Raw genomic sequence first — 57,286 nt, 5'->3', positions numbered from 1 at the left:
TGAGCCACAGCCAGTTGAGATTGACATAAACCGCCAGCAGCACGGAAGCGACAATAAGGGTTCCGACCACAAGAAGAATTGCGCGTTCAACAGTCATTTTCAAATCCTTACATTCATAATTTCGCAAATTTGAATATAATGGATCGGCACCTGGCGCACCAGCCTGAAAATGCGGATCTCGGCTCCGTCACGCAGAAGTGTGCGCGCATTTGGGTGAGGGGATCCGTTGACGTCTGACGGATGACCTCGCCAAGATGCGCGGCGGCCCTGCAATGGGTGCGCGACCCCGGACTTCATTCGGGCTCTGTTTACCAACACAGCCGGTTGAGACATTTTTCTTGTTTTGTCGATTGATTATGCTCAAAATGAGTATTATATAAATGGCAGCCGAGGAGTTCGGCTCAAACAACATCAGTTCGAGGGAGTCTCGAATGTCCAGATACGACTACGGCGTTTTTGTCGGCCGTTTTCAGCCGCTTCATGCAGGTCACGAAACGGTGGTGCGTGCAGCCCTTGAGAAGGTCGACAAACTGATCGTCCTGATCGGGTCCGCCAGACAGGCCAGGGATCCGCGCAATCCTTTCACCCATGCCGAACGCGAAGACATGTTCGCGAAGGTCTTCAAACACGAGATCGCAACGGGACGGCTCATCCTGGCGCCGGTCGCCGATCATCCCTATTCGGATGCGGCCTGGTGCGCCGAGGTGCAGCGAACCGTGAATGAAATCGTCCTGGACGATTACAACAGATCCGGTGTTGTCCTGCATGGCCTGAAGGATATCAGCATTGCACTTGCCGGCTACGGAAAGGACCGCACGAGCTATTATCTGAAGCTGTTTCCCGAATGGGGCAACATACAGCTCGATAGCCAGTACGGCACCTTTTCATCGACGGATGTGCGCAAGCAACTGTTTCAGCGTATCCCGCAGATTTCCCACTCCGTGTTGTCGGACGAGGTGGCCGAATGGCTGGAGGCGTTTTCGCTTTCGCCGGTTTTTCGCGGGCTTCTGGAAGAAGCCGAATACCTGGAAGCCTATCCGAAAGAGTGGGGCCGGGGGCCCTTTGTGACCGTTGATGCGGTTGTCATCCAGTCCGGCAACATTCTCCTTGTCGAGCGCGGCCAGGCACCGGGCGAGGGACTTCTGGCTCTGCCCGGCGGGTTCCTGGATCCGCGCGAAAGCATCCGGGACGCGGCAATCCGCGAACTCAAGGAAGAGACCGCGATCAGCGACCACAAGGGCGCGATACCGCCGGCAATGCTGGCCTCGTTCATCGACGGATCGAAAACCAGGGTCTTCGATCATCCGGACAGGTCCCTGCGGGGACGGATCATCACCCATGCATTCCTGTTCCGTCTGCCCGAGCGCCGGGAGCTTTTCTCGGTGACCGGTGGTGACGATGCCCGCTCCGCCAGCTGGCACCGGTTGGGCGATCTCCGCCCCGAACAGTTCTTTGAAGATCACTGGTCGATCATCGACGTGATGGCCGATCTCTGAACCTCCCGCAGGGGAGTCCTGCAGGAAACACATTCTGTCACGTGAGGAGTTCACAATGACAAACCCACTTTTGGCGACGGACAGCTACAAGCAGTCGCACTTCAAGCAATACCCGCCGGACGCGCGCGTCGTCTCCGCCTATGTGGAAGCGCGCAGCAATCCCTTTTCTGAGAGCGTTCTTTTCTTCGGCCTTCAGGCTTACCTGAAGAACACCTTGCTCAAACCGATCACGGCGTCTGATGTCGAGCAGGCCCGGCGCATTTGTACGAGCCATGGCGTGCCTTTCAACGAGGCCGGCTGGCTGGCCATTCTGAACGACCACGGCGGACTGTTTCCGCTGGAAATCAGGGCCCTGCCGGAAGGAACCCTGGCACCGAGCGGCGTTCCCCTTGTGCAGGTGGAAAACACGGACGAGCGCATGCCCTGGCTTACGACCTGGGTGGAAACCGCCCTGCTCAGATCCGTCTGGTATCCGTCTACGGTGGCAACGCTCTCCTTCAAGGCAAAAGAAGCGATCTACCGCGGCCTCTTGAAAACGTCGGACGATCCCGAAACGCAAATCCCCTTCAAGCTGCATGACTTCGGAGCCCGTGGCGTGTCGTCGGCGGAGAGCGCGGCCCTTGGCGGCATGGCCCATCTGGTCAATTTTGCCGGAACGGACACGCTGGAAAGTCTTCAGGCCGCGATGACCTTCTACGGTGCCGATGTTGCGGGCTTCTCCATTCCCGCAGCCGAACACTCGACGATAACAAGCTGGGGGCCTGACCGCGAACAGGCGGCCTATGCGAACATGCTTGGGCAGTTTGCCGAAAAGGACAGTCTGGTGGCGGTTGTCTCGGACAGTTATGACCTTGACCGGGCCGTCGGCGAGATCTGGTGCGATGCGTTGAAAGACGAAGTGCTGCGCTCAGGTGCGACGGTCGTCATCCGACCGGATTCAGGCGATCCTGTCGCCACACCCATCCGTGTTCTTGAAACGCTTTGGGAAGGTTTCGGCGGTGCGGTCAACGGCAAGGGCGCGAGAGTCCTGAACCCGGCCGTGCGCGTCATCCAGGGCGATGGCATGACGTTGGCGACGATAGAGGCGCTTGTCGGCAGACTGGTCGATGAAAACTGGTCTCTCGACAACATTGCCTTCGGGATGGGCGGTGGTCTTCTCCAGCAGGTCAATCGTGACACGATGCGCTTTGCGATGAAGGCCAATGCCCTGAAGGTCGCAGACGGCACCTGGCAAGATGTGTCGAAAAGCCCGGCGACAGATCCTGCCAAGGCTTCAAAGGCAGGCCGTCAGGCCGTGGTCGAGACAAGCGGCAGGCTGACAGCCGTGAGGCGCGAAGATCTCGGGACACGAACGGACATGTTGCAGGTCGTCTACCGGAACGGGAAACTTGTCATCGATCAGGGTTTCGATGACGTGAGAACGCGCGCTATGGCACATCTGAAAGAGAGTGTCAGCGCGTAACTTACATGTGGTCAATCACGCAGGCAGCCGAACCCCGGCTGCCTGCAGTGCTGAGGCTCACGGAGCCGGATTGGAATGTCTGAGCCAATCCGGGTCGAAGCCGACGTCCGAACAGCCGCTGAACCGGGCCACCCTCTGAAGCTCGGCTTCCAGTTTGGAAAGGCGCCCCTTGCTGGCGCGAACGCCCGGTTCGGGCCAGTAGGCGCGAACCTGCAGCCGCTCATTGTCCCTCTGTGCCTTCATGTCGATCCGTCCGATGAGCCGGTCACCTTCCATCACCGGAAAAACATAGTATCCGTACTGGCGCTTGGGCTCGGGGACAAAGATTTCGATCCGGTAGGAAAAGTCGAAAAGACGTTCCGCGCGCTTGCGGTCGCGCAGGGCAGGGTCGAAGGGAGAAAGGATACGCACCCGCGATGGGGGCTCGGGCAGATCATCCAACCCGGCAAGCGTTTCAGGAAAGAGGAAAACACGCCGGTAGTCGCCGCGCGCGCATTCTATCTCGGCTTCAAGGAGAGACCCGTCCGCCAGCTTGTCCTGGCACCAGGTCTTCGCTTCTTGAGGAGAAATCAGATCCCAGAAAGCGGCGATTTCTCCAGATGTTGCAAACCCGAGCCGTGAAAGCGCCGACCTTGCTGCCCAGTCGATCGTCTCCTGCGTATCGTGGCTCGTGGTCCTGTGTGTGTCCGGGATCACGCGCTCCGTCAGGTCATAGACTTTCTGGAAACCGGTGCGCCGGCAGACGGATAGCTCGCCGGTGCGCCACAGGAACTCCAGCGCGGTCTTGGAGGGGTGCCATTCCCACCAGCCGCCCGAACTGCGGTTCTCGTCCTCGCCAACGCTCGCGGACGTGACGGGTCCGTGGTTGCTGACCCGCTTCAGGACATCGTCAAGCTTCTGTTCGAATTCGTTCTGGTGCCAGTTGCGCCACCGTTTGATCAGCCGTTCCCGGTCGCGGGCAAATCGCAATTGCCAATGCGAGAAGAATTTCGTCGGAATGATCGATGCATCGTGGGTCCAGTGTTCGAAGACAAGGCGGTCCCGCTCCAGGTGGAGCTTCAGGTTCTTTTCCTTGTAGGCAGGCCGCCGCGCGGCGAGGATCATGTGGTGCGCGCGCGCAACCGTGTTGATGCTGTCCACCTGTACGAAGCCGAGCTGGTCGAAAACATCACAAAGGTCGTCGCCCTTGCCGCTTCCTTTTGGAGGTGCCAGAAGTCCGTGCTTGTGCAGGAACAGTCGGCGGGCTTTGGAGTTGGAAATTCTTGGTAGGGACTTGGCGTTCATGGGCGGCACGGTAGCACCATAAACCTGGTTTCGAAATCCGCTTTCCGATCCTTTGTGCTGTTGCCCCGGAGACCGACATTGCGGCCTGTATCGACACGAACTAAAAGTCCTCAGAACAGATGAACACAAAGGTGCGGACAAGGGTGTGAGTGAGTTATTCGGACTGAGCCCGAGCCTGATCGCAATCGCAGTGCTCGTCTTCGTTTTTGCCGGTTTCGTGAAGGGGCTCGTCGGCTTTGGCTTGCCCGCCATTGGCCTGGGGCTGATGACCGTCTTTGTCGGCATCGAAAAAGCCATGCTCTTGATTCTTTGGCCGTCGTTCCTGACCAATGTCTGGCAGGCCCTTTCGGGTGGGCATCTCAAGATGTTGGTGGGAAGGCTTTGGCCGTTCCTTGCGACCGCCGTCCTCACGCTGGGCGCGGGCACGTTCATTTTGACCAGGGTCCCGGAAGGCGTGGCGGATCTGGTGCTGGGCCTGCTGATGGTGGCTTATGCGTTGCCGATGCTCGCCGGACTTTCGTTCAAGCTTCAGGAAAGGCACGCTGTTCCTGTCGGGATTGCTGCCGGATTGGTGAACGGCGTCTTCTCGGGTCTGACCGGTGCCTTCGTCGTTCCGGGCATCATGTATCTTCAGGCGTTGGGCCTGCAGCGTGATGTCCTGATACAGGCGATGGGTCTCCTGTTTCTGCTCTCAACCATTGCCTTGGGGCTATCGCTCGGCGGGTTCGGTCTTGTCGGCGGCAGTGAATTGCTCGCGTCGATCGCGCTGGTAGTTCCGGCATTGAGTGGCGTTTGGGCCGGGCAGCGTTTCCGGCGCCGCTTTTCCGACACGGCATTCCGCAAGCTGATCCAGCTGGCGATCCTCGCGCTCGGTTTATATCTCGTTCCGCTTGGTATCTTGCGGCTCATCCAATAAAAAACGCCGCCTTGCCGGCGGCGTTCAGAAAGTCGTGCACGTGTGTTCGCGTTACTTCGCGACAAGCCGCATGGGCGCCGCGGTGCCGACGCCGGATGTGGTCTTGGTGTTGGCCCACTGATAGGACTGCCGTTCCTCCGTCGGCGTGCACAGGAAACGCTCCCGGTAGCACTTGGTGAAGTGTGATGTGGACGCAAACCCGCATGCCAGGGCGACGTCGAGAACAGGCCGGCTGGTGCGCCGGAGCAGGTCGCGGGCCGTTTCCAGGCGCAGGCGCAGGTAGTACTGACCGGGCGTGCAGTTGAAATGCCGGCGGAACAGGCGTTCAAGCTGACGCGGGGACAGGCTGACCGTCATCGCGAGCTGCTGACAGCTCAGCGGATCTTCAATGTGCAGATCCATGATGCGGATGGCGTCCAGGATCTTTGCGTTCGAGATACCGGTGCGCGCTTCAATGTCGTGCCGCTGCGCCGATTCGCCCGAGCGCATGTTCTGGTAAAGGGCGACTTCCGCGATCTCATGTGCGAGATAGGCACCGTGCTGAATGGCGATCAGGCGCAGCATCATGTCAAGCGAGGCCATGCCCCCTGCACATGTGATGCAATTGCGGTCGATCGCGAAAATGTCCGATGTCACTTCGACGTCCGGAAACTCTTCTCTCAGCGAACGCAGATTTTCCCAGTGGATCGTGCAGCGTCTGCCGTCGAGAAGGTTATAGCGGGCGAGCAGATAGGCTCCCGTGCAGATCGCGCCAAAGGTGCGGCCCATCGCATTCAGACGCCTGAGTTTGTTCCCGAGGTCCGCATCCAGCGGAAGCCGTTCGACATCGATACCAGTACACAACAGTGTAATATCGGCGTCTATAAGTTCACGAATAGATTTATTAGCCATGACCTCGCAGCCATTGCTGGCTACGACTGAATTTCCATCCAGCGAATAAGTAGTCCACTCGTAATACTCGCGGCCGAGAAGCCGGTTTGCTAATCTCAGCGGTTCAATCACGCTGGCGAATGCATTCATCGAGAACCTGTCCATAAGCACAAATGCTATGGACTGGCCTGTTTCTTCGTGGGTGCGTCCGGACATTTACTTTACCTCATTGGAAGGTATTATTATGTTTTTATATGTTTGATCAGTAATTTTTTCTTTTTTTATTTGTCTGTCAAATAAAAAAAATCGATCTCAAGCAACTTTGCGGGAACGTCATGTGAATGTCGCTGACGCTGCTTGCCCGCCGGACACGCATCGGTCAAGTAAGTGAGAATGAATTACATGCCTGAAGCAGGATGCGGGGGCAAAGGTGCGCTGCCTGCGCCAAAACACGATGCGCTCACCCCAAGACGTGTGAACTGCGTGTTCCCGAAAGAACTTGCGGGACTGTTTATGCGACTTTGAAAATGTTGAAAGCGCAATTCAATTCCGTCCGTTGGCACAGCTTGAAATCAAGGACTGAACTGTCAATGGGGCTTCAAAAGCGAAGTGGTTTTACTAAGGTCTCGACGTGAGCTATTTTCCCGTCGCATAAAGGCACGCGTTCATCGCTTCGAAACACGATTTCGTCGATTCACTAGTTTCAAGGATCAATTTAGAATGTTTTTTTTGCGAAGCGGACAATTCGTGGATTTGCGTTGCTTCAAGTCAATGCGGCCGTGGTCTACATGGAGCAGAACCCCAAATGCGTGAAGACCTACGGATTTCAAAAGACATGAATGTACTCGCCAAACCATCTGATCTTGAAGCCGCCGTGCCTGCAAACGTCTTCGTCGAAGAAGTGAAGACGGTCCAGCATTATACCGACCGCCTGTTCCGGTTCCGCATGACACGTCCGGCCAGCTTCCGGTTCCGCTCCGGTGAGTTTGTCATGATCGGTCTCATGATCGACGGCAAGCCGCTTTACAGGGCCTATTCGATCGCCAGTCCGGCATGGGATGAGGAACTGGAGTTCTTTTCAATCAAGGTGCCGGACGGTCCGCTGACCTCTCATCTGCAGAAGATACAGCCGGGCGATGCGATCCTGATGAAGAAGAAGCCCACGGGCACGCTCGTCAACGACGCGCTGATTCCCGGCAAGCGCGTCTACATGTTCTCGACAGGGACCGGCATTGCGCCGTTCGCGAGCCTCATCCGCGATCCAGACACCTATGAAAAGTTTGACCAGGTCATCCTGACGCACACCTGCCGCGAGGTCGCCGAACTGAAATACGGTGAAGACCTGGTGCAGGAGACGATCAATGATCCCTTGATCGGCGAATTCGCCAGGGACAAGCTCGTGCACTATACATCGGTCACGCGCGAAGACTTTCCGCGTCAGGGCCGGATTACCGACCTGATCGAGAGCGGAAAGCTCTTCACCGATCTCGGTGTACCGCCTCTGGACCCGGCTATCGACCGCGGTATGATCTGCGGCTCTATGGACATGATCAAGGACACCAAGGCCTTGCTCGAAAAGGCGGGTCTGACGGAAGGCGCGAACAACAAACCGGCGGAATTCGTCGTTGAGCGGGCGTTTGTCGGTTAAGGCCACCTGCAATTACTCCGGCTGATGCGCCGTCCGTCTTAGCGACGGGCGCATCGCCTCGTCGCGCAAATGCGAGATCCGTACCGGGCCGAACCCATGGCCGGACCGCCTGACCCAAGGGACTTCTTTCTCCTGAATGGAGCAATGATCCCTTCGCGCGGGCCGGAAATATCGTGGGAAAAGTACTTTTATGTATTTGTATCCGGGAGCGTTTTACTGGACTGTTGTCGCAAGAGTGTCAGTGACGTTTAGACCAGTGTTGGAAGCAAGCCCGGCTCATGAAACTTGATAGCGAAATCCAGGTTATCGCGGAAATCGGGTGCAATCATCTAGGCGACATGGACATCGCCTGCCGGATGATTGAAACAGCCGCCGGATATTGCGGCGCTCAGGTTGCCAAGTTCCAGAAGCGGCACAACAGAAGTCTCCTGCCACCCGACGTCTACAATCGGCCGCACCCTGTTCCGGCAAACTCCTACGGGCGCACCTATGGTGAGCACAGGGAATATCTCGAGTTCTCAGTCGGGCAGCATCGCGAGCTGCAGCAGGAGTGCCGCAGGCACGGGATCGAGTATTCCACGTCTGTATGGGATCTGACCTCGGCTCAGGAAATAGCGGCTCTCAAACCGTCGATGATAAAGGTGCCTTCGGCAACCAACCTGAACTACGACGTTCAGGAGTATCTTTGCCGGAATTTTGACGGCATGATCCACGTTTCGACCGGGATGACCACCGGCCGTGAATTGTCTTCGACTATTGAATTTTATGAGAAAATGGGCCGCGCACAGGACTTGGTCATCTATGCCTGCACGTCGGGTTACCCTGTCCCTTTCGATGAAGTCTGCCTGCTTGAGATCAATCGCCTGCAGGACCTTTACGGCGAGAGAATTGCAGCGGTCGGGTTTTCCGGTCATCACATCGGCACGGCTGTCGATATGGCGGCGGTCGCTGTCGGAATGAGCGGTGAAGCGCGCTTCAGGCGGGGCCCTTTCAAATACATAGAAAGGCACTTCACGCTTGATTGCAGCTGGAAGGGCACCGACCATGCGGCCAGTTTGGAACCCGACGGCCTTCGCCAGCTGTGCGACGGTGTCCGGGACGTCTCAGTTGCACTGAACTACAAGGAAAAGGAAATACTCGACGTCGAGGTTGCCCAGCGTCACAAGCTCAAGTGGCGTGAAACAAGCGCAAACGAGACCGACCGGTTGCTCCTGAACAAGGTTTCCTAGTGGTGCAGGGCGCATCTGCGCGCGCGCAAATCAAAGCGCTGATTACCGATTTCGATGGTGTCCACACCGACAACTCCGTGTTCCTCGACATGGACGGACGGGAGTTTGTCCGGTGCAGCCGGGCCGACGGCATGGGTATCGAAATGCTGCGCGGGCGCGGGCTGAAGCTCCTGATTTTGTCGAGAGAAAGCGACGGTGTGGTTGCGGCGCGCGCTCGAAAACTGCAAATGGAATGCGCGCACAACGTCAAGGAAAAGCTGCCGGTGCTGGACGCCTGGCGGCGGCGCAACGGCCTGTCTTGGCAGGAACTCGCCTATATCGGCGACGATATCAATGATCTGGAATGCCTGGAAGCCTGCGGATTTGCAGCCGCGCCGCGCAATGCCCGGCACGAAGTCAAGGAAGTCTGCCAGGTCGTGTTGACATGTGCCGGCGGAGACGGTGCTCTGCGTGAATTGTGTGATCACCTGATCGAGCGCGCACTGGTGCCGGACGTTCCGGCGTGAGAGGAGTGAAGGGTTCCGTGTCTATGGGTTCAGGCAAGCAAGCGCTTTTTCTTGGCGGAAGCGACAAGGAGCGCCTCTACCTCAAGGACGACGAATTCGTCAGCGAAACTGGAACAAGGGTTGTTGTCAAAGCGACCGACATTCCCGGCGTCGACATAAGGGATACGGTGGCCCGCCACATGGCGCGCTACTTTCAGCTCGGACTGTTCTGCCGCCCGGATCTGCGCGTGCTCGATTTTCCTTGCGGAAGTGGTTATGCGGCGGAAGTTCTGGCGCCGCTGCACATCAACTACAATGGCCTGGATTTCGACAAGACCACGGTTGAATACGCAAGACGTATCTACGGCCGTTTCCGGGCCGACTATGCTGTCGGCGACCTGTGCAATCCTGAGCTGGCTCCCGAAAGCTACGATGTTGTCGGATGCATCGAGGGGCTGGAACATATCAGGCTGGACCGGCAGGATCGCCTGATTGCCGCGCTTCGTGACGCGCTGGTTCCGGGCGGTGTCCTGGTGGTGAGCAGTCCGGAGGCGCGAAGCGGTGTTTCCGGCCCGAGCGCGGACAATACCTACCATCTGGGTGAACTGACGCGTGCGGATTTCCTGTCACTGCTGTCCCGTCACTTCGATCCCGATGATATCGAGGTTGTCACCCAGGAAGCCACGCTGACAACCGGCTTCAGGAACACATGTCTCTTCGGCATCTGCCACAAATCGGCTTAGGGTACGGACCCATAACTGAAGTCATTTTGCCGTCCTTTGGATTTGGCCGTTTTGGCCATCTGCCTCGTCGCGAAAGGCTTGAAAATGGACCACATTTCCTGCGCTTTCGCTCCTCGCAGCTGGTCAAAACGATCCAAACCAAATTGACTTCATTTATGAGTCCGTACCCTGGAGGCGTTGTTTTGCGGTCGTTGCGCCGGAGCTCGGCATCGTGATGAAAAGCCGACTGTTGCCTATCGCTTTCGCGCAAAAGAGGGCTGTTTGTAGAAGGGCAGCTTTTCAAGAACAAGGCCCTGCTTTTCGATGAAGCTGTCTGCCGCAATGGTTGCGCCAACGGTGGCCTGGTAGTCGTCGAAAACAACAAGACCATTCTTCACAACGCGGTCGAAAAGCAGGTCTAGCGCAAACTCCGTAGGCTCCAGTACATCCATGTCGAGGTGCAGCAGGGAAATCCGGAGCGCCGGATTTGCCTTGAGAAATTCCGGCAGCGTTTCAAAGACATTGCCTTCGACCAGTTCGTAATTCGCGAAGCCTTTTTTCTGCAGAATCCCATCAAGCTCGGTTCTGGACAGACCGTCGCCTGCCTGCGATTCATAAGTGTCGATGAAACCCAGATCTTCAGGTCGCGAAAGCCCGGTACGCGGAAACTTTCCAAACGCATCGAAGCCGATGACGCGCCGGGACGAGACATCTTCGAGCGCTGCGCGAAACGTGGCAAATCGAATGAGGGAAAGGCCCTTGAACACGCCCAGTTCGACGACATCACCCGGGAGGCCCGTGATCATCTTGTAGAGCTCGTAGTGGCCCAGAGCCTTGTTCAGGCGCGTCGGGTCGGAGAACCAGTGATAACCGTTCTCGAAATCCCAAACATCTTCAGCAGAAATGCCTTGAACGATGTGCGCGCTCCCGGACGTCATGCGGATTCTTTCTCCAATTGAGCTTCCCAACCAGTGGCGCATATTAACATTCACTTCAGCTGCTCAATCGAAGCACGGTCCAACAAGTGTAAAGCGTTTCGCTTTTCAACAGATTTCGCATGTTCCGTTGTCCGGGTGCTCTGATTATTCGTTCAGTTTTCTATTTTGGAAATCATTTCAACAGTTAAACTTGATTTTCCAGCTGCGTTTCACTTGTAGTCTCAGGACTCGCGTGTGATCCTTCAAGCGATGGGGAATCATATGGCGGCTATCCTGTTGGAACCTGTTCAGCGTAAATCCGAAACGCCGCAAAAGTGGCGGGATTGTCACCGTTCACGCCGTTGAAGTTGTCCGGGGAGGGAGCGTCAATCCGGGCGATGCGGCCAGCTGATATCAATGGAACCAGACGGCTCGAAGCATGAACCTAGTTGCCACGAACAGTTTTCTGAACAGCCTGCAGCCCAATGCTCTTGCAGGGGTGAAGGCGACACTCATCAATATGCCGATCCGGGAACAGGCCAAACCCAACAACCCGCCGGTCGGCCCTGCGTTGCTTGCCGCCAGATTGAGGGAGTACGGCGCAGAACCGACAATCATTGACCTGAACATCTACCGGATCAGGGACGAGGACGCTGCGCGGCGGGGCCTGGATACCGGTCGCTCGCTGACGTTTGCCGAAGCCCGCGGCCTGATTGACCGCACTCTGCAAAGGGCGGGCAGTCAGCATCTGATCGGATTGTCCGGACTGATCACGACGCTGCGCTGGCAAACCGAAGTCGCCACGATCGTGCGAGAACTTGATCCCGACGCGATGCTCGTCAGCGGCGGAGGATTGGCAACGCAGTTTCGCGCAGACCTCTTGAACTGGATCCCTGAACTGGACGCCGTGGCGCACAGCGAAGGTGACGACATCGTCGTGAAAATCGCCCTGGATGCGAAGGCCATAAAGGACAAGGGGTTTGAGCGCGCGCTTAACGGGGGGCTGTTGTCGCCGTTTTACCGGGAAACAAGGGAAGGCCGGCCGCGTTTTGTCTATCATGGTGGCAGACCCGCGAACCTTGATAGCCTGCCACTGCCCGCCTACGACCTGATGCTGGAGGATGTCGACGGCTTCAAGGTGCTTGAGGAATACCTCAATGTTCCGGTTTGGGGCGGCAGCGCCAAAAACAGCTCTGCGACCAGTTTCGAAATCAAGCGCAGCATCTCCACGGTATCAAGCCGGGGCTGCCCGTTCGAATGCAAATTCTGCTTCCGTGGCGCGCAGGGAGAACGCAACTACGGTGTCCGCAGCGCGGAGAATCTCGCGACCGAGTTTATCGAGTATCAAAACCGCTATGGTGTCGATTTCATCGGCCTGATGGACGACAACTTCATGGTCAGTCCGAAGCGTATTTCAGCACTCGCCGACATTCTTGAGCCTTATGCTGCGCGCGGACAGCTGCGCTGGGGGGCGCATGGAAGGCTGGATGAAGCGGCCGATCTGCGGCCTGACCGAAACGGCGGGTATCGCAGCGCAAGTGTTCTGCGTGTCAGGGAGATGCGGCGCGCAGGCTGCATTTACATCGGCTTTGGTGCCGAGTCGGCATCGCCTCAAGTCCTTGAGGACATGGGCAAGGGCGGTTTCATGCTGTCCAGCGGCACCGAGACCTATAATGGTTTTGAGTTTCCAAGGGCGATGACGCAGGGCATCCGCAACACGCTGGAAGCCGGCATTCACGGCAACTGCACCTGGATCATGGGATACCCGGGTGAAACGCTTGAGCAGTTGCAGACGAGTCTGGGTTTCATCAGGTGGCAGCAGGACCTCGTAACCGAAGGTTTGACCGAAGGCACGCCAGACTACGAGGATGCAATTGCTTCAATCAACACGTCCATCTTTACCGCGACCGCGTATCCGGGAACCGAGATGTTCCGCCATCCGCGTGTCCGCGCGACGCTCGGTGACGTGTTCAACCTCAAATTCGATCGAAAAACAGGACAGCCCGTTGGCGACGAGAACTTTCGGCAATATGTCCTGGAACTGAATGACGCGACCAAGATGATCACCAACGAGAGCGGCAGACCCCTGAACTTCAGCAGCTTGTCTGACGATGATTTTGTTGATGTGCGCGCAAAGCTCGACGCGCAGGATCACGACGCTGTTTTGGGAATGTAATGACCAGGAAATTCATAGCGATGGTGCCGGCACGCGCCGGCAGCCAGGGTCTGCGTGACAAGAATATTCGTCCGCTTGCCGGCAAGCCATTGATGGCGCACAGCATTCGCCCGGCGCTTGAATGCGGCATGATCGAGCAGACATTCATCAACAGCGACAGCGACACCTATCTTGAGATCGGCAAGGCGGCTGGTGCCCTCGCGTATCGGCGTCCGGATGATCTGGGGCAATCCGATACCACGATGCAGGCTGTTGTCGCCGAATTCATCGAAACGCGCCGGCGAGAGGGCGATGAATTCGATGCCGTGCTCGTGCTCTATCCCACCTATCCGTTCCGCACGCCCGAGCTTCTGGAAGACCTGCTGCGCTACTATCTGGATAACCCGGATTGCCATAGTGTGATCGGTCTGAAACAGCCGGATACCCATCCCTTTTTGTGCGCAAAGCGGGAAACGGACGGCTCCATCAAGACATTCGTCGAATATGACGGCAACAAGTACTACCGCCGCCAGGACTATCCGGAATGCTTTGAGCTCACGTCCTGGGCCATGGTGATATCAGCCGATCACGTGGACATGTTGAACGCGCACATGATGTCGCCGCAAACAGTCGGGTATGCCGTCCCCGATACGGTGCGCATCGTGGATATCGACACGGAAATCGATTTCTATTTCGCCGAGTTCCTGATGGAAAAGAACTATCTCTGACCAGGCGGCGTTCCGACGAGCCGCGCAGCGTTTCAATCGAAATAGATCTGTCCCTTGGGCAATAAACTGCGGACCGGCGGTTAACTGGCACCGGTATCGAGTTGAAGCCGTTTGTTGCGCCGTGACGGATCAAAGGTGCTGAGATGGTCTTCCAGCGTTTGCCGGATGGTTGGCACCATGTCGACGGCAAGCTTGTTTTCGTCCATGCGCAGGTAGGTTGTCGACGGATGCCAGGGAACACCGTCCTGACCGAGTGTCAGCGCTGCTTCCTGTGGTCCGAAGCGTATGGTCGGAACATCAAGTACACCGGATACTTCGGTCACGCTGACATTGGCCGAGACGACGAGGTCGCAACAGGCGGTCAAGGCTGCAGCCGCTTCCAGGTCGTCGAAAAGGTCGACATCCTCGAAATTGACAAACGCGCCCTTCGATTTGGCTTCGAAGAACTGGATCTCTTTCAGCGCACTGAGATACTGCAGATTGACGAAAGTGACATCTTCCATGTCGATGATCGGATAGAATTCGGGAGCGGAGAGATAGTAGCGGGCACGGTAGATCGCGAGGTTCCGTGACCGCCATCCAATGCCGACGATCGGTTTGTCGGCCCGGCTCTTCAGACGATCGAAAAATGTGTGTGCGAGGTCCAGATCGAAGGAAAACGGCGGTGTCCTGGCGTTACCGAAAGATTCGAAATCCGGGCGGAAGAACTTTGCGATGTCCACGAGATTTGCCGTGAGGTCAAAGTCGTTCTCGTCCGTCGTCAGGTCCGGCTTGATTTGGGCCGCGCGAACATGAGCCTCGGGAAATGAGCGCTGAAACCACGGCACGGTTTTTGGTGCGACCTCCAGGACGACCTTTCCGGCGCGCTCGATCAGTTCGTGCAGCATGGTGCAGCCTCGCAGGGCGTCCCCAAGGCCCTGATCGCACCAGGCAAGCACGGTTTTGTCGGAAATGTCTTCGCCTTCCCATTCGGGCGCATCGAATATCCGCTTGTTTGCCGTGGAATTTGCGTCGCCGAAGCGCGCGTGGTGCAGCGCCCATCCGTTGGTCAGATCGCCAACCGAAAGATAAGCGAGAGAGAGGTTCCAATCGATCCCGGCCGCTCCTGCCGGCGCGAGTTTCTTCGCTTTCAGAAAGGTTTGCACGGCCTCGTCGCCGCGCCCCAGCATAAGGTACTGGACGGCAAGCGTTACCAGGCGGTGGTAGTTATTGGGATTGTCCTCAACGGCTTCCTCCGCGTATTTCACGCCCACATCGGTTCGGGAAATCGAGAAGAGCACCCTTGCGGCTTCGTGCTTCAGGTCGGCATTGTCCGGAAAGCGCTCGAGTGCTTCGGCCAGCTCTGCTTCAGCGACCTTGAAGTCTTTCTGCTCATGGCGGCAACGCGATCTTTCAATATAGTTTTGCGGATTGTCGGGGTTGAGTTGAACGGCTCTGTGAAAGAAGGCTATGGCCTTTTTATAGTCCTTGTTCTCTCTGAGCAGCAGGCCATAGTTGCGGTAGGCGTCTCCGAATTCCGGAAACCTGACAAGCAGATGCTGGAAAATCTCTTCCGCCTCATCCGTCTGTTGCAGGCTGGTGAGGGCGATGCCCTTGATGTTGAGCGCTTCCTTCTCCTGCGGATTGAGCGAAAGCGCCTTTTCAGCAACCGCGAGCATGCTTTCCGCGTCGGTGCCGACATCCATCATCGCCCGCGCCAGATTGGCATAGAACGGCGCCTGGTTGGCGTTCACGCCGATGGCTTTCTGAATGTATTCAATCGCCCGCTTCGGATAGCCAAGTTGCCGGTAGGTGACGCCCAGAAGATGCAGCGCATCCGCATTGTTCGGCAGTTTCTTCAGAACCTGTTTGTAGCAGCGCTGCGCCTTTTCGATCTCGCCGGACTTCTGATACCCAAGCCCCTTGAGCATCTTCTCGCGTGTCTGATTTGGCGCCGTCTGCGTTGCCATTGTGTTTCCATCCCTTTGGAATCAGGTGCCGGTGAGCATATCAGCCGTGCACATGCCTGCGCAGGTCTGCTCAACCGGGGGCGCAAATACGCTGGGGATAGACTGCTGAGAAGGCGCTCTTACCTGGGAAGTACGGCTGGACAGGCGTTTGAGACAGCCGGAAACCATTCAACATCTGCCCTGTCAGGCTCCAGTCACACCGGCGATCGCTGCGGGCAACTCGTCAAAGTGCGAAATCACCTTGTCCGGCCCAAGCTCGTGAACCGGAACGGGCGTGTAGCCGAAATCGACCGCGACGACCGGGATGCCCGCGTTGCGCGCAGCGCTGATGTCGGTGCCGCTATCGCCGATCATGACGGATCCTTTGATCGATCCGCCGGCGCGTTCGATCGCACCGTGCACGGGTTCGGCGTTGGGTTTTGACACACTGAATGTGTCCCCGCCGACGACCGCATCAAAGTACTTCGCAAGGTCCAGTTCTGCCAGCAGCGGCAGGGTCAGCCGCTCCGCCTTGTTGGTGCACACGGCAAGCTTCCAGCCTTCGCTCCTGAAACGCTCAAGAGAGGCAACAACACCGTCGAAAGCGCGGGTGTGGACCGCGATGTTGGCCGCGTAGTGGTCTATGAACTGGTGATAGAGCGGCTGTACCATCTCCTCGGTCCAGCTGACTTCATTATAGTCCAGTCCGCGTTGCAGCAGCACCTTGGCGCCCATGCCGACCATGTGGACGACCTTTTCCTGCGGAACAGCCGAATGGCCGTTTGAGGTGAGCACGACATTGAGTGTGGCGACAAGATCTTCCATCGACGACACCAGCGTGCCGTCGAGATCGAATACGAGAACGGACATGAGACCCTCAGAACAGGATGACGGACTGTTTCCCTAACCGCAAAGGTGAGGGGACCGCAAGCAGGAAGACCCGTTCAAAGTTTGTAGGCCGTGCGGAAACCGCCCCAGTGCCGGCCCTCGACGAGGATTGGAGCGTCGACTTCCTTCATCCAGACAACATTGCCGCCACCCATGTCTCGGGCATAGGACTGTATGAGGAAGGGGCGGGTATTCCTGGCAGCGCTCAAGCCGGCACGGTCATCGAAGATCCGTTTGTTGCGGCAGTTTGCGGTGTTCCAGACCGGGTCGTCCGGGCGCTGGGGATTGGAAAAGACCAGGTTGTGAACCGGCAGATAGCCATTGCGGTCGACCGAAGCACAGAACGCCATGCCATGCGGCTTGCCGGCTTCCAGGATTTCTTCCTGAATGTCCGGAATGACGGTTTCAAGGTGGCGCAGGGCCCGGGTCGACACCTGTTGAGGGTTGGTGCCATCGATCGGGGCATAGTCCGTGTCGAAAAGATCGTCCAGTGTCATGAGGCGGTTCGAGATAAGACCCTCCATGGCGGCCGCAATTCTGGCCGCTCCGTCTTGAGCGCAATCGACCTCGCGCGCATGGCTTTCATGGATGGCCGCGATTTTTCTCATCAAGGCGGTCTCGAAGGTCGGCTCAACGTCCTGGAAGCAACAGTGAAAACCGTTCTCGGAGACGGCTGCCAGCCTTGCTGAGACTTTGCCGAGACCGGTCAGTTCAATCTGCAAAAGGTCGTTCCGGCGGAGCGTCACGTCATCTGCTGCCTTGAAGAGGCATCCGCCTTCGGAGAGGTCCAATGTCTCGCCGTGCGATGACGCGCTGCCGTTGGAGATGGAACCGGCAAGCTTGACCGGCAACCTGTCATGCCTGCGCCTGTTGCCCAATTCGGTCTGCCGGATCATCATCGTGAAGCGGTTCTGAAGGGATTTTGACGCAACACTCATTTGCGAACCCGTCTCGCGGGCGAGCGTGCCGCCTTCTTCGGCGGAGGCGGCGCTGTCTGTGATCGCCTGCGCCTTCTGCACCACGATTTGAGCAAATTCGGCGGTCTTGTTGGCCTGTTCGCCGATCAGGTTGGTCGTGTCCACCTGGGAACGCACGGCATCTTCAACCGCTGAAAAGCTGGGTCTGATCTTGCCGATGACTTCGATGATCCTGTTTACGGAGCCCAGGGAGTGTTCCGCGGACAGGTTCAGCTTTTCGATATTCGACACAATCTGCTCGGTTGCCGACTGGGTCTCTACCGACAACGCCTTGACTTCGCTGGCAACCACCGAGAAGCCTCTTCCGGCTTCACCGGCCCGCGCCGCTTCGATGGTCGCGTTCAATGCAAGCAGATTCGTCTGTTTGGCAATATCGGAGATGAGGCTCACGACATTCGCAATGTCATCGATCGCATGCTTCAGTTCCAGAACGCCTTCGTTCGCCTGGTCGGCGACTTCGCGCGCCTCGTCGGCGAGCTGGTTTGAAACACCGACCTGGGACCCGATCTCGCTGCTGGATGCCGACAGTTCCTGGATCGAGGAGGCGAGGCTTGAAGCGTTTTCATCGGCGATGGAAGACTGGTCGGACAGGGATTGGGTGTCATTCCGGATCCGGGCCAGCGTATCCATCTGGCTGACGAGCCGGTCTTGAACATTTTCTGCTGCAACGTTGATCGATTTCGCTGCGACCTGCAGATCGTCTTCAAGGCTGTCGAGCACAAATTCCAGTTGTTCTGGAGCTTGTGCCTCCACCGATTGAAGCGAACTTTCCCCTGCGTCCGACTCGGTAGAAACATGTTCCTGAATCAGATTTTCAGACTGATTTTGCTTAAATTTGAAGAGGTTCATGTGTCGCCGCGCATGTCTAACCACTGATATCAGGCTTAAACTTCGCAAATCAATCTAAAGTCATGGTTAATGAATTCATTCAATCGCCGCGAGCCGGAGCTTTCTCGCAGGCGCCCCTGAATGCCACTGGACCGTGAGAGGTCGGCCATGCTAAGCACCCGGCGGTCGAAAAGAACAAGCGGTCACGCCCTATCCGCTCGGGCCTGGGCCGAAGGAAAACAGATGAGCGATCAATTTAAGAAGCAGGCGGCCGAAAGAGCAGCGCAAGACGTCACGCCGGGGATGCGCCTGGGAATCGGAACCGGGTCCACAGCCGAGTTTTTCGTACGTGCGCTTGCCGATCGCGTCGCAGACGGACTGGACGTGATCGGGGTTCCGACGTCGGAGCGCACACGCAGTCTCGCTTCAGAGTTGGGTATTCGGCTGACCACCCTTGACGAACTGCCTGAGCTCGACCTGACAATTGACGGTGCGGACGAACTGGACGCCGGCCTGTCCCTGATAAAGGGGGGCGGGGGCGCTCTGCTTCGGGAAAAGATCGTGGCTGCGTCTTCAGCCGATATGATCGTGATTGCCGATGGCAGCAAGGAAGTTGCCACGCTCGGCCGGTTTCCGTTGCCGATCGAAGTTGTGCCGTTCGGGTTGAAGGCAACCACGAACGCGATCGCGAAGACCCTTGAAGCGGCGGGCTTGCCGGAAAAGCTCGTCTTGAGGGGCGGTGCACAAGATCCGTTCGTAACGGATGGAGGGCATTACATTCTGGATGCGCATCTGGAGGCCATACCTGACGCGCAATCCCTTGCCGGACGGCTCGTCGACATCCCGGGCGTTGTTGAGCACGGCCTCTTCATAGGGCTTGCAACAAAAGCTTACGTTGCAGGTACGAATGGGGTAAAGACCGTGGTACCTGCCTGAATTATTGTGTTTGGTGTCCGGTTAGGAACTCGGACAGCCACGTAGGAGTAGAAGTATGACACTTGCGAGAGCTTTGCCGCGGGCCGCTGTTATTGGCGCCGTAATGACAGCAACAGCTTTGTTTGCCGGCGCTTCCGTTGCTCAGGACGCGATTTCGGAGAGCCACATGGAAGCGGCAAAGCGTGTTGCCGAAGTGACGAAAGTGCTGGAACCGTTCGACGAAATTCTGCCTATTCTTGCAGAGCAGACGCGGACAGCCTTCATCCAGGCAGAGCCGACGCGCGCCGAGGAAATCATTGAGGTGGTTCAGGAAGTTGCCTTGCAGCTTGCACCAACGCGCGGAGAGTTGAACACGCTCGTCTACCAAGCCTGGGCAACCAATTTCACCGAAGAAGAACTCAATGGCCTGGCCGAGTTCTATCAGACCGATCTTGGACAGAAACTGACCAAGACGCTGCCACGCGTCACGCAGCTTTCGGTCGGTGCGGCACGGGAATGGCAGGACAAGACATCCACCGAAATGGTGACGATCGTTCAGCAGGAACTTCAGAAACGAACCCAGGCGCAGTGATTGCCGCGTGTCACGGCACTCGCACGAAGAAGTGAAGCTGGTCCCTGAAACCGGCGAACGGGCCGCGAAAGCGGCCTAATTCGTTGGACGAACGCCGTTTTGGAAGTGCTGGGCCATGCGCATTTCAGGTGCGTGCCTTGCATGGAGTTCCGTAGCGCCTATCTGGGGCGGGCTTGGAACTCTCCAGGATCGGAAAGCAGGCGAAGGCAATAAGAGGCGACGATGACCGACTACGACTATGATCTTTTTGTAATTGGCGGTGGATCAGGCGGCGTGCGCGCTGCGCGCATTGCCGCGACGCATGGTGCGAGGGTCGGGATCGCCGAGGAATACAGGTATGGCGGAACCTGCGTCATCCGGGGATGCGTGCCGAAGAAGCTGTTTGTCTATGCCTCCAAGTTCTCCGAGGAATTCGAGGACGCAGAGGGTTTTGGATGGTCGGTCGGCGAACGCAGCTTTTCCTGGGACAAGCTCATCGCGGCGAAAGACCAGGAGATTACGCGTCTTGAAGGACTGTATCGCCGAAATCTTGAACGCACCAACGTGGAAGCGCATGACAGCCGCGCCGTGATCGAGGATCCGCACACGGTTCGACTCCTGTCCACCGGCCAGACGCTGACCGCAAAGTATATTCTGATTGCGGTTGGGGCTTCGCCGAATGTCGACAATTCTGTTCCCGGCATGGAACACGTGATCACCTCCAACGAAGCGTTCCACATGACGGAGCTGCCCGACAGCATCGTGGTGGCCGGAGGCGGCTATATTGCCGTGGAATTCGCCGGCATTTTCAATGGCCTGGGTGTCGATACCACCCTGATCTACCGCGGTGAGGAAATCCTGCGCGGCTTCGACATGGACCTCAGAACCTCGGTTCGCCAGGAAATGGAGAAGAAGGGGATCAAGGTCATTCTGGGCGACACGTTCTCCAGCATCGAAAAGCGTGACGACGGCGGTGTTGTCGGACACACCAAGGGCGGCAAGGCGCTTTCGGTCGACAAGATCATGTTCGCGATCGGGCGCAATCCGCACACGAAGGATCTCGGTCTGGAAAAGGCCGGCGTCGAGATGGACCGGATTGGAGCGATCAAGGTAAGTGCGGACTCGCAGACGAACGTTCCGTCGATCTATGCGGTCGGCGACGTGACCAACAGGGCGAACCTCACCCCGGTTGCGATCCGCGAGGGACATGCCTTTGCCGACACGGTCTTCGGCGACAAGCCCTGGACGGTCGATCACAGCCTGATTGCCACGGCGGTCTTCTCCCAGCCGGAAATGGGCACGGTCGGTCTGACCCAGGATGAGGCACTGGAGCGCACGCCCAACCTGGACATCTACAAGTCCAGCTTCCGTCCGATGAAACACACCTTGTCCGGACGCGACGAAAAGATGCTCATGAAAATGATTGTCGATGCTGACACGCAAAAGGTTCTGGGTGTGCATGTCGTTGGTCCTGATGCCGGCGAATTGGCTCAGATCCTTGGTGTGACCTTGCAGATGGGGGCAACGAAAGCCGATTTCGACCGGACGATTGCCGTCCATCCGACAGCGGCCGAGGAACTCGTGACCATGCGCGAGCCGAGCGAACAGCTGCGCGGCTAGCATACGCTTTCATGAAACGGGAAGCCGGACCTGGAAACGGGTCCGGCCAGTCTTGATGTTTGCCGGTTGAACACGTTGCACAACGGGTGAGAATACCCGGCCCATCGGCTGCGTTGCGCCACTTGCACGCTGCTAACCGTGCGCCTTCTTCTTCTCTTCCGGACGAGCCGTTTGATCACCGGTGAATTCAGCTGTCCAGGCGCCCTCTGCGGCCGGGGTTTCGGCAAAGAAGGAAAAACGGCACCGGCCGAGCGCTTTTGAATGATAGAGCGCTGCATCGGAAAGGCCGACGAGCTCTTCCGGGTCGCTGCCGTCTTCCGGGGCTCTGGCAATGCCGATGCTGAGGCCAACGGCAGTCTGCTTCCCCTCTGCGAGTGGCACCGGTTCCTGGGCCGAGGCAATTAGCGTGTCACACAGGGCTTTGAGCTGTGCGCGTGCCGTATCGTTCCGGTAGATGATCATGAATTCATCGCCGCCGATCCGGCAAACGAGACCCTGTCGCCCGACACCGGCTTTCAACCGCTCCGCGATGGTTTTGATCACGGTATCACCCGCCGCATGACCGAACGTGTCGTTCACGGCCTTGAATCTGTCGAGGTCGCAGTGCAGCACGGCAAAGCGCTTGTCCGGAAGTTCCTTGGCGGACGAGGCGAGGACCCTGTTGAACAACAGCCTGTTGCCGAGACCCGATAGTGTGTCGTGCAGGGCAAGATAGCGGTTTTGCTGTTCGCTGGCCTGCAGCGACGTCGTCAGGCGTCCGATCCTCCAGGCGATGCCGAAAGCGAGCACACCGAGCGCGACGCTCAGGATTGCGATCACCGGAATGATCGTCGGCCAGATCGATGCGGTTGCGGATTCGCTCTTCCACCTGAACACGCCGATCGGCGATTGGGAAAGATCCGAAATCAGGTGTGACGGTCCTTCGAGCGGGGAAGGAATGGTTTCTGCGAAGGTGAAGGACCGAAAGGCGGGCTGTGCATTCAGTTTCTTCAGCAGGGGATCGTCAATGAAGAGCGCGGACAGCAGGATCATGGGCGCTCCATCCGGCAGCGTTGCCTCGTAGCGGTCGGGAATGACAGGCATGGCACCGTAAAGGGCCGGTTTCCCGTCGATCCGCACGAACCCTGTCATCGCAAAGGCAGAGGCGTCGAGATCCTGCAGCGAGCGGTGACCGAACCCGCCGGGAACGCGGACACGATTGAGCATGTATTTCGTCGTCAGTTCATCGACGATTGATTCAAGCTCGGGCGTTTCGGCAAGCGGGCGTGTGACGATATGCGTGTAATCCTGAAAGGATTCCGCCATGACCTGCCGGCTGCCGGAAATGAGGATCACCTTGTCGTGCCGGTAGTTCGTCCAAAGCGTATCGAAGGTCTCCCGAGCAAAGGCGGGATCAAAGGTTTTGACCAGCCTGTTGACGGAAACATCCGACGAGGCGACACCGATCTGTTCCCGGACAAGCGTTATCTGCTGGTCGGCGACGACACTGCGGAACAGGCGCTCTTCGTTGGCAATGGTCTGTTGTGTCGAGGCCCGGGTCGCGACAAAACCGACAAAAAGCAGGGAAACCGACGTGACCGCGATCAGCAGGCCGGCCAGAACAAACGCAAGGCGCGATATATGCTGCCTGGCGAGCTTGGGGGCCTTGTCGGAATATCGTCGGCGGAATTCGCTCAAGTTGCGGTCTCTTGGTCTGCTACATCTGGTTTAGATTTCAATAGAGTTTCGACAGCCGACTAAAGACCAAATTGATTAATATCGCGTGCGAACATTTGTAAAAGAGATAAATTGTTCTTGAGCTATTGTGGCCAGCTTCGGCAAGCATCCAGATTTTTTCAATGTTGAGAGCCCGAGTGCACGTTTTCAGCCGTTTTTTCTGAATCTTCGAAGATAAACAGCAGATTAACTTGCTTTGGAATGCGTGTCGGCATTCAGGTAGGGCGGCGACGCGAACTCGACCGTGTTGCGGCCGTTCTCCTTCGCACGGTAAAGCGCCAGGTCCGCAAGCCGTATCAGGTCCTTGTCATTCAATCCGCACTCCGGTGCGGTCGCGATGCCGACGCTGACGCCGATCTGGACGCTGTTTCCGCCGCCGATTTCGATTGGGACCGACATGGTTTTGCGCAGGCTCTCCGCAATTTCCTCAAGCTCGTTCGCGCTTTCATATGTCGTCACCAGAACGATGAATTCATCGCCTCCGATCCGGCAGACAACCGAATCTTCGCTGAACTGGCGTTTGAACCGGTCTGCAACGCAGCACAGGACCCTGTCGCCTGCCTCGTGGCCATAGGTGTCGTTGATCGGTTTGAACCGGTCGAGGTCACAGGCGAACAACGCAAATCCCTTGTCCGGAAGACTGTCGATCGAATAGGCCAGCCTGTCGGAGAAGTGATGCCGGTTCGGCAATCCGGTGAGTGTATCGTGGTTCGCGAAATGATGGTTCTTGCGCTCGCTCTCTTCGAGTTGCGACGACAGGCGGCTGATTTTTGCGGCAGCGGCAAAGGCGACGGTCGAGATGATCACGGTCATCAAGAGGATAAGCGGTAACGCCATAAGCCAGATCTGGTGCCCGGGTCTTTCCTGATCCCAGCGGAAAAATCCGATTACAGAACCGTCTGCCGCCTTGATCAGGTGATTTGTCGGATGCGCGCGCTCCGGCTCTCCCAGGGCAAAGCGGAGATCACTGAAATTGAGGTTTTCGTTCAGTTCGGAGACCATGATGTCATCGACATAGACAGCATTTACGAGAACGGCAGGGTAGTCGCCGCGTACATCGACATCGCCGTAGTCGGGCAGAACCGGGACTGCGACAAGAAGGGCGGGCTGCCCGTCAACGATCGCAAACTCCGAGTTGGCAGCATCCAGCAGAACCGACTGGGGCAGGTACCAGTCGGCGAAGGCGGAATTTGACTGCCGTTTTCGGGCGTTGAAGGTTTCCCGCGTATGTTCGGCCAAAGCGCGCACAACCGGAGCGGCCATGGTGTCAGTTGCCGGAAACCGCGTGTTGTCCTCAACAGCTTGCGCGATCAGTGTACCGTCCGGTGCAACCACGAAGGTTCTTTCCAGATCGAACGTTTCCCACAGATCGAGCACAAGCTGCTCCTCAATGAATTCGCGATCGAGGGGCGGCTGGAGCGCAGAGAAGGTCTCGTCCCATTGGGCCAGATCGAACTGGTCAATTGCGATCATCTGCGTGTAGTTGTCGAGGTTGAGGGAAAATCGCAGTTTTTCGCTGTCGAGAGACCGCCGGTCCGCTTCGACCCAGGCAAGATGGGCAATGAATGTAAGTGATGCGGTGGACAGGGTGATCAGAAGCGCCGCCAGGCCGTAGATCCATAGCTTGATCTGGCGCCCGGTCGCGGACCTCGCAGTAGCTGCGTCTCCGGCTGAACCGGTATCCAGTTTGCGCCAAAACAAAGCAATTTCCCTCCTCAATCCATCTGTCTGGATAGCAGAGGGAACTTAACGTCAGCTTCTAGACCTCGGATTTTCAGCGGAAACTCAGGCCATATTGCCAAGTACCTTAACGAAGCGTTCTATCTCTTCTTCCGTATTGAACGCATGGACGGAGGCCCGGACGACAGAATCAAGTCCTCTGTGAGGAAGGTCTATCTGCGCGGATGTTCCCTTGCTGACCGAGACGTTGATCTGCGCCGAAGACAGGCGCGCCTGGGTCTGGGCCGGCGTTTCGCCGTCCACAGTGAAGGTGACGATCCCGCCCTTGCGGGCGCCCTTGTCGTGAAGCGTCACGCCTTTGACCGCCGACAGTTCGGTACGCAGTTGCGCTCCAAGGGCACAGATCCGGTTGCCGATACGCTCCATGCCGTATCCGATGGCATAACCGACGGCAACGCCAAGCCCGATCTGGCCGGCGACATATCTTTCCCAGGTTTCGAAACGCATGGCATGAGGGACCAGTTCATAGCTGTTGTCGTCCAGCCAGTTCGCCGACTGAAGGTCGATGAAAGGTGGCTCAATCTGGTCCAGCACATCGTCACTGACATAAAGAAAACCCGTGCCCCGCGGTCCGCGAAGATATTTGCGTCCGGTTCCAGACAGCATGTGGCAGCCGATTTCGCCGATATTCAGAGGGATCTGACCCGCCGACTGGCAGGCATCCAGAAGATAGAGAAGCTTTGCGGAACGGGCGATTTCACCGACGTCTTCTGCCGGATTGATCAGCCCGGAGAAGGTCGGAATATGTGTCAGGGCGACCAGCCGCGTCTTTGGCGTGATTGCGGCTTTGAGCGCCGCAAGGTCGATCTGGCCGTTTGCATCGTCCTCGATCAGATCGATCTCGATATTCTTGCGCTTTTTCATCTGCAGAAAGGCGACATAGTTGGACACATATTCCGCGCGGCCGGTAATGATCCGGTCACCCTCGCGAAAATCGATACCGTAAAAAGCCATGTCCCAGGCGCGGGTGGCGTTTTCGATATAGGCAATTTCGTGCGGTTTGCTGCCGATCAGGGCAGCAAGACTGGTGTAAAACGCGTCCATCCCGGCGCTGTTCGCACTTGCCGCTTCATAGCCGCCGAGCGTTGCTTCAAGGTCAAGGTGCTCCTTGACGGCATCGAGTGCGGGACGCAGGGCGAGGCCTGTGCCGGCATTGTTAAAATGGATCAGCTGTCCTACACCGGGTGTGTCGTCCCGCATCGCCGCGACATCTTGGTTGGAAAGGGATGGAACAATCATGATGACCTTCAGCTTGGCGTTTTCGGCAATCAACAGATCTGAGACCTGCATCTAATGACGATCACATATTTTGGTTATGGCTCTCTCGTCAATGCCGACACGATCCCGGCCGATGCGCGTGTCACGCCAGGGAGGCTGACGGGCTGGGTCCGGGAGTGGCGCGTTTGCGGCATGGGCGAGGACGGACAGGGGCGCTGTGCCCTGAGCGTGCGCGAAGAGCCGGGCAGCGAGATCAGGGGCGTGATGGTGCGCGAGCCCCGTTCCCGGCTGAAGGATCTGGAAAAGCGGGAAAAGAGATACCGCAAGGTCGAGGCGGTGGGCGATGCGTTCCGCTGCGACGCGGAGCAGGCAAACGGGCCGGGCGACCTGTTCGTCTTCGTGGGTGCAGAAGAACACAATCGCTGGGGCACGGAAACGCACCCGATCCTGCAGAGCTATCTGGATTGCGTCCTTGCGGGGTTTTTCAGTCTCTGGGGAGAGGCGGGGATCGAGCATTTTCTCGATACCACGGACGGTTGGCATGTCCCGGTGCTGCGTGACAGGCAGAACCCGGCTTATCCACGCGCGATCGTTTTGCCGGACGGTCTTCGTCAAAAAATCGATGCGGCCACAGCCGCCCGGAACCTGACCTATATCGATGCGCCGCGGCGCTGAGGTCTAGGCACCGCCTAGCCGGCAATGAGACTGTGAAGCAGAGCGCCGGCAAGATAGGCGATACCGGCGGCGCAAAGGCCGATGCCGGTCGTCTCCAGTCCGGACAAGAGCCAGTTCTTCGTGGACCAGCGGGACTTGATGGATCCGATGAGAAAGAACGCGGCTGCCGTCAGGACGGTGGTTTGAACTTCAGATGAGCCGGACCCGGCAAGAAAGGGCAGGAGCGGCAGGCTGCCGCAAACGAGAAACGCCGTGAACGTGGCAAGGGCCGCCTGCACCGGAGACCGGGCCGTCGAACTCAAACCGTATTCCGCCTGCATCATCGTTTCGATCCACGTGGCCCTGTTCGAGGTCACCAGCCGGACTAGCTCTTCGAGGTCTCTGCCGCTGTAGCCTTTTGACCGGAAAATCTGCCGGATTTCCTCGCGTTCGCCCTCCGGTGCGAGGTCGAGGTGCTTTTCCTCGATGGACAGAAGGCGGGCGTAGTCTTCCTCCTCGGACTTCGTTCCGCTGTAATTGGCCGCCGCCATGGAAAAGCCGTCGGCCAGCAGATTGGCAACGCCGAGAATAAGGATCGTCTTGGCGGAAAGTGCCGCGCCGACCGAACCGGCCACGATTGCGAATGTGGTGACCGCACCGTCGATGCCGCCGTAAATCCAGTCTCTCAGGTAGCTGGCACGCGGTGTCCCTGCGAGCCTGGACGCAATATCGACGGGCCTGTGGCTGTGCTCCAGTCTTGGAGTTGGCATGAGACTATCCTATCTTGTTGCAAGGACAAGGTGACGTGCGAGATCCGCTGTCGCCATGATCCCGGTCAAGGGCGCAAATTATCGCGTGTTGCGGCAGGAGAGCCGCGACGCCGGGCATCTGATGAAAATTGCCTGATTGAATTGTGGCATTACCGCCGATCGGCGTGTATAACGCCGCACGTTTGCTGTCACAGGGCAAACGGATACGAATGAAATTGTCTCGGACGGCGCGCCACCACGAAAGAGAATGCGTGCGTCCAGTAGGAGTAGGAAAAATGGCGGAGAAGTGGAGCCCGGAGACTTGGAGATCGAAACCGATCTTGCAGGTTCCGGAATACCCGGATCAAGAGGCTGTGGCGGATGTTGAACAGCGCCTGTCGACGTATCCGCCGCTTGTTTTTGCAGGGGAAGCGCGAGCGCTGAAACAGCAGCTCGCCGACGTCGCAGCAGGCAACGGTTTCCTCCTCCAGGGCGGCGACTGCGCCGAGAGCTTTGCCGAACATCACCCGGATCATATCCGCGACTTCTTCCGCGTGTTCCTGCAGATGGCCGTCGTACTGACCTACGCCGCCAGCCAGCCGGTCGTTAAGGTCGGGCGCATCGCCGGGCAATTTGCAAAGCCGCGGTCTTCAAACTTCGAAACCAAGAACGACGTTGAACTGCCAAGCTACCGCGGCGACATCATCAACGACATCAACTTCAGCTCCGGCAGCCGGATCCCGGATCCGAGCCGCATGGCGATGGCCTACCGGCAGTCCGCGGCCACACTGAACCTGCTGCGCGCCTTCGCTCAGGGCGGTTTCGCGAACTTGGACCAGGTGCATCAGTGGATGCTGGGATTCATTACCGACAGCCCGCAGGGCCACCGGTACAAGGAACTGGCCGATCGCATCACCGAGACGCTTGCCTTCATGCGGGCGTGCGGCATCAGTTCGGAAAACGTTCCGCAGATGCGCGGCACCGATTTCTTCACCAGCCACGAGGCTCTGCTTCTGGGCTACGAAGAAGCCCTGACGCGCGTGGATTCAACCTCCGGCGAATGGTACGCGACGTCCGGCCATATGCTCTGGATCGGCGACAGAACACGCCAGCCGGATCATGCACATGTTGAATTCTTCCGCGGCATCAAGAACCCGATCGGGCTGAAATGCGGTCCCTCCCTCACGCCGGACGGCCTGCTTGAGTTGATCGACATTCTCAACCCGGACAACGAGCCCGGGCGTCTGACCCTGATCGCCCGCTTCGGATCGGACAAGGTGTTCGATCATCTGCCTCAGCTGGTTCGCGCCGTCGAGAGGGAAGGCAAGTCGGTGATCTGGTCATGCGACCCGATGCACGGCAACACGATCACGGCCGGCGGGTACAAGACGCGGCCCTTCGACCGTATTCTGAAAGAAGTTGAATCCTTCTTCGAAGTGCACCGTGCCGAAGGAACACATGCAGGCGGCGTTCATGTCGAAATGACTGGCCGCAATGTGACGGAATGCACCGGTGGCGCGCGTGCCCTGACCGCCGAACAGCTCGGGGACCGGTATCACACCCATTGCGACCCGCGCCTCAATGCGGATCAGGCTCTGGAGCTGGCTTTCCTGATCGCGGAAAACCTCAAGAAGGAACGCGATGGCCGTCAGGTTTCGCCGATTGCCGCAACTGCCTAAAATCCGCTGACAAGCGGTCACCAAGTGTTAACCAAAAAGGCGGCTTTTGCCGCCTTTTTTAGGTAATTTGGACAGTCATTTTCGCTTGAAGTAAGTCACATTTAACGCTCGCGCCCCATATCTGAGGAACAGCAAGTTTTCCGGAGGAGACGCAAGGGTGCGCGAGAAGTGGGATTTGTCCAGAATTTCCTGTCTGATTGCAGATGACAATCCGCATATGCGTACAATCCTGCGTTCTGTGCTGACAGGGTTTGGCATTCGCGCGATCTTCGAAGCGAGCGATGGTGCGGAGGCACTTGAACTCGTCGTCGACAGGAAGCCGGACGTTGTGCTTCTGGATTGGGTCATGAACCCGTTCGGCGGAAGCGAATTCTTGCGGATCCTGCGCGGTGATCGGGATCCGGTGATTTCCACGATCCCTGTCCTCGTCATCTCCGCCCATGCCAACCGTGCGACGATTATGGAGGCCATCAGCATCGGCGTGCATGGCTTCGTTGCCAAGCCGATCGCGCCGGCTATTCTCTACCGTCACATTGGCGAAATCCTCGAACGGCAGGAGCTTAGCGGTCGTTCCAAGGGGATCATGGGTCTCGGTTCACAGAAACCGACGCGTAAGCTCAACATTGCCGATGTGCAGCAGCCGCCGGAACAAGCGATTGCTGAACCGGATCCCGCAGCTGAAGATGACACCGGTCTTGCACTGCTCTGATCGCGAACGATCCGCATAAACTGATTTCTCCCGGAGCGTTAGACAGCCGATTGATTGCGCGCGCTCGCGCAATCCGATTTGAATGATTGCAACGGGACCTGCTTGCAGCTACATCAGCAGGAATGTCTTTTCCTGGAACCGTTTCATGATTTCCGATCACTTCAGACTGGCTGTCGCGCAGCTCAATCCCACGCTCGGGGACGTTTCAGGGAACGCTGAACTTGTCCGCGATGCCAGAAGGCAGGCGGCGCAGGGAGGCGCGCATATCTTGCTGTCTTCCGAGCTCATCCTGTCGGGATACCCGCCGGAAGACCTGGTTCTGAAACCTGCCTTCGTCCGTAAATGCATGGACGCGGCCGGAGAACTCGCTGCGGAGACGGCGGATGGCGGTCCGGCGCTTGTGATCGGAACGCCCTGGCAGGGCGACGACGGCAAGGTTTTCAACGCTGTTCTGCTGCTCGATGCCGGCGAAGTCCGTGCCGTCCGCTACAAGTACGACCTGCCCAATTACAGCGTGTTTGACGAAAAGCGGGTGTTTACCGCCGGTCCATTGCCGGGACCCGTTGACTTTCGCGGTGTCCGGATCGGCCTGCCGGTCTGCGAGGACATCTGGAACGACGAGGTGTGCGAGTGCCTGGAGGAAACGGGCGCGGAGCTGCTTCTGGTTCCCAACGGATCGCCCTACTGGGTCAATCGCGCGGAAGAACGGCTTCAGATCGTCGTTTCGAGGGTTGTTGAAACCGGACTGCCGCTCGTCTACTGCAACCAGGTCGGCGGGCAGGACGAGCTGGTTTTTGACGGCGGCTCCTTTGCCCTCCAGGCGGACCGCACCCTCGCATTCCAGATGCCGCAGTTCGAGACATCGCTTTTCTTCAGCGACTGGCGCCGCGATGGCGAAACCTGGATCTGCGAAACCGGCGATGTCGTGAAGCTGCCCGATCTTGATGAAGCCAACTGGCGCGCCTGCGTCATGGGCCTTGGTGACTATGTCAACAAGAACGGATTTCCCGGCGTCGTGCTCGGTCTCTCCGGCGGGATCGACAGCGCGATCTGCGCGGCCATGGCCGTTGATGCCCTCGGTGCCGACCGGGTTCACGCGATCATGCTGCCCTACAGATATACTTCCGAAGAAAGCATCGCGGACGCTGCCGAATGCGCATCCGCGCTGGGCATCCGCTATGACACCGTCCCGATTGCCGAGCCTGTGGAAGGGTTCAGATCTGCTCTAAGCGGACTGTTTGAGGGAACACAAGAGGATACGACCGAGGAAAACCTGCAATCGCGCGCGCGCGGCGTGATCCTCATGGCGGTTTCCAACAAGTTCGGCCACATGGTGATGACCACCGGCAACAAGTCGGAAATGTCGGTCGGTTATGCCACCTTGTACGGTGACATGAACGGTGGCTACAATCCGATCAAGGACCTCTACAAGACGCAGGTCTATCACCTTGCCGGCTGGCGGAACGCCAACGCGCTTCCTGGTCTGCTCGGACCGGAGGGCGAGGTAATCCCGTCCAACATCATAACCAAGGTCCCGACTGCCGAACTGAGAGAGAACCAGACGGATCAGGATTCCCTGCCGCCTTACGATGTGCTCGACGACATTCTGGAATGCCTTGTCGAAGACGAAATGTCCGTCAGCGAGATCGAGAAGCGTGGCCACGACAGGGCGTTGATTCACAGGATCGAGCATTTGCTCTATATTGCCGAATACAAACGGCGTCAGGCACCTCCCGGTGTCAAGATAACCGAGCGGAATTTCGGAAAAGACCGCCGTTATCCCATCACGAACCGGTTCCGGGATCGCACCTAAGGCCTCACCGGAGCCGTTCCACTTCTGCGAGCCCGTTTCGGGCAATCGGCTTGGCGAATATGTCTTACTTTGCTTTCCTGCGCGACAATGCGCGCTGGCTGTCCGCGAGTTATTTGCTCGCCACATTTTCCGGGTTCGGTCAGACGTTCTTCATTTCGCTGTCCGCTGGCGACCTGCGCGCCGAGTTTGGTCTGAGCCACGGCGACCTGGGGATGCTCTACATGCTGGCGACCCTGGGCAGCGCGCTCACGCTTCCCTATGTCGGCAAGAGCCTCGACCATTTTCCGGCGCAGAAGATCGCGATGGTCGTTGTCGTCAGCTTCGCCATGTTCTGCATTGCTCTGGCAAACGCCTTTGCCGTGTGGATGGTTGCGCTGGCGTTTTACGGCCTGCGCCTGTGCGGCCAGGGCATGATGACCCATACGTCTGTCACCACGGCGGGACGGTGGTTTTCCGCGCAGCGGGGCAGGGCGGTTTCAATTGCGATGCTGGGCTTTCCCACGGCCGAGGCGATCTTCCCGTTCTGTTTTGTCCTGTTGAGCGGCGTGATCGGCTGGCGCGGCGCATGGTATGCCGCCGCACTGGTGCTGGTCTGTGTCGCGCTCCCCGTCCTGTTCTGGCTGCTGGCGAAGGACCGCGTCCCGTCAAAGGCGGAAGTCGCTTCGCTCAAGGTGGAGGGCAGGCAATGGACGCGCGGAGAAGTGGTTCGCGATGCCCGCTTCTGGCTGGTGTCCTGCGGCATCAACGCGCCGGCGTTCATCGGAACGGCGATCCTGTTTCATCAGGTTTATCTGGTGGAATTGCGCGGCTGGTCGCTGGAAGTGTTCGTCAGCGCCTTCCTGTTCATGGCTGGCGGCGTGGTGGTGGCGTCTCTGGTGATCGGTCCGCTGATCGACAGGTTTTCGGCAAGAAAGCTGCTGCCCTATACGCTCCTGCCGCTCTGCGTTGCCTGCTTCGTCCTGGCAAACGTTCATGCGCAGATCGCGGCTTTTGTCTTTCTTGGTCTCGTCGGGATCGGCAACGGCTTCAATGGAACGCTGGTCGGTTCCTTCTGGCCGGAAGTCTATGGCACGCGTCACATGGGAGCGATACGCGCCATGGCCTTTTCCATCATGGTTTTTGCCTCGGCTGCCGGGCCGTTTATGGTCGGCTGGATGATTGATATCGGCGTCTCGCTGGACGTCCAGATCATGGGAATGGGTCTTTATTGCCTTGTCTTTGCCGTGATCCTGTCGCTCATGGCACGCGCCTATCGCGCGCAGCAGGATGGTTTGGACTGAAGGCACTTTTCGGTTGCCGTCCTCCGTTTCAGAAGCTAACTCAGGCGCCATGACTGTCACTGTTCGTTTTGCGCCGTCTCCGACCGGCCACATTCACATCGGCAACAGCCGTCCTGCACTTTTCAACTGGCTCTTTGCCAGAAAGGAAAAGGGCCGATTTATCCTGCGTTTCGATGATACCGACCTTGAGCGGTCGAAGGCCGAATATGCGGAGTCCATTGAAAAGGATCTGCGCTGGCTGGGCATTGAACCGGACGTGATTGAACGCCAGTCGGAACGGGTGCCGAGTTATGATGCGGCAGCGCAGAAGCTGAAAGATGCCGGGCTTCTTTATCCCTGTTACGAAACACCGGACGAACTTGAACGCCGCCGTTCGCGACAGCGCGCGCTGGGCAGACCCCCGGTCTATGATCGTGCCGGACTGAAGCAGACAGCGGATGAGCGGGCCGCGTTCGAAGCGGAAGGCCGCAAGCCCCACTGGCGCTTCGTGCTGCCGAACCATGATGGTGACCCTTTTGAAACAAGCAGGACCGACGTCACCTGGGATGACCTTTGCCGGGGCAGCCAGTCTGTCGACCTGGCATCGCTGTCCGATCCGGTGCTGATCCGTGCGGATGGGACCTATCTCTACACGTTGCCGTCGATCGTCGATGACATCGACATGGGTGTGACGCACGTGATCCGCGGCGAAGACCATGTCGCGAACACGGGCGTCCAGATCGCCATTTTCGAAGCGCTGGGAGCCAGTGCGCCGATATTCGGTCATCACAACCTGCTCACCACGCGCGACGGCGAGGGGCTTTCAAAGCGCAAGGGCGCGCTGTCTATCGGGTCCTTGAGGGAGGCCGGGCTGGAGCCGATGTCGGTCGCCTCTTTGGCCGTTTTGACGGGTACGAGCCAGGCGGTCGAACCGCTTCCGGACATGAATGCGCTTGTCGAGAAATTCGACCTTTCCAGCGTGTCCAGGTCGTCGGCCAAGTTCGATCCCGAAGAACTCAAGAACCTCAATGCCCGATTGGTCCACGATCTGCCCTTCGAGGCGGTGAAGGATCGCCTGACCGGAATGGGTGTTGGTGGCGGTGCCGGGTTCTGGGAAGCGGTGCGCGGCAATTGTGAAACCGTCGGAGACGCAACGCTTTACTGGCAGGTTGTGACGGGACCTGTCACAGCGCATGTCGACGACGAGGATCGTGATTTCATTGCGCGGGCCAGGGAACTGTTTCCCGAAGGCGATGTGACCGAAGACACCTGGGGTGCGTGGACGGCGGCCTTGAAGGCGGAGACAGGCAGGAAGGGGCGCGGACTGTTCATGCCATTGCGGCGCGCCCTGACCGGCATGGACCACGGTCCCGACATGAAGCTGATGCTGGCTCTTATTGGGCGACAAAATAGTCTGGACCGACTACCCTGACAGGCGCCGAGGTTTCCGGTATCGGGCGGAAACCCTGATCGTCCGACTTGAAGACAGGGGAAACAGAGACGGCTTCGATCTCTTCTTCTTCTTTCTGCTTACGCAGCGACAGCAGCGGGAAATCGCCTTCTGCAGACTGTTCGCGCTGCGTCGCCACTCCGTTTGATGCCGGTTTGTCCTTTGACATGAACGCGGCAACCATGGTGACGTCAAAGCCCTTCTCAAGATTGAGCAGAGTGCCGGGATCCTCGTATCTGGGCAACTGCGACGGGTTCAGTGGCAGCCTGGAAAGGATTGCCGGAGCCTTGTCCGCCTCTTCAAACGTATCGCCCTGACTTGGTTGAAGCGCGCGGTTTGGAAGGCCAGAACTGATATCGGAAAAGAACAGGCGCCCGCCGGACGAGACGCTGACCTCGGACCATGCGGATCTCGATTTCGATTTTCCCGTCAGTCGGCAGCTGCATCCCTCCACGAATTCGGATTTGTACCGGAAGGCAAAAGGCTGTTCGGCATAGGGGATGCCGGCGAGCGACATCATCTGCGACTGGTCTCCGCCCGGGTTCCGGTAGACGTAAAGCTCGGTCGGAGCCGCCGGGCAGATCTCGGTGCAGCGGGCCGCGTCGTTCACGAACTGGCTTTTGTCGGTCGAAAAGCTCACCGGGAAGAAATAGCCGTCGCAGGTGCGCACGCAAAGCGTCCTGAAAACGCCGCCTGACGGCAGTCTTTGGCGCGACACGTCGGAGCGTCTTTCTCTCCTGACGGTCGCGATTTCCCTGTCACCGGTTCGGGCAGCGGTTTGTTCCACCTGCGGGCCCGCGTTGAAGAGCCGGGAAAAGAACGATTTCACCTTTGGCTGATCGGAGTTGTCTTGCGACCTTGCCTGCCGGTCTCTCGCCGGTGCGTTGCAGCCTTGCCTGTCGAGCGACGCGCGCACCTGCCGGATCCGTTTCGTGTTCTTGGCCGAGCCACCGCCACCTGATCGCTTGAGTTGACGCTCGATGGCGGCAAGATTGGAGTTCATCCGTTTGAGCTTGCTGTTGAGGTCCTTGCATTTCGCCGTGCGGTTTTGCGCGCAGCCAAAGTGCCTGGCATCGCGCGAAGCCGCGGCGATCGCCTTTTCCTGCTGTCTCTTTGCTTTCGACCATTTGCGCGATGCTGCCGACTGGTTGCCGCCGGACGATTCCAGCTTGCGCAATTCGGATTTCAGCGCAGAGCAACTGGCCGCGTAAACGGCATGGGAGGGCAGCATCAGCGCCACAGCGATACCGATCGCTCGCGCCAGCTTTATGGATTTGGCTCTTTCGTGACGCCGCATCTCTTGTCCCCCGCAGCCCAACCCTTGAGATGAACCACTTCACTCCTTTTGAAGTATCGTGCTTGTCTCCATCAATAGCAACGAAAGCGCTCACGTTAGGTTAATGCGGGAGGCACAAATCAGTCGGAGGTTTCATTCGTTGTCGCGTTCGCGCACGGCACGGTGTAGCTGGTCGAAGACATCGGTCAGAAATTGCCTTTGTTCGCCTGTCAGGGAGCTTTGCAGGTCTTCGGAATAGGCGAGAGCTTTCGGAATGATGTCTTCGTAAAGAGAAGTCCCCGCGGGGGCCAGTCTGAGCGCCTGTTCGCGCAGGTCGTCCGGGTTCTTGTCGCGGACGATGAATTCACGTTTCTCCAGTGCCGCCACTGCTCGGCTGACCTTGGTCTTGTGCATGGACGTTGCTGTGCTGATGTCGCGCGCCGTCATGACTTCGTGCTCACCAAGCGTGGCGATGACACGCCATTCCGGAATGCCGATGCCGTATTTTTCCGCATAGATCTTTGAAAAGGATCGGCTGACGGTCTCGGCAAGGTGATTGAGCTGATACGGCAGGAAGCGGCTGAGCGTCAGGATCGGTCTGTCACCTGCACCGTTCGAGTTCGTCGGGGTGTCGGACCCTGTTTTGCGCGACATGATGTATTCCAGCCCTGCAATCTGTGATCCGCCAAATCCCGCTGGCAGAAATCCATGCCGTGTTCCGGCCACTTTGTGTCACTAGCAAGTATAAACGATCAAGCCGCGGGTGAAAGACAACCCGCGCTGCTTCGAAAATCGTTCAACTTTGGAGCCAAAATTTGCACAGAGCTTCGGCCAGCCAAGTCTTGGAGCGAACGAATTGGCAGACCTATCTGTTGATAAATAAGGAATAGTTAAGGAATGCAGGCGTGAAAAATTGCGAATCAGAGACGGAAACTGAGACGCTGCAGTCAACAGGAAAGTGGTGCGTGGCAGTTCGAGAATTCCTGGACGTCAACCAGACAGCTGGCATGAAAGCGAGGCCGCAATGACGAACAACTCCGAGACTCCCAAGGGAGCGAATGAAAAGTTCGAAGAACTGGGTCGCGGTTGTTATGCCTACAGTTCTGACGGTTGCTCCAACACCGGCGTCATTGTCGGTGATCGCGGTGTCCTGATCGTCGACGCGCAAGCGACACCCGAACACGCCGACCGGGTTCTGGAAAAGGTCCGCACGGTGACGGACAAGCCGGTCAAGCAGGTGGTTCTGACCCATTTCCATGCGGACAACTCACTCGGCGCCGACGCTTTTGATGCCGGCGACATTGTTGCGTCCGATCTCACCAGACGGATGATGGATACGCGCGGCGCGGAGGAAATTCTGGTCGCCCGCGAACGTGTGCCCGATCTTTTTGAAGCGCTCCCCGCAACGACGACGATCAGCCTTCCGAGCCTGACCATCGCGTCCTCCATGTCGATCGACCTGGGCGGCATCGATATCCGGCTCATGCACCTGGGGCGGGGGCACACGACCGGGGATCTTGTTGTCTGGGTTCCGGGCAGTGCGGTCATGTTCACCGGAGATCTCGTCCAGACCTCTGCCAGTCCCTATTGCGGAGATGCGCATCTGTCCGACTGGACAAGGGCGCTTGACCGGATTGCCGCATTCCGGCCGACGACGCTTATGCCCGGCAGGGGCAAGTCGGCCTTCGGTGCAACGGCGGTTGCCAAGGCCATCGAAAATACACGGGACTTCGTCACGACCTTGCGGGATGCCGCGGCAGCATGCGTTGAACAGAACCTTGGTCTCAAAGATACATTTGCGGCCGTGCATGACGCTCTGGCACCGCAGTTCGGCTCCAAGTTGGATTTCGAACTGAACCTGCCGATCAACGTTGCCCGCGCCTATGACGAGGCGCTCGGACTGGATCAGCCGCAGATCTGGACACGCGAAAGGTGCGCCGACCTGAAAGATGCGCTCGCGGGCATCGAACCGGTCGCCCAAAGTGTCGAAACGGACGTTGAGGACGTGGTCGAGCTTTCCGACAATCCGATCGACAGGGCGGCAACCGAGCTTGTCTCGGACAATGACTTCGCCGCCTCCCTGCTGGAACGCGACGGGGAGGGAGCGCAACTTGACGAAGAAGAGCCGCTGGACCTGTCCTCCGAAGACATTGTCCGGCTTGGCGATGACGAAGCGCAGACCGGGTCGACGGATGTCGAGGGCGGTGAGGATGTGCCTGAGTCGAAAGTCCTGCTGGAAGCTGCCCGCTAACCGCGACGGGTTCATCCGGTATCGAAGGGCCGCTGGTTGAAACGCACGCCTCTCCGGGCGTGCGTTTTGTTTTGGTGCCTGACAGGCGGCTTTCTTGATTGAACCGGTATCGTCACCACATGTCAGACCGGTCCGCTTTTGGAGGTATTTTGATGCGTTTTTCTCTTGCCGGTGTCGTCGCGCTTGTTGTGTGCGCGCTCAGCGTTGCCCCGGCCATCTCGGCAGATGAACCCGATCTGATTTTCAAGAAATCGACCGTCTGGAAGTTTCTGACGCCGGATCACAAACTGGCAACATATGCCATCGATGACCCGTTGGTGGACGGTGTCGCCTGCCATTTCACTGTCCCGGAAAAGGGCGGGGTGTCGGGCTGGCTGGGTGTCGCCGAAGAAGTCTCCGACGTCTCGCTGGCGTGCCGCCAGGTGGGTCCGGTGACGATCAAGGAGAATTTCGAGCAAGGCGAAGAAATGTTCCGTCAGCGGCGCTCGCTCGTTTTCAAGAAAATGCAGATTGTGCGCGGCTGTGATGTGAAACGGAATGTGCTAGTCTATCTCGTTTACTCGGACAAACTGATCGAAGGCAGTCCGAAAAACTCCACGTCGACCGTGCCGCTGATGCCCTGGGGAGACCAGGCGCCCCCCAAGTGCGGCGACTACCTGACCGATTGACAGGTCCGTGAAAGAGCCGGTGGCCTTGATAGTCGCGCCGGATGTCAGTCTGCGTCGAGTGTTTCCAGGTGCTTGGCAACCGGCAGGTCGGCGTCGGCGCAGAAGTGCTTGTAGAGCATGGCCATCACGTCTTTGACCGGCTCGCTTGAGAGGCGGTAGTAGATTGTCGTGCCCTCGCGGCGGGTTGAAACCAGACCCTGGGCACGCAGGAGCGAAAGTTGTTGGGAAACAGTCGGCATCCTCATGCCGGTGGCTTCAGCGAGATCGCTGACGCAGCGCTCCTCTTCAAGAACGAGGCACATGAGAAGCAGCCTTGGGGCAGATGCCATCATCTTCAGGAAGTCGGCTGCCGATTCTGCCTTATCTTCGAGTGCTTTGTAGTCCATGTCGTGACTGTGCCAAACACACGTCAAAACTTCAAGCCTTGGCCGAACCATGCCTGAAGCAGCTGACGTTCGCTTTAGATGCGGCCCGCCACCGTGACAAGAATGTTGCCATCACCACATCCTGTTCCGGTCGCAAGGCAGATGCTTTTTTGCTGCAATTCGCCGCCGAAGGCCTTGGTTCCGTCCGTAATCGCGATGAGCGCGGCAAAAGGGCCACCAAGAATGATGGCCAGAAAAAGAAGGACAAAAACGCGGTTCAACATCGGGGTCTCCTGAAGGCAATCTGTATCGATTGCCCGGAGACTAGGGTGCTCCGCTTGAACTGATACTGAGCGGCGCGTTCAGCGTCCGTTCATTTGTCTAAACATCGTGAGAAACTGATTAAAATCAATTTCTTATCTGCTAAAGATTCTCCGTCATTGCCTTGCGGAGCGCTTCGAGAAGCACCTCGTCGCGGCCATAGATGTCTTTGCGGAAATGGGTGGACCCGTCCTTGTTCATCCAGGCGGTGAGATAAGTGAGATGAACCTCCACAGGGACGACAGGCTTGATCACCGTCCGTTTCTGTGTGTCCCGAATGCCTTCCCAGTGTCCTGGCGTGGCGTTGTTGTCGGCAAGCAGCACATCCGCCAGCGCAAACGGGTTGGAAGCACGGATACAGCCATGGCTGTAGGCCCGTTCGGCGCGCGAGAACAGGGATTTGGAGGGCGTGTCGTGAATGTAGATATTGAACTCATTGGGGAACATGAACTTGATCCGCCCGAGAGCGTTGCCGTCGCCCGGGTCCTGGCGCAGCCGGAACGGGAAATTGCCGCCCGAATAGCTGTTCCAGGCCACGCGCGTCGCCGCGACCTCGTTTCCATCCTGAAACACCCTGATGTTCTGGCGGCTGAGTGCTGAGGGGTTCTGCTTCAGCTTGGGCAGGTATTCCTTGGTGGCGATGGAGTAGGGCACGTTCCAGTAGGGATTGATTTCGACATATTCCAGCTGGTCGGAAAAGACAGGGGTCGCATGGTAGGGCTTCCCGACAACGACCCGCGTCGTGTGGATCGTCTTTCCATCGCGCACCACCTTCAGATTCTGATCCGCAAGGTTCACGAAAACATAGAACTCGCCCAGATAGTCACGCATCCAGCGTCTGCGCTCCATGTTGAGTTCCATCTGAACGAGTTTTTCCTGAAGCGGAATGTTGAGGCGCGTCAGGGTGTTCTTGCCGATCACGCCGTCGGTCGCCAGACCGTGGTGGTCCTGGAAGACCTTCACCGCCTCAACGATCGCACCTTCATAGACATCGCCGCTATGGTCTTCCGCACCCGGAATGTCTTCTTCCATCAGGCGTGCGCGCAACACGGGAACGCGCGGGTCGGTCATGCCGGGCTTGAGCACTTCGCCATCCGGGACGGAGGTAAAGCCGCCGGTCTCCGCTTTTTGCCTGTATTGGGCCAGCCGGCGCTTCAGCCGCGCATAATTGTCGGATTGCGGCGCAAGGCTGTCGAGAAAGGCACTGAAATCGACCGATTGTTCCGCATTTTTGAAAAGGGTCTTCGGTTCCGGACGGTCCGGAAAGAGGTTCAGCGCCTTGTTGATCTTGTTGGGCTGAACCCGCCCCGAGGACAGATGGGTCGCGTAGCGCAGAAACTGGCGGGAGAGCTCCAGGTCGAACGCCGCCCATTCCTCCGGCGTCTGGGCGGTTTCGGTCTGTTGCGCCAGGCCGAGTGGGTTGTAGTTGTTCGGATTGAGCGCATGGTCGTTGGCCTCGGCCATGGCGGCGATTGCCAGATGCGCGTTCTCGCGCAAGCCGCTCTGATCAAACCAGACAGGGGCATAGACTCGTTCGGCGTAATAGGCCTGCAGTCCTTCCGGTATGCTTTCGGAGATGGACGCCTTGATTGCGATCGCGATCGGGGTCTGCGGTTCCGCCGCGGCGGGGAAAGCGCTTTCCTCGGCCGCAGGCGCCTGCGTTGCCGCCGACTGGGCGAGGGCACCTGTGTCGAGGATCGTGATCGAGAAAGCGAAAGCGCCTGCCAGTGCGGCGGCGTTTGAAAACAGATATTTGGAACGCGGCACAGGCATGTGAAATCCCCCTCTGATTCCCTTTGGGTAAAGTTTAGTCGATGTGGGAGGATGCGCCAACGCCGCGCTTTTCCTGGTGCGATGCGAGCCAAAATGCAGCCTTGACCGCGTCCTGCATTCCGGTCCATAAAGCGCTCATGATGACGGCCACACGGAACATCATTTCGATCACCATTATTTGCAGCTAGCGACACCGCTGGCTGTGGCCGTTCCCTCTTGGCAAAAACTCTCCTGAGACGGATCGCCCGGTCAGCCGGCCAGGAGACCGTTTGACATGAGCGCCGCTGAGACTGAAAAATCCGGCACGAACAAGGGCTTGAAGTTCACCAATACGCTGACCCGTGAAAAGGAAGATTTCCGGGCCATCGATGATCAGAACGTGCGCCTTTATGTCTGCGGCCCCACTGTCTACGACTTCGCGCATATCGGTAACGCGCGACCGGTGATCGTTTTCGACGTGCTTTACCGTCTGTTGCGGCATGTTTACGGGCCGGACCACGTCACCTATGCGCGCAACATCACCGATGTGGATGACAAGATCAACGCGCGCGCACTGCGGGATCATCCGGAGCTGCCACTCAATGATGCCATTGCCAGGGTCACCCAAAGAACGGCGGACCAGTTCCATAAGGATATTGAGGCGCTGAATGTTCTTCAGCCCGATCATGAGCCGCGCGCGACCCAGCACATTGACGGGATGATCGAGATGATCCGCCTGCTGATCGACAAGGGGCATGCGTACCAGGCGGAGGGAGAGGTTCTCTTCGACACCGCGTCCATGCCGGACTACGGCGGCCTGTCAAAGCGCAAGCTGGACGAGCAGATCGCCGGCGCCCGTATCGCGGTGGATGCGCACAAGAAGAACCCCGGAGACTTCGTGCTCTGGAAGCTTTCGTCCGAAGAGGAGCCGGGCTGGGAGAGCCCGTGGGGACGCGGCCGACCGGGGTGGCACATCGAGTGCTCGGTCATGAGCGCGCATCATCTCGGCAAGGTGTTTGACATTCATGGCGGCGGGCTCGACCTGATCTTTCCGCACCATGAAAACGAGATCGCGCAGTCCTGCTGCGCGAACGACACGAAGACCATGGCCAACTACTGGATGCACAATGGTTTCCTTCAGGTGGAAGGAAAGAAGATGTCCAAGTCGGAAGGCAATTTCTTCACCATCCAGGAACTCCTGGAGACCGACAATTTCGGTGGCCGGAAGTGGCCGGGCGAGGTTCTGCGGCTTGCCATGCTCATGACCAACTATCGCGAGCCGATCGACTTCTCCGTCAGGAAACTGGAGGAGGCGGAAAACCTGCTGTCCAAGTGGCCCGATCCCGTTGAGAAGGACGCAGCGCCGTCAGCTGAAGTGCTGGGCGCGCTGAACGACGATCTCAACACGGCGGCTGCCATCCAGGCCCTGCATGCATTGGCGGGGGAGGCGGCGCGGGACGACAGCAAGATGCCGGTCTATTCCGCATCGGCCGCGCTGATGGGACTGCGTCCGGTCGCGGCGGATCTGAGCGGGGTCGATGATGCCGCGATCGAGACAGAAGTCGCGCGCCGCCTGGAGGCGTTGAAAGCCAAGAACTGGCCAGAGGCCGACCGGATCCGTGATGAACTGGCGTCTCAGGGAATCCTTCTAAGGGATTCAAAAGACTCAGCGACAGGCGAGCGGGTCACATCCTGGGAGGTAAAACGATGAGTGGCGTTTCAGCGGGTGTTCACACCGGCGGCTGTCAGTGCGGCGCGGTCCGTTTTCGGGTCGAGGGCGAACTCGGGACGGCGTCGATCTGTCATTGCAGGATGTGCCAGAAGGCGTTCGGTTCCCTCTACGCGCCGCTCGTCGGCATTCGGGCGCCTGCGAAGCTGATCTGGACCAGGGGCGAGCCGAAGCGCTTCCAGAGTTCAAATCATGTCGCTCGCGGGTTTTGTCCCGAATGCGGGACACCGCTGACCTATGAGGCTCCGGGAGATGTCGGTATCGCGATCGGCGCGTTTGACAATCCGGAAGGGATCGCGCCGGTCATCCAGTACGGCGTTGAAGGCAAGCTGCCTTTTACGGACGAGATGGCGGCGATCCCTGAACGCCGCACTGAGCAAGATGTCGAAACGGCTGTCTTTCTCGACACCATCGTTTCCAATCAGCATCCCGATCACGACACGGAAACCTGGCCGGCGAATTGATCCGCCGCGCCGGCCCCACTGGAAAAACAACACAGCCAGTCGCATGACAGCCAGGAAACGCACATGACCAAGGAACGCCTCTATCTTTTCGACACGACGCTTCGTGACGGCGCCCAGACCAGTGGGGTCGACTTTTCGGTCAACGAGAAGATTGTCATTGCGGAACTGCTGGAACGCCTCGGTGTCGACTATGTCGAGGGAGGCTATCCTGGCGCGAATCCCGGCGATACCGAATTTTTCAGTGAAAAGCGGACCAAAGAGGCCCTTTTCACGGCTTTTGGCATGACCAAGCGTGTCGGGCGGTCAGCCGCGAATGATCCCGGGTTGCAACAGGTGCTGGCCAGCCGGTCGGATGCCTGCTGTTTTGTCGCAAAGGCCTGGGACTATCACGTCGAGATCGCGCTGGGATGCACCAACGAGGAAAACCTGGACTCCATCCATGACACGGTCGAAGCCGCAGTCGCAGCCGGCAAGGAAGCCTTGATCGACTGCGAGCATTTCTTCGACGGCTACAAGGCCAACCCGGACTACGCGCTTGATTGCGCACGCACTGCCTATCAGGCGGGTGCGCGCTGGGTCGTGCTTTGCGATACCAATGGCGGCACGCTGCCGGACGAGATCTACCATATCGTTTCCAAGGTGCAGGAGGTGGTTCCGGGAACGCATCTGGGCATTCACACCCATGACGACACGGGGCAGGCGGTCGCCAATTCTCTCGCGGCGGTCGACGCCGGTGTGCGCCAGATCCAGGGAACACTGAATGGTCTGGGGGAACGCTGCGGCAACGCCAATCTGGTCACCCTGATCCCGACGCTGAAGCTCAAGAAAGCGTTCTCGGACCGGTTCGAGATCGGTGTCAGCGACGAACAGCTTGAGGATATCACCTCTGTTTCCCATGCATTCGATGAAATCCTGAACCGTTCGCCGGACAGGCAGGCACCTTACGTAGGTGAAACCGCGTTCGCCACGAAAGCGGGAATTCACGCCTCTGCGATCCTCAAGGATCCGCAGACCTATGAGCATGTCGCGCCGGAAGTCGTGGGCAATCAGCGCCGTGTTCTCGTCTCCGACCAGGCGGGCAAGAGCAATCTGCTTGGCGAGCTCTCGCGCGTCGGCATCGAGGTCGACAAGGCGGACCCGAAACTTGACCGGCTGCTTGCGCTGGTGAAGGAGCGCGAGTCCGAGGGCTACGCCTATGAAGCAGCAGACGCCTCCTTCGAATTGCTGGCGCGCCGTGAACTCGGCGAGGTGCCGCGCTACTTTGAAGTCAGTTCATTCAAGGTCATGGTCGAGCGGCGGTTCAACGCGATCGGTGATCTCATCACGGTGTCGGAGGCAGTCGTCAAGGTCGATATTGACGGAGAAACCCGCATGTCTGTTGCCGAAGGCAACGGCCCGGTCAACGCGCTGGACATGGCGCTGCGCAAGGATCTCGGCAAGTATCAGGAGGCGATCGCGGGGCTGGAGCTGGTCGACTACAAGGTTCGTATCCTGAACGGCGGCACGGGCGCGGTCACCCGTGTACTGATAGAAAGTCACGACGCCCGCACACAGCGCCGCTGGTTTACGATCGGGGTCTCGCCAAATATTGTCGACGCGTCCTTCCAGGCCCTGGTCGATTCCATCACATTCGCCTTGTTGAAGGCGGACAGCGTCTGACTGCACGGACGCGAGAAAGGCAACACACATGTCTCAGCCGGTCTCTGAAGCCGAGGCACAGGCGGAGTTTCGCCAGGGCCTGCTTTTCGGGCTTGCCGCCTATGTGATGTGGGGCTTTTTTCCCGCCTACTACAAACTCACCGATAGCATTCCAGCCGATATCGTCGTCTCGCACCGGATCGTTTGGTCGATCCTGTTCGTTGGACTGTTTCTTTATCTGCGCGGCCGCTGGCAGGAAATCGGCGAAGCGCTGAGACAGCCCGCCGTCCTCGTGCGCCTGATGGCATCGTCCACGCTGATCGGCATCAACTGGCTTGTTTTCGTCTGGGCCATCGAACAGGAACGCGTGCTTGATGTGTCCCTGGGATATTTCATAAACCCGCTGGTGAGCATCCTCGTTGGTCTGGTCGTGCTTCATGAACGGCTTTCCAAAGGGCAGGGCATTGCTGTCGCGGTCGCAGCGGTTGCTGTTCTGATCCAGGCGGCTCTCGCTGGAGGTGTTCCCTGGGTGTCCCTGATCCTGGCATTCAGCTTCGCCGGCTACGGTTATGTCCGCAAGGTGACGCCGGTCAAGGCGACGCCCGGCATGTTCATTGAAACCCTTTTGCTGTTTCCTCTGGCAACGGGCTACCTGCTCTACCGCCTCGGTGAGGGGGCAGATGCGTTTGTCCTTGATGACATACCGGTTCTCATCGCCCTTGTCGGTACAGGCATCATTACGGCACTGCCGCTCACGTTCTTTTCAGCAGCCGCGCGCCGTCTCCCGCTTTTCATGCTGGGCCTGATGCAGTATCTGGCGCCGTCGCTGCATTTCCTGATGGCGGTCTATGTCTGGAACGAACCGCTCGACCCGGCGAAACTGCTCACATTCGCAATGATCTGGGCGGCGCTGGCGGTGGTCACGCTGGACAGCTGGAAACGTTACGCGAACGCGCGCTGAACGGCGGGGGGCAGGACGCTCGATAAGGGGCTAAGAGCCGCGTCCCGAGCGTTTTGCGGAGTAGAGATTGAGGTCCGCGACCTTAAGGCTTTCCGACAGATCGCCGCCAAGCAACGGCGCAAGACCGACGCTCGTTCTGATATTGAGTTTTTGCCCTCTGTGTTCGACAGGCGTGTTCTGAACGTCTTCCAGAAGGGCAGCCAGACGGTCATTGGCAGCTTGTTCCGACTGGTTCCGGAGCAAGACGCAGAACTCGTCACCGCCAAGGCGAATGGCAAAATCGTCATTGCTTGCGAATCTGGAAAGACGCCGCGCGAAATTTTTCAGGACCGCATCGCCGAAGTCATGCCCGTGATTGTCGTTGACGCTTTTGAAGGAGTCGAGATCCATGAGCACAAGCCAGTTTTTGGTGCCTGCGCTCGGAACCCAGGACTGGATTGCCTTTGCCTGGTCTTCAAGAAGAAAACGCCGGTTGTAAAGTCCGGTCAGCGCATCCCTCATGGCCAGGTTGTTCAGTTCCTCGATGCGGTAGATATAGGCGAGGTTCTGCGAAATCCTGAGAAGGAGTTCTTCAGGTGAGCAGTTCTTGTCGACAAAGTCTGCCGCGCCGTATTTCAGGAACCGGACGCGGTTGTCGGAATTGGTCACGGCCGACATGCCGATGATGCCGACCTGTTCCCGGCTGTGATTGCGCCGAACGGCCTTCAGAAACGCAAAGCCGTCCTTGCCTGGAAGAAAGTAGTCCGCCAGAACCAGCTTTATGTCCTTGTTTTCTTTCAGGCAGTCGAGAGCTTCGTCGGTGCTCGCAGCCTGATAGACCTTGTACATGTGCTTGGAGACAATTTGAGCAATGGCCTGCCTCTCCACGGTCGCGTCATCCAGCACCAGGATGCCGATACCAGGATTTTTCGAAAGCCGACGGATCAGGTCGGCAACATAGTCAAGGCTGCCGGGCGAGTCTTTCAGGACGTAGTCTATGACGCCCTTTTGCAGCATTTTCTTGCGTGTTTTCGGATCGAACCGGCTCGTGAACACGATCGTCGGGATGTTCCACTCGTCGCACAGGTCAACGATCTCGCCATCGGGGGCATCCGGCAGCGTGAGATCAACCAGCGCAAGGTCCGGCTCACCGATGGGCAGGTTCAGGCAGCTTTCCGCCTCCGCGTAGTTGCGTGCGACCATGATTTGATGACGGCCGACGTCATGCAGTTTTTTGACGATCGCCTTTTCGAAAAACGATGCGTCTTCAACGAGGAGGGTGGTTTGCATGGGAACGTCCGGAGCGGGCGGGTTTGGAGAAGTCTACTCGTGCGGGGGAAGGACTTCAACTTCCCTGGCGGCAAGGCCTGCTGGGCAGGGCATTGTGCGTGCCCAGTTTTTGAGCACAGGAAGCCCTGCGTCGCTATCAGTAGAAATACTTAGAAATCCGACACCTCGGCCACGGCGTCCGTCTCTTCCGGCACGCGGCCCGTGATCGATGCCCGCAGCATCGGCAGAATGTCTTCAACCTTCTTGGCGACCAGATAGGGCACCTCGGTATCCGGCCTGATGTATCCCTGGGCGCGCATGTGATTGAGCAACTCCAGCAAGGGGGACCAGAAGCCGTTAATGTTTGCCAGGGCGACGGGCTTCTTGTGCTGGCCCAATTGTGCCCAGGTCATCATCTCGACGGCTTCTTCGAGCGTGCCGATACCGCCCGGCAGCGCAATGAACGCATCGGACTTCTGGAACATCAAATGCTTGCGCTCATGCATGTCCTCGGTGATGACGAGGTCTTCGAGCGTCTCAAGCATGACTTCGCGTTTTTCCAGAAACCGCGGGATGATTCCGGTTACCGTTCCTCCGGACTCAAGGGCGGCGTTTGCCACCGTCCCCATGAGACCGACGGATCCTCCGCCATAGACGAGTCGCAGTCCTGCTTCGGCGATGATCTGGCCGAGCCGCGTTGCGGCCGCTTCATGTGCGGGGTCCGAGCCGAAGCTGGAACCGCAATAGACACAGACGCTTGTAAGTTGATTTTGAGAAACCGTATTCATGACGCAAAGATGTGGCATTCAGATCCCCTAAAGGTCAAGCATTCTGTTTTGAGACCTTTGGGAAACAAGCAGGATTTCTTGCCGTGCCCTCAAAAGGGGGCTATGGATGGACAGCTAATTAAATGTGACAGGGGCAGATGCTGCGCCGGCATGTGACATGCGCATGAAGCCGTGTCGCTTGCGCGCAGGCCTTCTGACGGGAAAGCAATGAGCAAGAACAATCTGGTTCGCACTGCAGTTGTTGCGGTACCGCTCGCAATAGTGGCGATTGCAGGTGCCTATTTTTACAAGGACGTCTTCTTTGCGCCTGAGCCGGAAGCCGTTGACACTGCGCAGAAACAAACGAACACCGAAGCCAAGTCAGAAAAGAAAGAAGTGCAGGCTTCTGCGCCGGCAAAGGAAGACGCAGGACAGTTGACCGGCGCAGCGGAACCGGCTTCCCAACCGCAACAGGCCGAGGTGGAAGCCGACCCGGTTCCGGTGCCGCCGGTCAAGGGGCCCAGCTTTGACGTCGTCGGTGTAGAACCGACCGGTGAAACCGTGGTCGCTGGCCGGTCCGATGCCGGGGCGATGGTCGCCCTGACGGCCAATGGCGAAGTTGTCGGCAAGAGCATCGCCAACCAGGCGGGGGAATGGACGATTATCCTCGAGGAACCGCTCAAGCCCGGCAACTATGATGTCGGCCTGGAAGTTCACGACGAGAAAGGCGATTCAATCGAGGAGTCCGAACAGCGTCTTGTCGTGTCGGTTCCCGAGGGTGGCAAGGAACAGCCGCTTGTGGTCCTGAACTCGCCGGATGCGCCCTCCAATATCCTGCAGAAGCCGGCAACGGGTGAGTTGATCGCCGAACTTCCGGCCGCGCAGGGCACGGAACAGTCCGCAACAGACAGTGGTGGAACACAACAGGACGAAGCGGTGGTGGCCGCATTGCCGGCCGATGCAGGCAACGGCACGGCAGCGGACGGATCGGCGCCGGCCGGCCAATCTGCGCAGACGGAAGCTCCCGTTACGCCGTCGCCGGCACAGGAAACGGCCGCGCAGTCGCAGCCGGCCTCCGGAAGCGGTGAAAATGCTTCTGCACCTGCCACCACTGCGGCGGCGCCGCGACAGGACGGAACCACAGAAACGGCCGCTTTGACCCAGGGCCAGACCGCATCGCCATCAGCTGAAACGCAGGCGCAGGCCAACGAACAGACGAGTACCGCACAGACAGATCAGTCTGTTGCCGCTGCCCAGCCTGGGGCCGCCGCCCAATCCGCTGATGGCACGGTTGGTGGTGCGCAGACGGCGGCAGGCGAAGTCAGCGGCAATGGCGTCCAGCAAGAACCGGAAACACAGGCTGCAAGTGCGGCGGTGGCACAACCACAACAACAAGCCGCGGCAAACAGCAATCCGTCCATTACGGTGGAGGCTGTCGAATCCGAGCCGGACAAGGTTTTTGTTGCCGGAACCGGAAAGCCCGGATCGTCGGTCCGCGTCTACGTGGGTGAAGACTTCCAGGGCGAAGCCAAGGTCAATTCAAGCGGCAGGTGGCTGGTGCAGGGAACCAAGAACGTGCCGGAAGGCAATGTCGAGGTTCGGGCCGATCTGATTGCGCAGGATGGTGACACGGTCGATGCACGTGCTGCCGTGACTTTCGAAAAGGAACAGGACAAGCAGATTGTTCTCACCAAGGTGGTCGCGACAGGAACGGGAAGTGGCCAGGGAAGCCAGGGTGCCGATGTCCAGAAAGCGCTTCCGGTTGTCATCATCCGCAAGGGAGACAATCTCTGGCGAATCTCGCGGCGTCTTTACGGCGATGGTGTCCGCTACACGACGATCTATCAGGCAAACCAGGACCAGATCAGAGATCCCGACCTGATCTATCCGGGTCAGGTTTTCCTGACACCCGAGGGCGATGTGAACTGGCCGGACGGGGAACAGGACACATCCAACAGGGGATGACGACGTTCCTTTAGCCTTTTGAACATTGGCAGGGAGGCTTTTCAGCCTGCCTGCCAATTTCGTTTGAACCACTTGCTTTTTCGCAAACTCATCGCATATCTACGATGAAACACGGTTTTGTGAGAGAGGGAGTGGTTTGATGAGCGAGACGGGCGCACCGTCAGGAAAATCCTGTGGTTCCAGCGCGGAATGCTTGTCAAACTGCGAAGAGCTGGCCGCGATTTTCCGCGCACTCGGGCACCCGGCAAGACTTGCGATCATCAAGCAGTTGGCCATGCGCGATGAAGCCTGCTGTGGTGAAATCGTCGATCACCTTCCATTGGCGCAATCGACCGTTTCCCAGCACCTTCAGGTGCTCAAGGATGCGGGGCTTCTGGTCTGCGATGCGCGCGGCCGGAATTGTCACTATTTCCTCAACCACGACATGCTGCGCCGGGCGGAGGGCTTCTCGGAGGACTTCTGGAAAGAACTGAACGCCTTGAAGACGCCTACGGATCGAGCCGTGCATTCGGCGAAATTGAAGATCGACTAAAGAAAGCGGGTCGCTTTCCGTGGCCCCGGAGAAAAAATTGACAGATCAATCAGCCACCTCGCCGCAAGGGTCCACCGACGCGGTCAGAGGCAGCCAGGATCCTCAGGCGCCGAAAGTTGTCAGCGCGGACGAGGGCAACACGCTGTCGACACTCGGCAATTTGTGGCCCTACATCTGGCCGTCCGACAGGCCCGATCTGAAAAGGCGCGTCCTCCTTGCGCTTTTTGCACTCATCATCGCGAAGATCGTGACGGTGTTTTCGCCCTATTTCTTTGCCTGGTCGACCGACGCGCTGACGGGCACCGAAGTAGGGCTTCCGGCTTTCCTGGTTGCGCCCGTCATGCTTGTCCTTGCCTATAACGCAGCGCGCTTTCTCGCCGTCGCGTTCAACCAGTTGCGGGATGCCCTTTTTGCGCGCGTCGGACAGCATGCCGTGCGCCAGCTGGCCATTCTGACCTTCCGGCATCTGCATCAGCTTTCCCTGCGGTTTCATCTGGCGCGGCGGACAGGCGGCCTCAGCCGTGTGATCGAACGCGGGGTCAAGGGAATAGAATCGATCGTTAGGTTCACGATCCTCAATGGCGTCCCGACTGTTTTTGAATTTGCCATCATGGCGGCGGTCATCTGGTACCAGTTCGGCTTCTTCTACGTTATCATCGTCGCCGTGATGATCGTTGCCTATGTCTGGTTCACGATCAAATGCTCGAACTGGCGGATCGGGATCCGCCGGGAAATGAACGAGAGCGATACCGATGCCAATTCCAAGGCGATCGACAGCCTGCTGAACTTCGAGACGGTGAAGTATTTCGGCAATGAGAAGATGGAAGCGGCACGCTTTGACGTCTCCATGGCAAAATACGAGAAGGCGGCGACAAAGACCTGGACATCTCTTGCCTGGCTCAACCTTGGGCAGGCGGTGATCCTGAGTATCGGCATGGCGGTCTGCATGGCGCTTTCGGCGCGGGCGGTCATGTCAGGTGAACAGAACATCGGCGACTTTGTCCTGATCAACGCGCTGTTGATGCAGATTTCGATCCCGCTCAACTTCATCGGCTTCTTGTACAGGGAGATCCGGCAGGGTCTCGCAGACATTGAATCCATGTTCGATCTGCTGCTGGTTCCGGCCGAAATCAAGGACAAGGACGGTGCCGAGCCGTTGAATACGGTGGGTGGCAAGATCGCCTTCAAGGATGTGAAGTTTCACTACGATCCGGATCGTCCGATTCTCAAGGGCGTTGATTTCGAGGTGCCGGCCGGCAAGACGATCGCAATCGTCGGTCCCTCGGGTGCCGGGAAGTCAACCATATCGCGCCTGTTGTTCCGGTTTTACGATGTCACCGGCGGCGCCGTTGAAATCGACGGCCAGGATCTGAGGGACGTCACCCAGGAAAGCGTGCGCCATGTGATCGGAATGGTGCCGCAGGATACGGTCCTTTTCAACGACACCATCGCCTACAACATCCGCTATGGTCGCCCGGACGCGAGCGAAGAGGAAGTGCGCGAAGCCGCCCGCATGGCGCAGATCCACGATTTCATCGAAAGACTGCCCAACGGCTATGCATCCGAAGTCGGGGAGCGCGGGTTAAAGCTGTCCGGCGGCGAGAAGCAAAGGGTCGCAATTGCGCGCACGATCCTGAAGGCCCCGCCAATCCTCATTCTTGACGAGGCGACATCGGCGCTTGATACCCACACGGAACGGGAGATCCAGTCCGCCCTGGATCAGGTCGCGAAGAACCGCACCACGCTGGTGATTGCGCACCGCCTGTCGACGGTGGTGAATGCCGATCAGATCATCGTGCTTGAAGCAGGGGAGATCGCCGAGCGCGGCACCCATACCGAACTTCTGGACAAGAACGGACTTTATGCGTCGATGTGGGCACGTCAGCGCGAAGCCGACGAGGCCGAGGAACGTTTGCGGGCAGCACGGGAAAACGACGAGCTTGGAATTGTCACACGCGGCAGAACCGCGGACTACATCCCGGCGAAGTAGCGGAAACCCGGGAAGGAGCGTGCTGCTCCTCTCCGGGACCTGACTCAGGCGCTCAACTGTTTCCGGAATGCGCTGATCTGAAGCGCGGCCTTGGCCGCCTCGCGGCCCTTCAGCACGAAATGCTCTCGGTAGATTGCCGTATGATGGTCCGTTTCCTGGAAATGGTGCGGTGTCAGCGAGACGGACAGGACCGGAACATCCGTTTCAAGTCCCGCCTGCATCAGGCCCGTCACGACAGCCTGCGCAACGAAGTCATGCCTGTAGATGCCGCCGTCAACAACGAGTGCCGCGGCTGCGACAGCTGCATACTTGCCCGTTTTCGCAAGGCTTTTTGCCGCAAGCGGCATTTCAAAAGCACCGGGAACCTCGAACACATCGATTTCTTCGGCGGGAATGATCTGTTGAAAGCCTTCGAGCGCCTGATCGACGATGTCGGAATGCCAACCGGCCTTGATGAAGGCATAGCGGGTGTGTGTCATTGGTGATCTCCCTGTTTGCGACACGTCACCCAAGGCGATCACGAGCGGCCCGGATCATGGCGATCCGAGCGCTGTTTCTCTTTCATCCGGACTGTAACCGTCGGCCCAGGCATCTCACCTGATCTGCTTGACCCTTCCGCTTGGAAGGCGCTCGCGGGCTCGCAGCACACTGCATACCGCCGGTGGGGACTTTCACCCCGCCCTGAGAATGCCGCCTATGTTGCAGGCGGCGCGTCTCATGACAAGCTTCCAATTTCAAAAAAAAACAGGTGTGCCTGATGGCCGGATTGCCTGACGATAGGGTACTTTCTTGCAATCAGGCTGCACGGTCGGTCGTCCGTGCGCTTTCTTCAGCAACACCGATGTCGTTTGCTGGCGCTTTTTTCCGGGCTTGCCGGTTCGGAGCGCCACCGAAGAGAAAGTTCGTTACAGCTCTTGCCAGACCTCTCAGCTCCTTGTTGCGGGCAGCGCGGGCACGTGTTTCGTAGATGTTGCCGGTGTGGATCATGACAGGCTCCTTTTGTCTGTGGAGGCTTTATCTCATGTTGCGAGCTTTCGAAGAATTGGGGTAATCTGGAAGATATCTTTCGAAAGTTTCGAATAATGCGACTCGATGATCTGAAGTTCTTCAAACGTGTGGCCGAGCTCGGCAGCCTGTCTGCCGCGGGCAGGGAGTTCGGCCTGTCACCGTCGGCGGCCAGCAGCCGGTTGAGCAATCTTGAAAAGGAGCTCGGTTCCCAACTCGTTGCCAGAACCACGCGGCGCACTGGCCTGACCGAGGCGGGGCAGGTGTTCCTGCGTCACACCAGCAATGCCCTGGGTGAAATGGACCGCGCACGCGCACTGATCGACGCCGCGGAAGACGCTCCGCGCGGCATGCTTCGCATGTCGCTCAACGTCTTTTTCGGGCGAAAGCATATCCTGCCTTACCTGCCAGAATTCAGGGAGTTGTATCCGGAGGTGAGGCTCGAAGTCGACATGACCGACCGGATCGTCGATCTGGTTGCGGAAGGCTACGACATGGCGATCCGCGGCGCGCCGTTGCCTGACTCAAGCCTGATCGCCCGCAAACTCGGCGGCAACCCGCGTGTTCTGTGTGCAAGTCCCGAATACCTGGAACGCAAGGGTATCCCAAGGTCGCCGGACGATCTGCGCAATCATGACTGCGTCGGCTTCGACCCCATGCCCGTCTGGTACTTCGAGGGACCGGAAGGCGAGATCGCCTATCATCTCGAGGATCCTGTCATTTCCGGGGACAGCGGTGATTTTGCCTATGACGCTGCAATTTACGGTCTTGGCCTCACGGTTAAGTCACTTGCTCACGTCTGGGAAGATCTGCGGGACGGCAGGCTCGTTGCCGTGATGGAAAACTATCCGGTGGCCCGGACGGGGAACATCTATGCCGTCTATCCGCCTGCCAAATTCATCCCGCCCAAGGTCACGAAGCTGGTTGATTTCCTGATCTCCAAATACGGCCGCCCGGCCTATTGGGAAATGGACTATCGGAAAGCGGCGGAATAACCGGTTTCTCTCTGCCCGCTTTTCAGAAAAACCGCAGGAAAGTCAGTGCGTACAGGTTCTCATTGCCCCAAAAAGCCTCTAGAAGCGGGGAAGCATAGAAGCGCAAGGAGGGCATTTCCTGAAGCGGGTTTCTCAGCCTTGCCTCGGGACTGCATTCGTTGTCCTCACCCCGAATTCGGAAGATCCTGATGTCGATTGTCGATTCCGTCACCAAATCCTTGGTCCCGATCCATCGGGAGGGTTGGCCGTTCATAGCCATTTCGCTCGTCGCGACGCTGGTTGTCGGTTGGTTCATCGACCCTCTGTTCTGGATCGGGCTCTTTATAACCGGCTGGGTCTGCTATTTTTTCCGCGACCCGAAGCGGGTTACGCCGGTGGGCGAGGGACTTGTGATTTCGCCCGCAGACGGTGTTGTGAGCCATGTCGGTCTTGTCAGGCCTCCGCAGGAACTGGAAATCGGCAGCGAACCGCTGATGCGTGTTTCGATCTTCATGAACGTGTTCAACTGCCATGTGAACCGCGCTCCCGTTGGCGGCAAGATCGAGCGCGTGGCCTACAGGGCAGGGAAGTTCCTCAATGCCGAACTCGACAAGGCCAGCGACGACAACGAGCGCAACGGTCTCGTCATCAGCATGGGCGAAACCCGGATCGGCGTCGTGCAGATCGCCGGGCTGGTCGCGCGCAGGATCGTCTGTTTCGTGCGCGAAGGCGAAACGCTTTCAGCCGGAGACCGCTTTGGCCTGATCCGCTTCGGATCGCGCCTGGATGTCTATTTTCCTGCCGAAACACAGCCGAAGGTGGCGCTCGGGCAAACCATGATCGCGGGGGAGACTGTCCTCGCGGATCTTTCGCAACCCCAGGCGCCGGCCCAGGCCCTGACGCGTGTGAGTTGAGGCAGACCGTGGCAGAGAGCAAGGACAGCAGCGCCGACAAGAACCGCAAGACGCCGCGGTTCCGGCGCGTGCCCATGCGGCTCATCGTGCCGAACATGGTCACGTTGCTGGCGCTCTGTTCAGGATTGACGGCGGTGCGCATGGCCTTCGACGGCCGCTGGGAATTCGCGGTCGGCGCCGTCATCCTTGCAGCGGTTCTGGACGGCCTGGACGGCCGTGTCGCGCGCCTGATGAAGGGCACCTCGCGATTTGGCGCGGAGCTTGATTCTCTCTCCGACTTCGTGAATTTCGGCGTTGTTCCGGCGCTGATGCTGTATCTGTGGCTGCTCAAGGATGCGGGCAATCTTGGCTGGATTGCTGCCCTGATCTTCGCAATCTCGATGGCCTTGCGGCTGGCCCGTTTCAATGTTGCGCTGGATGATCCGAACAAACCGGCCTGGACGTCGCGCTTCTTCACGGGCGTTCCGGCACCTGCCGGCGCGCTGACCGTGCTGCTGCCGCTTTACCTCGATTTCCTTGGTTTGTTTCCGCACTGGTTTGCCGACGCCGCATTCGTTGCGGCCTATACGGTCGGCATCGCCTTTCTGGTGATCAGCCGGCTGCCGACCTTTTCAGGAAAGACGCTTGGCACCAGGGTTCGTCGCGACTACGTCCTGCCCCTGATCGTGGCGGCCGTCCTGATCGTTGCACTCACCGTCAGCTATCCCTTCCGCATGGTGGCGGGGGCCGCCGTGCTTTATCTGCTGGCGATCCCGTTTTCCTGGCGCGCGCACCGCAAGCTCGTCATGGCCGACGAGAACATGGCTCTCGATGACGACGGCGACGAGTGCGACACGGATCTCGACAACATTGCCGACCGGGACAAGGATCACGGCGGCTAGACACGCGATTCCGAAGCGGCCTCGCAAATCGGGTTTTTTCCGGACAGTTTCAGGTTCACTTAGAGCGCCTCACAATTACGAGGAGCTTGATGTGTTAAGCGGAAAGACGATTTTAATTACCGGTGCCAGCAGCGGGATCGGTGCGGCGGCTGCGCGCATGTTTGCACAAGAAGGGGCAAATCTGGTTCTGGCTGCAAGGCGCGGGGACCGGCTGGAAGAGATCAGGAAAGCCCTGCCGGAAGCCAAATCCCGCATAAGGGTTTTCGCCGGCGATGTCGCCGATCCAGGATTTGCCGAAAGCTCGGTCGGCGCAGCCATGGACACTTTCGGGCGACTGGACGGGGCGTTCAACAATGCCGGAATGCTGGGCGACATGGGGCCGGTGTCTGACCTGAGCCTGGAGAACTGGAACCAGGTTCTGGCCACCAATCTCACCAGCGCGTTCCTGGCTGCAAAGCACCAGATCCCGGCCATGGCCGGATCGGGGGGCGGATCGATCGTGTTCACATCCACATTTGTCGGTCATACGATCGGCTTGCCGGGCATGTCGGCCTATGCGGCGTCCAAGGCAGGGCTCACCGGACTGACGCAGGTGCTTGCCGTTGAGGGCGGACCGCAGAACATCCGCGTCAATGCCCTGCTGCCGGGCGGCACCAAGACCGAGATGGCAGGCGATGACCCGGCCTTTCACGACTATGTCGCCGGACTGCATGCCCTGAAGCGCATGGCCGAACCGGAAGAGATCGCGCGGGCAGCGCTCTTTCTGCTGAGCGATGCCGGTTCCTTCGTCACCGGATCTGCGCTGCTCTGCGACGGCGGCAACTCCATCACAAAGGCGTAGCGTACCGGAGTGTTCCGGCAGTGCTCTAGGTCATACGTTCATAAATCAGGCCGCAATGGTATGGATGAATTTGTTCGGATACGAGGCGCAAAGCTGCCGGAAACCGTCCGGTTTCCAA

The 57,286-nt window shown here is 58.4% G+C and carries 52 protein-coding genes and 1 riboswitch (1 of these 53 cut by a window edge); of the genes, 31 read left to right on the top strand and 21 right to left on the bottom strand.

What is annotated here, in order from left to right; translation table 11 throughout:
- Positions 1-97, bottom strand: partial view of a DUF2892 domain-containing protein gene (locus RBB49_RS22435; RefSeq protein ID WP_306145133.1) — the 5' end (the start) only. Its footprint begins 107 nt before the window's first position; only the first 97 of its 204 coding nucleotides appear in the window; its start codon is at positions 95-97; its stop codon lies beyond the left edge, outside the window.
- Positions 98-431: 334 nt separating this feature from the next.
- Between RBB49_RS22435 and RBB49_RS22430 the strand changes: the two genes are divergently transcribed.
- Both RBB49_RS22430 and RBB49_RS22425 read left to right on the top strand, forming a co-directional pair.
- Positions 432-1,496 (top strand): bifunctional nicotinamide-nucleotide adenylyltransferase/Nudix hydroxylase, encoded by a 1,065-nt coding sequence (locus tag RBB49_RS22430; RefSeq protein ID WP_306145132.1) that lies wholly within the window; start codon positions 432-434, stop codon positions 1,494-1,496.
- Positions 1,497-1,551: 55 nt separating this feature from the next.
- Complete coding sequence (locus RBB49_RS22425) at positions 1,552-2,958, top strand: nicotinate phosphoribosyltransferase (protein WP_306145131.1); 1,407 nt, start codon at positions 1,552-1,554, stop codon at positions 2,956-2,958.
- A gap of 57 nt (positions 2,959-3,015) precedes the next feature.
- On the opposite strand, the gene RBB49_RS22420 is transcribed toward RBB49_RS22425, so the two are convergent.
- A complete protein-coding gene (locus RBB49_RS22420; RefSeq protein ID WP_306145130.1) occupies positions 3,016-4,242 on the bottom strand; it encodes a winged helix-turn-helix domain-containing protein in 1,227 nt (408 codons plus the stop codon).
- Positions 4,243-4,387: 145 nt separating this feature from the next.
- Between RBB49_RS22420 and RBB49_RS22415 the strand changes: the two genes are divergently transcribed.
- Positions 4,388-5,158, top strand: a complete 771-nt coding sequence (locus RBB49_RS22415) for a sulfite exporter TauE/SafE family protein (protein ID WP_306145129.1) — start codon at positions 4,388-4,390, stop codon at positions 5,156-5,158.
- 51 nt (positions 5,159-5,209) lie between these two features.
- Here RBB49_RS22415 and RBB49_RS22410 read toward each other — a convergent pair whose 3' ends face one another.
- On the bottom strand, positions 5,210-6,244 hold the full coding sequence (locus RBB49_RS22410) for a GlxA family transcriptional regulator (RefSeq protein ID WP_306145128.1): 1,035 nt from the start codon (positions 6,242-6,244) through the stop codon (positions 5,210-5,212).
- 619 nt (positions 6,245-6,863) lie between these two features.
- On the opposite strand from RBB49_RS22410, the gene RBB49_RS22405 reads away from it, so the two are divergent.
- From RBB49_RS22405 to RBB49_RS22390, 4 genes are all read left to right on the top strand, one after another.
- A complete protein-coding gene (locus tag RBB49_RS22405) occupies positions 6,864-7,676 on the top strand; it encodes a ferredoxin--NADP reductase (protein WP_306145219.1) in 813 nt (270 codons plus the stop codon).
- Between the two features lie 278 nt (positions 7,677-7,954).
- Positions 7,955-8,905 carry an N-acetylneuraminate synthase family protein gene (locus RBB49_RS22400; RefSeq protein ID WP_306145127.1) on the top strand — a complete coding sequence of 317 codons (951 nt, stop codon included), beginning with the start codon at positions 7,955-7,957 and terminating at the stop codon, positions 8,903-8,905.
- Positions 8,906-8,907: 2 nt separating this feature from the next.
- Positions 8,908-9,411, top strand: a complete 504-nt coding sequence (locus RBB49_RS22395) for an HAD family hydrolase (protein ID WP_306145126.1) — start codon at positions 8,908-8,910, stop codon at positions 9,409-9,411.
- Between the two features lie 23 nt (positions 9,412-9,434).
- A complete protein-coding gene (locus RBB49_RS22390; protein WP_306145218.1) occupies positions 9,435-10,133 on the top strand; it encodes a bifunctional 2-polyprenyl-6-hydroxyphenol methylase/3-demethylubiquinol 3-O-methyltransferase UbiG in 699 nt (232 codons plus the stop codon).
- A gap of 233 nt (positions 10,134-10,366) precedes the next feature.
- Here RBB49_RS22390 and RBB49_RS22385 read toward each other — a convergent pair whose 3' ends face one another.
- Positions 10,367-11,050, bottom strand: a complete 684-nt coding sequence (locus RBB49_RS22385) for a TylF/MycF/NovP-related O-methyltransferase (RefSeq protein WP_306145125.1) — start codon at positions 11,048-11,050, stop codon at positions 10,367-10,369.
- Positions 11,051-11,468: 418 nt separating this feature from the next.
- Between RBB49_RS22385 and RBB49_RS22380 the strand changes: the two genes are divergently transcribed.
- Both RBB49_RS22380 and RBB49_RS22375 read left to right on the top strand, forming a co-directional pair.
- Complete coding sequence (locus RBB49_RS22380) at positions 11,469-13,205, top strand: radical SAM protein (protein WP_306145124.1); 1,737 nt, start codon at positions 11,469-11,471, stop codon at positions 13,203-13,205.
- Complete coding sequence (locus tag RBB49_RS22375; RefSeq protein ID WP_306145123.1) at positions 13,205-13,912, top strand: acylneuraminate cytidylyltransferase family protein; 708 nt, start codon at positions 13,205-13,207, stop codon at positions 13,910-13,912. The genes RBB49_RS22380 and RBB49_RS22375 overlap by 1 nt, the downstream gene beginning before the upstream one ends.
- Before the next feature lie 80 nt (positions 13,913-13,992).
- Here RBB49_RS22375 and RBB49_RS22370 read toward each other — a convergent pair whose 3' ends face one another.
- From RBB49_RS22370 to RBB49_RS22360, 3 genes are all read right to left on the bottom strand, one after another.
- Positions 13,993-15,861: a lipopolysaccharide assembly protein LapB gene (locus RBB49_RS22370; RefSeq protein ID WP_306145122.1), complete on the bottom strand. Its 1,869-nt coding sequence runs from the start codon at positions 15,859-15,861 to the stop codon at positions 13,993-13,995.
- 183 nt (positions 15,862-16,044) lie between these two features.
- Positions 16,045-16,710 carry a phosphoglycolate phosphatase gene (gene gph, locus RBB49_RS22365; protein WP_306145121.1) on the bottom strand — a complete coding sequence of 222 codons (666 nt, stop codon included), beginning with the start codon at positions 16,708-16,710 and terminating at the stop codon, positions 16,045-16,047.
- A 74-nt stretch (positions 16,711-16,784) separates the two neighbouring features.
- Complete coding sequence (locus RBB49_RS22360) at positions 16,785-18,458, bottom strand: methyl-accepting chemotaxis protein (protein WP_306145120.1); 1,674 nt, start codon at positions 18,456-18,458, stop codon at positions 16,785-16,787.
- Between the two features lie 318 nt (positions 18,459-18,776).
- On the opposite strand from RBB49_RS22360, the gene rpiA reads away from it, so the two are divergent.
- The 3 genes from rpiA (at position 18,777) to gor (ending at position 21,639) form a co-directional block, all read left to right on the top strand.
- Complete coding sequence (rpiA, locus tag RBB49_RS22355; protein ID WP_306145119.1) at positions 18,777-19,469, top strand: ribose-5-phosphate isomerase RpiA; 693 nt, start codon at positions 18,777-18,779, stop codon at positions 19,467-19,469.
- Between the two features lie 103 nt (positions 19,470-19,572).
- Entirely contained in the window at positions 19,573-20,040 is a 468-nt protein-coding gene (locus tag RBB49_RS22350; RefSeq protein WP_306145118.1) for a DUF2059 domain-containing protein, read from the top strand.
- Between the two features lie 222 nt (positions 20,041-20,262).
- A complete protein-coding gene (gor, locus tag RBB49_RS22345; RefSeq protein ID WP_306145117.1) occupies positions 20,263-21,639 on the top strand; it encodes a glutathione-disulfide reductase in 1,377 nt (458 codons plus the stop codon).
- A 132-nt stretch (positions 21,640-21,771) separates the two neighbouring features.
- Here gor and RBB49_RS22340 read toward each other — a convergent pair whose 3' ends face one another.
- From RBB49_RS22340 to RBB49_RS22330, 3 genes are all read right to left on the bottom strand, one after another.
- Positions 21,772-23,316, bottom strand: a complete 1,545-nt coding sequence (locus tag RBB49_RS22340; RefSeq protein ID WP_306145116.1) for a diguanylate cyclase — start codon at positions 23,314-23,316, stop codon at positions 21,772-21,774.
- Between the two features lie 225 nt (positions 23,317-23,541).
- Entirely contained in the window at positions 23,542-25,056 is a 1,515-nt protein-coding gene (locus tag RBB49_RS22335; protein WP_306145115.1) for a diguanylate cyclase, read from the bottom strand.
- Between the two features lie 84 nt (positions 25,057-25,140).
- The gene (locus RBB49_RS22330; protein WP_306145114.1) at positions 25,141-26,385 is read right to left on the bottom strand and encodes an aminotransferase class V-fold PLP-dependent enzyme; all 1,245 of its coding nucleotides are present in this window, start codon (positions 26,383-26,385) and stop codon (positions 25,141-25,143) included.
- Positions 26,386-26,388: 3 nt separating this feature from the next.
- On the opposite strand from RBB49_RS22330, the gene RBB49_RS22325 reads away from it, so the two are divergent.
- On the top strand, positions 26,389-26,988 hold the full coding sequence (locus RBB49_RS22325; protein WP_306145113.1) for a gamma-glutamylcyclotransferase family protein: 600 nt from the start codon (positions 26,389-26,391) through the stop codon (positions 26,986-26,988).
- 14 nt (positions 26,989-27,002) lie between these two features.
- On the opposite strand, the gene RBB49_RS22320 is transcribed toward RBB49_RS22325, so the two are convergent.
- The gene (locus RBB49_RS22320; protein ID WP_306145112.1) at positions 27,003-27,737 is read right to left on the bottom strand and encodes a VIT1/CCC1 transporter family protein; all 735 of its coding nucleotides are present in this window, start codon (positions 27,735-27,737) and stop codon (positions 27,003-27,005) included.
- Positions 27,738-28,012: 275 nt separating this feature from the next.
- On the opposite strand from RBB49_RS22320, the gene RBB49_RS22315 reads away from it, so the two are divergent.
- From RBB49_RS22315 to gltX, 5 genes are all read left to right on the top strand, one after another.
- Positions 28,013-29,395, top strand: coding sequence for a class II 3-deoxy-7-phosphoheptulonate synthase (locus RBB49_RS22315; protein ID WP_306145111.1), 1,383 nt, complete (start codon positions 28,013-28,015; stop codon positions 29,393-29,395).
- Between the two features lie 157 nt (positions 29,396-29,552).
- Positions 29,553-30,104 (top strand): response regulator, encoded by a 552-nt coding sequence (locus tag RBB49_RS22310; RefSeq protein ID WP_306145110.1) that lies wholly within the window; start codon positions 29,553-29,555, stop codon positions 30,102-30,104.
- 145 nt (positions 30,105-30,249) lie between these two features.
- Positions 30,250-31,917, top strand: coding sequence for an NAD+ synthase (locus RBB49_RS22305; RefSeq protein ID WP_306145109.1), 1,668 nt, complete (start codon positions 30,250-30,252; stop codon positions 31,915-31,917).
- A gap of 59 nt (positions 31,918-31,976) precedes the next feature.
- On the top strand, positions 31,977-33,197 hold the full coding sequence (locus RBB49_RS22300) for an MFS transporter (RefSeq protein WP_306145108.1): 1,221 nt from the start codon (positions 31,977-31,979) through the stop codon (positions 33,195-33,197).
- Positions 33,198-33,246: 49 nt separating this feature from the next.
- Complete coding sequence (gltX, locus tag RBB49_RS22295; protein WP_306145107.1) at positions 33,247-34,608, top strand: glutamate--tRNA ligase; 1,362 nt, start codon at positions 33,247-33,249, stop codon at positions 34,606-34,608.
- Here gltX and RBB49_RS22290 read toward each other — a convergent pair.
- Both RBB49_RS22290 and RBB49_RS22285 read right to left on the bottom strand, forming a co-directional pair.
- Entirely contained in the window at positions 34,571-35,923 is a 1,353-nt protein-coding gene (locus tag RBB49_RS22290) for a DUF2865 domain-containing protein (protein WP_306145106.1), read from the bottom strand. The two genes, gltX and RBB49_RS22290, sit on opposite strands and share 38 nt — an antisense overlap.
- 132 nt (positions 35,924-36,055) lie before the next feature.
- A complete protein-coding gene (locus tag RBB49_RS22285; protein ID WP_306145105.1) occupies positions 36,056-36,556 on the bottom strand; it encodes a MarR family winged helix-turn-helix transcriptional regulator in 501 nt (166 codons plus the stop codon).
- Between the two features lie 370 nt (positions 36,557-36,926).
- Between RBB49_RS22285 and RBB49_RS22280 the strand changes: the two genes are divergently transcribed.
- Together RBB49_RS22280 and RBB49_RS22275 are read left to right on the top strand one after the other, a co-directional pair.
- Positions 36,927-38,153: an MBL fold metallo-hydrolase gene (locus tag RBB49_RS22280; RefSeq protein ID WP_306145104.1), complete on the top strand. Its 1,227-nt coding sequence runs from the start codon at positions 36,927-36,929 to the stop codon at positions 38,151-38,153.
- Between the two features lie 152 nt (positions 38,154-38,305).
- Positions 38,306-38,821 carry a CreA family protein gene (locus tag RBB49_RS22275; RefSeq protein ID WP_306145103.1) on the top strand — a complete coding sequence of 172 codons (516 nt, stop codon included), beginning with the start codon at positions 38,306-38,308 and terminating at the stop codon, positions 38,819-38,821.
- Positions 38,822-38,865: 44 nt separating this feature from the next.
- On the opposite strand, the gene RBB49_RS22270 is transcribed toward RBB49_RS22275, so the two are convergent.
- The 4 genes from RBB49_RS22270 to RBB49_RS22255 all read right to left on the bottom strand — a co-directional run bounded on the left by RBB49_RS22270 (position 38,866) and on the right by RBB49_RS22255 (position 41,443).
- Positions 38,866-39,207, bottom strand: coding sequence for a metalloregulator ArsR/SmtB family transcription factor (locus RBB49_RS22270; protein WP_306145102.1), 342 nt, complete (start codon positions 39,205-39,207; stop codon positions 38,866-38,868).
- Between the two features lie 74 nt (positions 39,208-39,281).
- On the bottom strand, positions 39,282-39,470 hold the full coding sequence (locus RBB49_RS22265) for a sugar transporter (protein ID WP_306145101.1): 189 nt from the start codon (positions 39,468-39,470) through the stop codon (positions 39,282-39,284).
- Between the two features lie 139 nt (positions 39,471-39,609).
- Positions 39,610-41,280 (bottom strand): murein L,D-transpeptidase, encoded by a 1,671-nt coding sequence (locus tag RBB49_RS22260; RefSeq protein WP_306145100.1) that lies wholly within the window; start codon positions 41,278-41,280, stop codon positions 39,610-39,612.
- Positions 41,281-41,314: 34 nt separating this feature from the next.
- Entirely contained in the window at positions 41,315-41,443 is a 129-nt protein-coding gene (locus tag RBB49_RS22255) for a hypothetical protein (RefSeq protein ID WP_306145099.1), read from the bottom strand.
- A 111-nt stretch (positions 41,444-41,554) separates the two neighbouring features.
- On the opposite strand from RBB49_RS22255, the gene cysS reads away from it, so the two are divergent.
- From cysS to rarD, 4 genes are all read left to right on the top strand, one after another.
- Positions 41,555-42,970 carry a cysteine--tRNA ligase gene (cysS, locus tag RBB49_RS22250; protein WP_306145098.1) on the top strand — a complete coding sequence of 472 codons (1,416 nt, stop codon included), beginning with the start codon at positions 41,555-41,557 and terminating at the stop codon, positions 42,968-42,970.
- Positions 42,967-43,452: a GFA family protein gene (locus RBB49_RS22245; RefSeq protein WP_306145097.1), complete on the top strand. Its 486-nt coding sequence runs from the start codon at positions 42,967-42,969 to the stop codon at positions 43,450-43,452. Before cysS ends, RBB49_RS22245 begins: the two co-directional genes overlap by 4 nt.
- Positions 43,453-43,515: 63 nt before the next feature.
- Positions 43,516-45,111 (top strand): citramalate synthase, encoded by a 1,596-nt coding sequence (cimA, locus tag RBB49_RS22240; RefSeq protein WP_306145096.1) that lies wholly within the window; start codon positions 43,516-43,518, stop codon positions 45,109-45,111.
- 28 nt (positions 45,112-45,139) lie between these two features.
- A complete protein-coding gene (gene rarD, locus RBB49_RS22235) occupies positions 45,140-46,051 on the top strand; it encodes an EamA family transporter RarD (protein ID WP_306145095.1) in 912 nt (303 codons plus the stop codon).
- Positions 46,052-46,081: 30 nt separating this feature from the next.
- Here rarD and RBB49_RS22230 read toward each other — a convergent pair whose 3' ends face one another.
- Together RBB49_RS22230 and RBB49_RS22225 are read right to left on the bottom strand one after the other, a co-directional pair.
- Positions 46,082-47,320: a diguanylate cyclase gene (locus RBB49_RS22230; protein ID WP_306145094.1), complete on the bottom strand. Its 1,239-nt coding sequence runs from the start codon at positions 47,318-47,320 to the stop codon at positions 46,082-46,084.
- A gap of 149 nt (positions 47,321-47,469) precedes the next feature.
- Positions 47,470-48,105: a TIGR00730 family Rossman fold protein gene (locus RBB49_RS22225; protein WP_306145093.1), complete on the bottom strand. Its 636-nt coding sequence runs from the start codon at positions 48,103-48,105 to the stop codon at positions 47,470-47,472.
- Between the two features lie 189 nt (positions 48,106-48,294).
- On the opposite strand from RBB49_RS22225, the gene RBB49_RS22220 reads away from it, so the two are divergent.
- From RBB49_RS22220 to RBB49_RS22210, 3 genes are all read left to right on the top strand, one after another.
- Positions 48,295-50,031 carry a LysM peptidoglycan-binding domain-containing protein gene (locus tag RBB49_RS22220; protein ID WP_306145092.1) on the top strand — a complete coding sequence of 579 codons (1,737 nt, stop codon included), beginning with the start codon at positions 48,295-48,297 and terminating at the stop codon, positions 50,029-50,031.
- 139 nt (positions 50,032-50,170) lie between these two features.
- Positions 50,171-50,563, top strand: a complete 393-nt coding sequence (locus RBB49_RS22215) for a helix-turn-helix transcriptional regulator (RefSeq protein ID WP_306145091.1) — start codon at positions 50,171-50,173, stop codon at positions 50,561-50,563.
- Between the two features lie 142 nt (positions 50,564-50,705).
- Positions 50,706-52,553 carry an ABC transporter ATP-binding protein/permease gene (locus tag RBB49_RS22210; RefSeq protein WP_306145217.1) on the top strand — a complete coding sequence of 616 codons (1,848 nt, stop codon included), beginning with the start codon at positions 50,706-50,708 and terminating at the stop codon, positions 52,551-52,553.
- A 44-nt stretch (positions 52,554-52,597) separates the two neighbouring features.
- On the opposite strand, the gene RBB49_RS22205 is transcribed toward RBB49_RS22210, so the two are convergent.
- A complete protein-coding gene (locus tag RBB49_RS22205) occupies positions 52,598-53,032 on the bottom strand; it encodes a 6,7-dimethyl-8-ribityllumazine synthase (RefSeq protein WP_306145090.1) in 435 nt (144 codons plus the stop codon).
- Between the two features lie 70 nt (positions 53,033-53,102).
- Positions 53,103-53,246: riboswitch (FMN riboswitch) on the bottom strand.
- A gap of 102 nt (positions 53,247-53,348) precedes the next feature.
- On the bottom strand, positions 53,349-53,540 hold the full coding sequence (locus RBB49_RS22200) for a hypothetical protein (protein ID WP_306145089.1): 192 nt from the start codon (positions 53,538-53,540) through the stop codon (positions 53,349-53,351).
- A gap of 95 nt (positions 53,541-53,635) precedes the next feature.
- Between RBB49_RS22200 and RBB49_RS22195 the strand changes: the two genes are divergently transcribed.
- The 4 genes from RBB49_RS22195 (at position 53,636) to RBB49_RS22180 (ending at position 57,168) form a co-directional block, all read left to right on the top strand.
- The gene (locus tag RBB49_RS22195; protein ID WP_306145088.1) at positions 53,636-54,553 is read left to right on the top strand and encodes a LysR family transcriptional regulator; all 918 of its coding nucleotides are present in this window, start codon (positions 53,636-53,638) and stop codon (positions 54,551-54,553) included.
- A gap of 188 nt (positions 54,554-54,741) precedes the next feature.
- Positions 54,742-55,446, top strand: a complete 705-nt coding sequence (locus RBB49_RS22190) for a phosphatidylserine decarboxylase (RefSeq protein ID WP_306145087.1) — start codon at positions 54,742-54,744, stop codon at positions 55,444-55,446.
- A gap of 74 nt (positions 55,447-55,520) precedes the next feature.
- On the top strand, positions 55,521-56,327 hold the full coding sequence (locus tag RBB49_RS22185; protein ID WP_306145216.1) for a phosphatidylcholine/phosphatidylserine synthase: 807 nt from the start codon (positions 55,521-55,523) through the stop codon (positions 56,325-56,327).
- A 91-nt stretch (positions 56,328-56,418) separates the two neighbouring features.
- Positions 56,419-57,168: an SDR family oxidoreductase gene (locus RBB49_RS22180; RefSeq protein WP_306145086.1), complete on the top strand. Its 750-nt coding sequence runs from the start codon at positions 56,419-56,421 to the stop codon at positions 57,166-57,168.
- The last annotated feature ends 118 nt before the right edge of the window (positions 57,169-57,286 follow it).

Origin of the sequence: Roseibium sp. MMSF_3412, from assembly GCF_030733265.1 — a bacterium.
In the GTDB taxonomy this organism is placed as follows: Bacteria; Pseudomonadota; Alphaproteobacteria; order Rhizobiales; family Stappiaceae; genus Roseibium.
The sequence above is the reverse complement of the archived record's forward strand: the minus strand, read 5'-3'. Positions and strand labels throughout refer to the sequence as shown.

Coding starts and splice junctions, on each gene's coding strand:
- RBB49_RS22430 (WP_306145132.1), top strand. CDS start 432: ATGTCCAGATACGACTACGGCGTTTTTGTCGGCCGTTTTCAGCCGCTT.
- RBB49_RS22425 (WP_306145131.1), top strand. CDS start 1,552: ATGACAAACCCACTTTTGGCGACGGACAGCTACAAGCAGTCGCACTTC.
- RBB49_RS22420 (WP_306145130.1), bottom strand. CDS start 4,242: ATGAACGCCAAGTCCCTACCAAGAATTTCCAACTCCAAAGCCCGCCGA.
- RBB49_RS22410 (WP_306145128.1), bottom strand. CDS start 6,244: ATGTCCGGACGCACCCACGAAGAAACAGGCCAGTCCATAGCATTTGTG.
- RBB49_RS22405 (WP_306145219.1), top strand. CDS start 6,864: ATGAATGTACTCGCCAAACCATCTGATCTTGAAGCCGCCGTGCCTGCA.
- RBB49_RS22400 (WP_306145127.1), top strand. CDS start 7,955: ATGAAACTTGATAGCGAAATCCAGGTTATCGCGGAAATCGGGTGCAAT.
- RBB49_RS22390 (WP_306145218.1), top strand. CDS start 9,435: ATGGGTTCAGGCAAGCAAGCGCTTTTTCTTGGCGGAAGCGACAAGGAG.
- RBB49_RS22385 (WP_306145125.1), bottom strand. CDS start 11,050: ATGACGTCCGGGAGCGCGCACATCGTTCAAGGCATTTCTGCTGAAGAT.
- RBB49_RS22380 (WP_306145124.1), top strand. CDS start 11,469: ATGAACCTAGTTGCCACGAACAGTTTTCTGAACAGCCTGCAGCCCAAT.
- RBB49_RS22375 (WP_306145123.1), top strand. CDS start 13,205: ATGACCAGGAAATTCATAGCGATGGTGCCGGCACGCGCCGGCAGCCAG.
- RBB49_RS22370 (WP_306145122.1), bottom strand. CDS start 15,861: ATGGCAACGCAGACGGCGCCAAATCAGACACGCGAGAAGATGCTCAAG.
- gph (WP_306145121.1), bottom strand. CDS start 16,710: ATGTCCGTTCTCGTATTCGATCTCGACGGCACGCTGGTGTCGTCGATG.
- rpiA (WP_306145119.1), top strand. CDS start 18,777: ATGAGCGATCAATTTAAGAAGCAGGCGGCCGAAAGAGCAGCGCAAGAC.
- RBB49_RS22350 (WP_306145118.1), top strand. CDS start 19,573: ATGACAGCAACAGCTTTGTTTGCCGGCGCTTCCGTTGCTCAGGACGCG.
- gor (WP_306145117.1), top strand. CDS start 20,263: ATGACCGACTACGACTATGATCTTTTTGTAATTGGCGGTGGATCAGGC.
- RBB49_RS22330 (WP_306145114.1), bottom strand. CDS start 26,385: ATGCAGGTCTCAGATCTGTTGATTGCCGAAAACGCCAAGCTGAAGGTC.
- RBB49_RS22325 (WP_306145113.1), top strand. CDS start 26,389: ATGACGATCACATATTTTGGTTATGGCTCTCTCGTCAATGCCGACACG.
- RBB49_RS22320 (WP_306145112.1), bottom strand. CDS start 27,737: ATGCCAACTCCAAGACTGGAGCACAGCCACAGGCCCGTCGATATTGCG.
- RBB49_RS22315 (WP_306145111.1), top strand. CDS start 28,013: ATGGCGGAGAAGTGGAGCCCGGAGACTTGGAGATCGAAACCGATCTTG.
- RBB49_RS22305 (WP_306145109.1), top strand. CDS start 30,250: ATGATTTCCGATCACTTCAGACTGGCTGTCGCGCAGCTCAATCCCACG.
- RBB49_RS22300 (WP_306145108.1), top strand. CDS start 31,977: ATGTCTTACTTTGCTTTCCTGCGCGACAATGCGCGCTGGCTGTCCGCG.
- gltX (WP_306145107.1), top strand. CDS start 33,247: ATGACTGTCACTGTTCGTTTTGCGCCGTCTCCGACCGGCCACATTCAC.
- RBB49_RS22290 (WP_306145106.1), bottom strand. CDS start 35,923: ATGCGGCGTCACGAAAGAGCCAAATCCATAAAGCTGGCGCGAGCGATC.
- RBB49_RS22285 (WP_306145105.1), bottom strand. CDS start 36,556: ATGTCGCGCAAAACAGGGTCCGACACCCCGACGAACTCGAACGGTGCA.
- RBB49_RS22280 (WP_306145104.1), top strand. CDS start 36,927: ATGACGAACAACTCCGAGACTCCCAAGGGAGCGAATGAAAAGTTCGAA.
- RBB49_RS22275 (WP_306145103.1), top strand. CDS start 38,306: ATGCGTTTTTCTCTTGCCGGTGTCGTCGCGCTTGTTGTGTGCGCGCTC.
- RBB49_RS22270 (WP_306145102.1), bottom strand. CDS start 39,207: ATGGACTACAAAGCACTCGAAGATAAGGCAGAATCGGCAGCCGACTTC.
- RBB49_RS22265 (WP_306145101.1), bottom strand. CDS start 39,470: ATGTTGAACCGCGTTTTTGTCCTTCTTTTTCTGGCCATCATTCTTGGT.
- RBB49_RS22260 (WP_306145100.1), bottom strand. CDS start 41,280: ATGCCTGTGCCGCGTTCCAAATATCTGTTTTCAAACGCCGCCGCACTG.
- RBB49_RS22255 (WP_306145099.1), bottom strand. CDS start 41,443: ATGATGTTCCGTGTGGCCGTCATCATGAGCGCTTTATGGACCGGAATG.
- cysS (WP_306145098.1), top strand. CDS start 41,555: ATGAGCGCCGCTGAGACTGAAAAATCCGGCACGAACAAGGGCTTGAAG.
- RBB49_RS22245 (WP_306145097.1), top strand. CDS start 42,967: ATGAGTGGCGTTTCAGCGGGTGTTCACACCGGCGGCTGTCAGTGCGGC.
- cimA (WP_306145096.1), top strand. CDS start 43,516: ATGACCAAGGAACGCCTCTATCTTTTCGACACGACGCTTCGTGACGGC.
- rarD (WP_306145095.1), top strand. CDS start 45,140: ATGTCTCAGCCGGTCTCTGAAGCCGAGGCACAGGCGGAGTTTCGCCAG.
- RBB49_RS22230 (WP_306145094.1), bottom strand. CDS start 47,320: ATGCAAACCACCCTCCTCGTTGAAGACGCATCGTTTTTCGAAAAGGCG.
- RBB49_RS22225 (WP_306145093.1), bottom strand. CDS start 48,105: ATGCCACATCTTTGCGTCATGAATACGGTTTCTCAAAATCAACTTACA.
- RBB49_RS22220 (WP_306145092.1), top strand. CDS start 48,295: ATGAGCAAGAACAATCTGGTTCGCACTGCAGTTGTTGCGGTACCGCTC.
- RBB49_RS22215 (WP_306145091.1), top strand. CDS start 50,171: ATGAGCGAGACGGGCGCACCGTCAGGAAAATCCTGTGGTTCCAGCGCG.
- RBB49_RS22205 (WP_306145090.1), bottom strand. CDS start 53,032: ATGACACACACCCGCTATGCCTTCATCAAGGCCGGTTGGCATTCCGAC.
- RBB49_RS22200 (WP_306145089.1), bottom strand. CDS start 53,540: ATGATCCACACCGGCAACATCTACGAAACACGTGCCCGCGCTGCCCGC.
- RBB49_RS22195 (WP_306145088.1), top strand. CDS start 53,636: ATGCGACTCGATGATCTGAAGTTCTTCAAACGTGTGGCCGAGCTCGGC.
- RBB49_RS22190 (WP_306145087.1), top strand. CDS start 54,742: ATGTCGATTGTCGATTCCGTCACCAAATCCTTGGTCCCGATCCATCGG.
- RBB49_RS22185 (WP_306145216.1), top strand. CDS start 55,521: ATGCGGCTCATCGTGCCGAACATGGTCACGTTGCTGGCGCTCTGTTCA.